The following is a 44,323-nucleotide window of genomic DNA, read 5'->3' on the forward strand; positions in this document are numbered from 1 at the left end:
CCCGCTCCCCCCGCGAGCTCCGCCCACTCGCGCGGGGGGGCCCCCGGCCGCCCCGGCCCAGGTCCAGCATGCTGCCGAGAGCGGACTTGCCCCCTCTGTGACCCCGGCCACGGCCCGTGGCCCGTCGTTGCCCGAATGGCCTCGATGAACCTCATGGTCGCCTACGTTGGACCGCTGATGATCCTCGACCCCGACCGGAGCGCCGACGGCCCAGAGGAGCAGCCAACCCCGGCCCATGAGCGTCACGCGGACGTGGTGACCACCCGGGGGTTGGCCGAAAGGAGCCTATGGGGCCCGCCCTGCCCGGCAGAGTGCGGGAGTGACCTCGACACCCAACCTGGCCGCCCCCGCCCGCCGACGCCGCCACGCGAAGCTGATCGCCGCACTGACCTCGCTGATCGGCGCTTGCGCCGAAGCCGCGGGTGCGGTGTACGGGCCGCTCGCAGCCGCCTCGCCCGACCAGGAGGTCGTGGAGGTGGGCCTCCTGCCGGTCGTCCAGGTCTGCCTCACCGCCGCTCCCCTGCTGGACATTGCCCGAGCCGAGGACTCCGCCCGGTGGCCTGCCGCCGTGGCCCGGGAGCAGGCGCAGGCCCGGCAGACGTACGCCACGCGGTGCGCCGTGGCGCAGGCGCAGCAGTTCGCGGAGCAGGCTGACCCGTCTGTTGGGCACGGTGTCCCGCTGCTCACGGTGGAGCGGTCTGCCTGCGTGGACCTGGTGGGGGCCGGCATCAAGGTCGCCATGCGGTGGCTGGACGATCCGCGGGATGCGGCCGCCCTGGTGGGCGAGTTGATGTCCGGCGGCGAGCTCGCTGCGGACGAGATCCTCGATGAGGCGGTCGATTTCGCGGTGCTGATCGGCCTGCTGGCGCTGCAGGAGGCACGCGCCGCGTCGGATCCGAGTACGGCGGCTGAGCTGTGCCTGGGCGCCGTCCGCCACATCTCGCTCGCGATTGCCCTGGCCAGCGCCGACCTGGCCTGAGCCGACCAGCGGCGGGCCCGCTCAGCTGCCGGTGTGTGCCCCGGGAGCGCGCGGTCCGCTCCGCCTCCACCCGGTGTTGACGCCTTGGTTACGGGTGGCGGGGTTTCGTCGTGTCCGCGCCGGATCCGGACGACGCCGGGCCTTCGCCGAGGAGCTCGGCTGGAGGGCTGATGGCGGCTACGCTCCGCGGCCGGGGGCGGGAGCCTGGGCATGTCGGCATTGTTCGTTTACCCTGGGCGCCGAATTGATCACACAACTGGTGTGACTGAGGGGGGTTGTGGGGATGCCAGGGTTCGGAGTGAAACCGCAGGACCTGCGGAACGCGAACACCGCCGGTCGTGCGGTGGCGGCAGGGGTCCGACAGGACTGGAAGCAGGACTTCGCGCAGACGCCGGAGCTGGCCCTGCCGAACTGGCAGTTCGTGGACCCGGCGAAGAACGCGATCCAGCACCTGGCCAGCTACGTCGAGCGCGTGGCCACCACGACGCTGGAGGACGCGTCCGACACCCTGGGCAGCATCGCCGACTCCTACGAACACGCCGATACCAAGGCGGCCGTATCTCTGGGAGCGGCACCGGAGGGCCAGGGCTGATGGCGTACTACTGGGGGATGCTCAAGACCGCCGACTTCGGCGGCCTGACGACTACCGCGCACGCGCTGTCCAAGTTCGAGGGGCACTTCAAGCACCGGATCACGGACTGGCAGAAAATGCTGCGGGACCTGGCCGACTGCGGCTGGCACGGTGAGGCCCAACAGGCGGCGGACAACGCGCTGCGCAACCGCACCAGCCAGCTGTACGTCCTGGAGCAGCTGATCGAGGACCTGCGCGTGATGCTGACGGACGCCGCCGACAGCTTCGTCATCCTCCAGGCGCGGCAGACGACGCTCGTCGAGACGGCGGCCGCCAGCGGTCTGCAGATCCTCGACGGGGACGTCGACACCGTGCCGACGGTGCAGATCCTGCCACCAGGCAAGGGCGACGAAGGCGGGCGGCACGACCCCGAGTGGCTCAAGGCGATGGAGACGGCCCGCGACCGGCTCGCCAAGGAGGTCGGCGACCTGTCGACGGAGGTCAAGAGCGTCGACGACTCGGTGGCGGCCGCCCTGAACAGGATCGGCCACACCTTCCAGACCGGGTGGGCCGTCCTGCCCAGCGACGCCGTGGCGGAGGCCGACAAGGACGCGGCCGCGATCGACAAGGCGACGGACGGACGGATCGGCGTCCCGTCCGCGCTGGACCCCGCCGGCAACGCCAAGTGGTGGGCCTCCCTGCCGGAGTCCACACGCCAGCAGCTGATCCAGGACCACCCAGGAGACATCGGAGGCCTGAACGGCCTGCCCGCCGCGACCCGCGACCAGGCCAACCGGCTCTACCTGCCCCAGCTGCGCGAGCAGATCGCCAAGGACCTCAGCGACGAGAACCCGTCCCTGCACGCGAACCCGAACCCGCACACGACCCGGGCCAACCTGGACGCCCTGGACGCCCTCCAGAAGCAGGTCGACACCAAGACGGCCCTACCTCAGATGCTGCTCGGCGTCGGCGACCCGACGACCCGCCCGTACCCCTCGGCGAGCGCCGTCCTCGCCTACGGCAACCCCGACACCGCCACCAACATCGCCGCCTACACGCCGCCGAACCCGGCTGCGGGCACGCTCACCGCCGACGCCGCCGCCGCCCGCGGCCTGGCTGCCGCAGCGACAAAGGCGGACCCGGCCAACCCCACGGCAGCACTGGTCGTCGTGAGCCTGGGCGCACCCGGCGACCCGGGGCTCACACCGTCCTCGGTTCCTGGCCGGCCGCTGCGCAGCGGCGCGGCGCAGGGCGTGCTCGACGGGCTGGCGGCCTCGCACCAGGGAAGGAGCCCGAGCGTGAGCGAGGTCTCCGCGGTGCCGCAGGGGCAGGGCTCGGGGTTCGCGGTCGCGCGGGTGCCGCTGGACCGGTACGCGACCAATCTGCCGGACCCGGTCACGCCGGACACGGTAGTGGCCAGGACGCCGGGCGGCATCGAGGACCCGGCCTCCCACCAGGCCATCGTCAATGCGATCGTGGGCCGCCGGTAGCGGCTCTTTTGCAGGGCCTGACCGGCCCCGCGCGGGTTCGCCGGTGCTGCGGCCCACGCGGGGCCGGCGGCGTGCGCGGGGGCTTGCGGCCACCGGCGGGCGAGGTGGGTGGGCGGTCGTTCGTAGAGTCGGGGCCGTGAAGAGCACTTCGGAGTCCTGGCCGGGCGTGCCCTACCCGTCGTACCTGCCGCCGAGGGCGGTGCACGAGGAGTTGGAGACGAGTCCCAGTTCGCCACGGCGGCCGAACTGTGGCTGCTCTGCCTGGATGCGGGGGACGGGGCCGCGGTTCTGCCGATCGTACGGACCACCTTCGGGGCGGACGGGACCCAGGTGGGCAGGACCGTGACAGTCCAGGGCGCGAGGACGCCGCTGGTGCGGTACAGGGTCGTGGAGCCGGGCGGGGCGCTCGACGAGCTGCTGACGCCAGCCCCGGCTGCCGGCTGCGAAGGTGGCGCGACTACGGGGTCCGGCCCGGCGGGTGCGGACGTACCTGATCGGCATCGAGGAGCCCCCGCTGGTGAAGATCGGGAGGACCACCGGTACGACTCGGGCGCGGTTGTCGCAGCTGCAGGTGGGTCAGCCCGGTCAGCTCGGCCTGCTGCTGGACGTCGAGGGCGACTTCGAGGCAGCGCTACCCGGAGTGCACGCAGCTGCGCCAGGGTCGGGTCCGATCTCGGGTTGACCCTACCGGCCGTCGGGCTCCGTGCCGGGGTGGAGGTGGTGCTGTGCGCTCCCCGGAAGCCCCCACGCGCCCTCTACCGTCCGGTGCCGGGGTGGGTGAGGATGAGCGGCTGAGCGTGTCCCGTACCCGATCGAAGGGGAAATGTCGTGGGAGACCATTCGAAAAAGTCGCCGGATCCGTCGACGGGCAAGCCCCCGCCGGACAACGCCGACGGCAAGGTCGAGCCCCCGCCGCCGCCCGCCGGCAAGCACAAGAAGCAGTGAACGACGACGGCTTGGCCGGATACCGCGTACGCCTGGACGCGGAGATGGAGGAGCGCGGGCAGTGGCCGGCCGATTCGCCGTGGCTGCGCGAGGCCGTCGCCGCGCTGCCCCGGGACCGGTTCGCGCCGGATCGGCTGTGGCGCTGGGACGGCTGGGCGTACGTACCCCTCGACAGAGCGGTCGACCCGGACGGCTGGGCGGGTGTGCTGTACGGCGCGGTCGACTCTCCGGCGATCACGCAGCTCACCGGCGGGGTGCCGTCGTCGTCGCTGTCGGCGCCCGGGGTGGTGGCCGACATGCTGGACAGCCTGCAGTTGGAGCCCGGGCACCAGGTGTGGGACGTCGGCACCGGCCAGGGCTGGACGGCGGCGCTGTCCGCCTGGCGGGCCGGCCCGGGCCGGGTGGTGTCCACCGAGGTGGACGAGGACCTGGCCGCGTTCGCCCGCGGCCGCCTCGCGGCCGCGGGGCTGGACGTCGAGGTGCGGGTCGCCGACGGCTCCCGTGCCGGACTGCCCGGCGATGGACGGGTCGACCGCCTGCAGGCGACCTACGCGGTGGAGGCGGTGCCGTTGTCCTGGGTGGAGGCGGTCCGGCCGGGCGGACGGATCGTCTACCCGTGGGGCCGGCTGGGGTACGTCGCGCTGACCGTCGCCGAGGACGGCGCGAGCGCGCGCGGCTGGGTGCACGGCCTGGCCCAGTTCATGGGCGACCGCCACGGCCCGGCCCAGCCGGGCAGCGGACCGGCCGCGCACGCGGCGGTGCGCGCCGGTGCCGATCCCGAGGCGCAGCGGGTGCTGGAGCGCGACCCGGCGGGCCTGGCCGACTGGGGGTTGAGGTTCGCCCTGCGGGTCGCCGTGCCCGACGTCGTGCTCTTCACCGACGACGGCCCGGACGGCGCGGTCACCCTGGTGCACGACGGCGCGCACTCCTGGGCGGAGGTCGGGCCGGACGCGGACGGGCGGCCGGTGCTTCGGCAGGGCGGTCCGCGCCGGATCGGCGACGAGGTGCTCACCGCGTGGGCGCAGTGGGAGGGCCTGGGCCGGCCGGACGTGTACGACTACGGCATCACGGTCACCCCGGAGTCCCAGTGGGCGTGGCAGGGCAGTCCGGACGGACCGCGCTGGCCGATCACGCAGCCGGCCCCGGCCCGGTCCTGACCGGCGCGGGCCGTACGGGCCCGCAGCAGGGCCGCCGTGAGAAGGCGGGCGGTGGCCCGGAGGTCGTGGTGACGACCCCCGGGCCACCGCGCTACCAGCGACCAGGCCGGCGCTCACGCCTTCGTACCGGGCCTCGGTCAGGCGTGGCGGGCGGCCGACGCTTCTGCGCGCAGCATCCGCCAGACGATCCGGCCGATCTCGTGCATGCCGTGGTGCAGTTCCAGCCGGTCCCTGCCGGACAGCCGCCACGTCCGCACCGGCTGCCCCTCCTCCTCGATCCGCACGCTCTGGTAGGCGTCACCGTCGGTCAGGCGAACCGTGATCCGGCGCCCGGGGCCGAGCACCAACTCCGCGGTGAGCGAGGCGACGACCGCCAGGCCCTCCTCGCGGCAGGAGTCGACCATCCCCTGGTGCCGGGCCTCGCGCTCCTCCCCGGGCACGCTGGCCACCAGGTGCTCGCGCACGTGGTTGGCCGTCCGGTGCAGATGCGTCAGCGCCCACTCGGCGTCGGCCAGCCGGTTCGTGTCCGGGTTCGGCGCGAGCAGCGCGGTGAAAGCGCTGAGCGCGATGGACAGGTGTACGCCCGCCTCGGCCAGCGGCGGTGCGTCCTGCATCCGCCCGGCGGGCGAGAGCACCTCGCTCGCGTGCCGGGCCAGGGCCCGCAGCGCGGCCGGGTCGAGCGGCGCGGCCGGTTGGAGCTGTCCCGGCACGGCGGTGGTCTGGTAGGTCGTCATCGGTTCCCCTCGATGGTGGTGGGTCATGGCCTGCCCCTGATGGTGCTGGGGGTTCAGAAAACAGGTACTCAGTCCAACTCGGTGAGGGTCCTGCCGAGAAGGTCGATCGTGCGGGTGAAGGGCGGATACGCGCCCTCGGCCCGCAGGCCGAGGGCCCATCGGGACGCCGTCGGCCTCAGGGCGGGGCCGACGGAGGTGGTGCACAGTGGTGCCGTACGGCCGGGGCCGACGGTCAGTCCGAGGTGCTGCTCTGGACGTGCTCGTTCAGGGTTTCCAGCAGGGCGATCTGCTGGTCGGTCAGCGTCCCGGCCTCCCGGGCGGCTGCCTGCTTCGCCAGCCACTTGCCCGGTCGCAGCGTCGGGTCCGCCTTCCCGCCGGTGCGAGTTGCGGTTCCGGTGAGTGTTCCGCCCGCCTTGAGGTAGACGACCATCCTGCGGTAGGTGCGGCTCCACTCGGGGTCGAGGCGCCACAGCGGGTCGAGGGCGTCCAGCGTCGCCTGCTGTGCCTCGGCCGGATCGGGGTCGAGGCGCTGGCGGCGCATCCAGCGACCGATGTTGTAGTCGTCCAGGGTCGCCCTGCTGGGGATCGCCAGGTCTCCGTGGAAGTGGTGCCATGCCTTGGCGTAGGCGTAGCCGCGCTCCCAGGCGTGGGCGGTCTTGCTCCAGATCATGCCGATGGCGTCGAGCTCGGAGCGTCGGGCCGGGTTCATGGCACCGGTCTCGTGGAGGTGGCGCTGGTTGCGCAGCCAGGTGTGCAGCTCGCGGTTCTCCTCGGTGTTCGGGGGGTCGAGGTGACCGTGTTCGACGTGGAACGCGGTGGCGACGCCGAGCATGTGCTCGAACTCCTGAGCCCTGGGCGAGAACATGCGCAACTTGAGGCTGCGCAGGATGTCGCCCCGGTGGCGCTTGGCGTCGATGCGCAGCCAGGCGAGCGGCTCCTCCTCGGTCTCGGCGGACGGCGTGCCGTCGCCACTCTCTGCGTCGTCGGCGTCGGTGAGGCGGGAGTCCGTCTTGAGCAGGTGGTCCTGTCGGCGGTGGGTGCGCAGGTCCGCGACTCGGCCGACGACCCGGGAGTCGACGCTGGCCAGGGCGCGCAGGACGTGCAGCACCGGGGCGTAGGCGGAGGCGCTGACCGCCTGCTCGGCCTCCTCCTGTACCTGGGGCCCGGCCTGGCCGACGATGGCCGGGTCGGCGGTGGGCAGGTCGTCCGCTTCCTCGCCGTCCGCGTCGGGGCTGGGAATGTAGACCGGGATGATGATGTAGGCGACCTTGCCCTGTTGGGGCTGCTGGCGGACGGCCCGGCCGAGGGCCTGGACGATGTCGACGACGGAGGTCTTCGGGTCGGCGAAAACCACCGCGTCGACCGCGGGCATGTCAATGCCCTCCGCGAGCAGGCGGGCGTTGCACAGGATGCCGCACTCCTCGCCCTCCTGCCCTTCCCGCTCCCCGGTGTGCTGGCGGAACTCGGCGAAGGCCTGCTGGCGCTCGCGGCGGGGGTCGGTGCCGGCCACCGCCTTGGCCCAGATCCGCTCGGGCCGGTCGTAGTCCGGGAGGAGGGCCGCGGTCTCCGTGATCGTCGCGGCGAACTCGCGGGCGTAGGTGATCCGCGCGTGGAAGGAGATGATGCGGCGCAGTCCCAGGTCGGCGATCGCCCGCAGCACCGCGACCTGGAGGGCGAGCCGTTGCAGGTCGACGTTGGTGCGCTGGGAGCGGAGGTCGGCGATCGAGGGCAGGGAGAGAAGGTCGCACAGGTCCTGGTCGGTCACGACGGGGACGAGGATCTTGTAGTCCGCGATCCAGCCGCCGACGACGCCCGCCTCGAAGGACCACCGGTAGATCGTGGGGCCGTAGACGTTCTCGTCGTCCATCGAGTACAGCGAGGGCTTGGCGGTGCCCATCACCAGGTCCGAGAGGTCGCCACCCGGCGTCTCGGCCGCGATCCGCGGGGTGGCGGTGAAGTAGAGGCGCCGCAGAGCCGGGACCTTGGTGTCCTCGTGGACGGCGGCCCAGGACTTCTCCAGCGCTCCGGCGGTGCGGTGGGCCTCGTCGACGATGACCAGGTCCCACTGGGGCAGGCCGTACTCGTCGTGGGCGCGGACCAGCCGCTCCAGGGAGGCGTAGGTGGCGTAGACGGTGACCGGGTGCCCGGCAGGGACGCGGGTGACCAGGTCGGCCAGCTCGGCGGCGTCGGTGGTGACGTGCCCCTCGACGTGCGCGCCGGCTTCGGCGCTGTCCAGCGCCTCCTCCTTGGAGCACGCGGCGATCGCCACACCCTTCCGGCCGCCGAGGTGGCTCCACGACGTGGCCGTCTGCTCCAGCAGCTCGATCGTCGGCACGAGCACGAGGGCCCGGCCGTAGGGAGCGAGCCGCTTGGCGCAGGTCGCGGACACCAGGGTCTTGCCAGCACCGCAGGCCATCTCCATGATCCCGCGGCCGCCGTGCTTCACCTGCCGGACGGCTGCCTTCACGGCCTCCTTCTGGTAGTCCCTCAGGTCGGCGAGGCGGACCCGCGGGGTGGGCAGGCGGCGGTTGCCCGGCCGGGTGACGGCCTCGGCAAGAGCCGTTGCCTCGGCGAGATCGGCGGCGGTCTCCGGCGAGAGGGTGCCGGTCTCGGGCCCGGTGGTGTCCACGGAGGTGTCCTTCTCGTTCGGTGGTGAGTGGGTCAGGGTGCTGTGCCTGAGGGCGCGGGTCTACCGGGGGCGCAGCGGGAGGATCGTCGCGGTCTGGTTCGTCTCGGCCGGCGGGCGGCAGTGCCGGAGGTGGGTCGCGCGCCAGATATTGGCCTCCTCCTCGGTGGCGGTGTCATAGGTGGAGACCGAGCAGACGCGGCAGGTGGTGGTGCGCGTCTCGGCGTTGAAGGTGAACTGGGCTGGCACAGGCGCTCTCTCCCGGTAGAGGCCGACCCCGAGAGGAGCGGGGACGGGCGGTGACGGTCGGTCGGGCTAACGGCGCGGGGGCACCCAACCCCGGACTTCGAGGTATTCGATCTCGGCGTCGGGGACGGCGCGGCCGGTGTCGACCAGCCACTGCTGCATGGCCTCGGTGACGTCCCCGTGGTGCTCGGCGAGCCTGCGACTCCACTCGGCGGCGTCGAACCCGCCGTGGGCGGCGTCGCCGTACTGGCGCTCCTCGGTGCCGTCGGTACGGGGCAGAACCCCGCGCCGAAGCCCCGCCGAGTCCTCCTTCGAGCCGGAGGACAGCAGGAACTGGTTGGCCTTCATCCGGACGGTGAACCCCAGCCGGCCCCCGGCCTGGCCGGTCGCGTGCACGACCTGCGCGAGGTGCCCGGCGCCCGAGCCGATCGCCTGCTTGCCCGCCCGCCCGATCATGCTCCTGCCCGGGACACCGACGATGTTGCGGCCGCGGACCCTGGCCTCTTTGCCTCCCCTGCCGGTGCGGCGGGTGACGTTCTCCTGGGCGATACCGGCCAGCGTCTCCGGCTCGCGCTCTCCGCCGCGCACCGCCCGGACCAGCTGGCGCAGCGCACCGACCATGCTCGCCCCCTTGCCCTTCGTGAAGAACTGGGAGACCAGGGAGGCGTCGCGCCCGAGCATCTTGGCGACCTGCCGCTTGGTGAAGCCCTCGTCGAGGAGCTCTTGCGTCAGGCGGGCAGCCTCGTTGGGAGTGCTCTGGTCGGCGGGGCTCACCGCGCGCCTCCGGCCGCCGCCTGCGCCGCCGCGCGGAAGGCCTCGACGTCGAAGCGGGCTCGTCCGAGTTCACGCAGCGCCAGCAGCTCGTCCTCGCTGCGCGGGGCGGCGACCGGGCCGGACAGGTAGCCCTTGGTCATGTACTCGCCCGGCTGCCCCCGGTAGGGCCACTCGGCCGGGTGGGTGGTGTAGACGGCATCGGTGCGCAGCGCGACGACGGACCCTGCGGGCAGGTGCAGGGCGCCGACCCGGGCGAGGATGTTCTTCCCGTCCTTGATGGTCATGTCGAGCAGGGCGGCCCGGGCGCCGCCCCAGACTCCGGCGGCCCACTCGGGGTGGGCGAAGGCGTCCCGGTCCGTGGTGGTGAGGCGGCGCCAGGTCTGGACGCTGCCGTCGTCCCCGATCAGTTCGGCACCGTCCGGGACGGGCTGCCCGCTCGGGGTGGTGCCGGTGTTCATCCCGGGTCGCTGCGCGAACTTGCCGATTCCGTAGAGCAGGATGCTGCGGATGCCTCGGGAGGCGAGGTGGGCGGCACGGCTGGTGCGCTCGTCCCCGTGCACTCGGGACAGGCCGACCAGGTCCGACCAGGCGGTCTTGAGCTTGTTCGCCCAGTCGTCCAGTGGCTTGGCTTCCTTCCACACCAGGCCGTCGAGGATCTCGACCCTCCAGGGCATCTGTTGGGGGTTGTTGAGCGCGACGTTGATCTCTGCCCCGCTGGCCCAGGTGGTGAACGTGGTGCCGGGGGTGGCGGGGTACTCCCAGTCCCGGTCGCCCGGGACCGGGCAGGGCAGCAGCCCGACGTGCTGCCAGCCCTCGGGCACGGTCGCGCGGATCTGCCAGTGGGAGGGCGCCATCAGGGCCCGGGTTCGCTCCTTGTGATCCAGGGTCTGGAACATGCGGCCGGTGAGCCTGTTCGGCGCGCCGACGCCGGAGCGCCAGGTGTGCCGGCCGTAGGCCAGGGTGCGGTCGTACTCGACCAGGCCCGGAAGCTCGGCCGGAACGCGCGGCGGCAGGATCAGCTCGGTTCGGCCCTGGCCCGCGGTCTGGTGGACGAGTTCGCGCAGCTCCGCGCTCATCACCGGGTAGCCCCCGGCGAAAGCGCCGCTCAACGGAATGGTGCGCTTCCACAGGTCCAGCCCCATGGCACTCGGGAACGACATCATCACGGCGTCGTCCCACTGGCGCCGCAGGGCCTCGCGCATGAGAACGAACGCATCGCGGACCAGAGCGGCGTCCGCGCCCTGGGGCTCGAACCACTGCGCGGCCGACAGGATTTCGACGGCCCCTGCGTTGCGCTCGGCACCCGCGGGCCGGTAGCGGCCCACCGGCTTGCGCTCGTGGACGAGGTGGCTGGCGAGCGGGTCCTGGCCGGCGCCACGGCCGAGCTTGGGCTCCCAGCGAGGGCTCGGGGTGTTGAGCCAGTCGGCCACGGCCCCGATCAGGGTCGGGTAGCGCTCGGCGGCCTGGTGCCAGGGGTCGCCGCCGGTGATGTAGATCCGTCGGGTGTTCGCAGCCACAGCCATCACCGCGTCGAGGATCTCGCCGGGCGTCCGGCCGCCCAGGTCCACGTGCCCCAGGCGGGTGGCGGTGGCCAGGTCGCCGGTGCGGGCGTCCAACCAGACGGTCGGGTAGGCGTTCTGCTCCCACGTCGGGCGCCTGCGCTTCACCTCGGAGGTCTGCGTGTACGCCTGCGCGCCGGGCCCGTCCGGGATGGACGGGAGTACGCGCTGACGCAGCTCCACCTCGTCGGGGGCCTCGACGGCCACGGCCTGCTCCGCCTCCTCCACGGCTGCCGGGGCCGGGACGGTGGCGGGGGTCTCGACCGGGACGGCAGGTGCGGCGACGGGCGCTTCGGCCGGGGAGGGACCGCCGACGCTGCGCTCGGCGGGCGGGGACGCCGGATCGGTCTCGGTGGCGCTGAGGGCGGCTCGAACCTCGGGCGGGGTCGGGTCCAGGTCAGGGGTGATGCGGACCACGTCGGCCAGTTTCAGCCCGGCCGCCTTGGCGACGGTTTCCCCGCTGGCCCCCTCGTGGGCGGCGAGCGCCTTGATTCCGTTCTCGCGCTCCTCGTTCAGGAGGTTGAAGACGGTCTGCTTCTGGGCGAGCACCTTCTCTGCTGCGGCGACCTCCTTGGCGGCGGCGGCGGCCTTGTCGCGCAGCTGGCGCAGCTCCTTGAGCTGGGCGTTGTAGGTTGCGCGGTCCATCGGTTTCACTCCCCTTCGGCGGAGGCCGGGTCGGTGGCGGGGTGGGTGGGGACGTAGGCGATCGGGCCGCCCGACACGGCTTCCAGCCGGGTGCCGAGCAGTAGGTCGGCCAGGCGGCGGTCGTCGGTGCCGGTCGGTGCGCTGGCGATGCGGTTGACCGGGACGGTGAGGTCGGTGAGGTATCCGGCGAGGCGGGCGCTGGTGAAGCGGTATCGCAGGGAAGTGCCGGTGCCGCCGTCGGGGATCCATTCGTCCAGCCCGGTGAGCACGGCGACGACGAACCCAGCCACGGTGACCGGCATGACCCCCGTGGCGGCCACCCTGGCCGGATCGCAGCGCCACCAGCCGGATAGCGCGGCCAGCAGCTCCTTCTCGGAGAAGTCGACGTGGAATCCGGTCCAGTCCCGGTCCGGGTCGTCGTCGGTACGCTCGGGGGCGCCGGCGCGCAGCACGGCGATCTCCGGATGCCGCAGTTGGGTGAGGTCGGGGCGCTTCCGGCTCTGGAGGGCCTCGACGGCGCCGCTGGGCACGATCATGCGGCCGGTGGGCCGGGCGCCGGGGATTGCGCCTGTGGCCAGCAGCTTTCTGATGGTCGCGCCGGAGCATCCCAGGGCCGATCCTGCCTGGCCTGTCATCAGGTACACCGACACCATCCTTCATAGCCTTGTCTTCTAGCGAGAATTGCTAAGCCCACCCTAGGGCAGGGTGCTGGTGATTGTCCATAGCCTTTCGCGCTAGCAGACAAGGCACATAGTCGGATTGATGCGCGCCCCGGCTCGGCCCGTTACGGTCGGCACTCGGCGGAAGCACGCCCCCCACCGGGGCCGCAGGAAGGACTCGCGATGACGTGGCAACAGAACATCGGCTACGCGCTGGCGGTGACCGGAGGGCTGGAGCTCGCTGGCCACCTGCTGGTCGGCGACCACGACGCGAACGAGCGGATTGCCGTCCAGCTGCTGGGGCGCCACCGCGGCGGCCGATGGCTGAGGACCCTGTGCGTGCCGGAGCTCGCCGACCTGGAAGCGGGCTTGGAGGACGTCGTCGACCTGCGCGAGTCCCCGGTCAGGATCAACTGGCGCCTGCTCGCCGCCGCGCTCCAGGTCCCGCAGGGGTTCCGTCACCCGGCCGACGACCTCGCGATGTTGGAGATCGCCGCCCCGATCGCAGGCCCCCACCGCGTCAACCTCCGCTCGGCCCTAAGCCTCCTCAAGCCCGACGACCGCGTACTCGCCGCCGCCGCACTGTCCGAAGCCGCACTGCTCCCGGCCGACGCAGCCACCGCCTCCGCCTGAACCGTGGGATGGCCGTCACCGGCTGGCCGTACTGGGGCGAGTCGGAGCAGGGCCAGGCACTGCACGCCGCCGTCCGCGTCCTGGCCGACTCCGTGCAGTACGCCCATTGCGCCACCCTCCCCGAGCTGCGCCAGGCGCTCGACCGGTTCAACGCTCTGTAGAGCACCGGCGGGGCGGCGGCCAGGCGGTCGCCGCCTCCACCCCGAGCGACCAGCCCCGTTATCTGGGGCACATGAGGTACTGGCGAGCTCCGTTCCCGTTCTTCGCCCGCTACCCTGTTCACCGGCAGGTGCGGTACGTCCCCTGCCGTGAAGTCCATCAGCCCTTGAGGGTTCGCCGGCCTCGGCCGGTCCGCGCCGGAGCGTTCCGCCCGGCTGCGCGCCACACCTTCTGCGAAGGGCACCGCCATGTCGTCACCGATCAGCAGGGAAGACATGAGGGATTTTCGCGAGCTGCGGGAATCCCTCGCCGCTGCCGGCATCATGACCAGCATCAGCCAGATCGCCGCGGCCGAGCGCGACGTCCGCGGGTGGGCCGCTGGCCGGCTCAGCGCAGTGGAGCTGTGTCAGCACTGGGGCTGGGAGACGACCGCCTTGCGTCCGCACTACCGCCGGGTTGGCGAACAGCTGTTCGTGATGATGCTCGCGGACGAACACACCGAGCTCGTCCGTACCGCCCGGGCCCGAACCGACGCCGGAGACCCCGGCCCGGTGAGCATGTGGATGCGCCACCGCGGCCAGGACGAGCCGGTTCTCGTCGCCCTGCCCGTGGTCACCGTCCACCGCAACAACCGCCACCCGGTGCAGCAGCTCCTCACCCCGAAGCGCCGCACCGCGGCAGACCTGCCGCACCTTGTCGGCGCCGAAGTCCCCGTCAACCTGCCCCACCGGGCGGACCGCGGCATCCCCTGCACGCTGTGCGGCGTGTACGACGCCCACTACCTCCGCCGGGACCAACGCGCCGTGCCCGGCTTCGTGTGCGAGGACCACAAGGACCACGCCCTCGACCAACAGATGTGGCCGATGCACGTGGAGGAACAGATCACGGAGAAGCTCGGCATCTAAGCCGCGCTCACCCCGGGCCGTCAGCCATCGAGGCCGGTGGCCCGGGTCTCAACTGACTCGTCGGTGAGGAGCATGTCCTCCACACCGAACCGCGCCGCTTCGCGGCGGTTCAGCGCCCTGTTCAGCAGTTCCTCGCCCTCGTGCAGGTTGTCGATCACCTGCTGGGCGTGCTGCTCCTCCGCCGCCTGGTCGTCCTCGTCCGGCCTTGCCCGGAACCGAAGCGTCTCGCCGGCGGCCTCCAGCAGCTTGGCCGCCGCCGCGGCGAAGCCCTCCTCGACCTTGCCGTCGGTCCTCAGCGCCACCGCACCGGGCGGCGCGAAGTCCTCGGCGAGGACGGCCAAGTGGCCGTCCGCCCGGCCGAGGTGGGCGAGAACCCGGGCTTGGTGGTCCTCGGGCACCGGCCAGGCCAGCGGCTTGCTGCCCTCGGAGATCTCCAGCACGGTGCGGGAGTCGGCGGAGGCGACCAGGTTGTAGCTGGCGTGATCGGCCGCACGGCGCAGGTGCGCCGCGAGCAGGCCGGCGCGCACCGCGTCGTCCTCGTGCTCCAGAGTGCCCGGGATGTCGATGCCCAATGCCGCCAGCGCGGCGCGCAGTTGACCCTCGGTCGGGTTCAGGTTCGCGTACATGCCGCGATCATCCCGCAGCCCTGGCCGACGCAGATGCGCCATCACCCCATCGGGTGACGTCCGTTCGGGACGATGTAGGGGCGCAGCAGCACGGCCAGGCCCATGGTGGCGCCGAAGGCGGTCGGCCCGGCGAGGCCCAGCAGCACCAACCGGGCGGTGCCGGTGAGGAGGTTGTCGGCGATCAGCATGAGGCCGATGGCCAGGGCCACCCCGCCAGCGAGGAGCAGCGCGAGCCGGGCGCCGACCGGCAGCCAGGCCGGGCCCGGGACCTGGAGGACCTCGCGGGCGTGGATCGCGTGCCCGGCGAAATCGCCGGTCGGCTCTCCGCACTGGCAGACCATGCGGTGGACGGCCTCACCGGCACGTGCCGAGGCAATGGGGTCAAGCTCCCGCACCGGTCCGTGGCGCCCGTCGTCCATCGGCGGCCTGCCCATCAGTTCCCCCCTCGGCTGGTCTGGCCCGCCATCGTATCGCTGATGCCCGGCCCCGGGCCGTGCCCGGCGAGGTGGCGGTCCACCTGGATCAGCACGCGATCGGTCCGCGGTAGTCCCAGCGCTCCAGGTCGTCTGGGCGCGGCTCGTAGTCCGCCCGCCGGCCCTCTGGGTCGCGGGACGATGAGGTAGGCGCCGCCGGAGATCCGATCCTCGCTCCAGCCCCCGACGTCCAGCAGCAGACCGTCGAGGTGCCCGCCGCGCAGATTGCGGTAGGCGCGGGCGGGCTCGGGGCCCGAGTCGTCGTTCCAGTCCGAGCCGTAGACGCGACGCCCGAGGTGGTCGGTGGACGGGTGGTCCTCGGTCTCGGGGTCCGGCGGGATCACGACGTTGCTCCTTCGCTGCTGGCCCGGCGGCGGCACCCCGGGCTGGTTAGCTCTTCTTGGCGGCGCGGGCGCGCACGGCGCCGTACGCGAGGATGAGCAGGGCGGAGCACTGCTCGACGGGGTCGCTCTCGGTGTCATCGAGGTAGGTGGTGGCGATGAGCGCTGCGGGGTGCGGGAGCGGTCCGCCGGGCATCGGCAGGAAGGTCCCCGGGTTGTCGCCGGGGTGCTGGCGGGCGAACTCGTGCAGGGCCTCGGCGGTGGCGCGGGGGTCGGGCCAGGCGCCGGGGGTCGGCGGCAGCTCCGGCAGGGTTCGGGCGGCCCACGCGGCCCCGAGTAGCGCGTCCCGGCGAGCCAGCGGGCTGGCGTCCGTCCACACGTCGTAGGCGGTCTCGCCGTCGTCGGGGCTGCGCCCGATGCGGGCGGCCTCGGCCCGATAGAAGTCGATCTTGCTGGCGAAGGGATGGCCCTGGACGAGGTCCCGGGCGTCGCGTGCGGCGAAGGTGCTCAGCTCCGTGGCGCTGCGGGCCAGGTCGTGCAGGCGCATCATGTCCCTGGCCTGCGCGGCGGTGACGCCCATGTGCTCGGCCATCACGTGGGGGATGAACTCCGCGGGGACGTCGCGGGCGACCGGGACGCCACCCACCAGGAAGGTGGCACGGGGGTTGTCATGGTTCACCAGGGGCTGCCTTTCTACGGGTTCTCGTCAGGCCGACTCCGGGCGGAAGGCCCTGCCGGCGGTCGGCAGGGGCACCGGCGTCGGCTCACCGGCGCTCGCTCACAGGTCTCGGGGTCCACGACACGTCCGCGCCGGGGCCGGTTCGGGCGGCGGCCCTGATCGGCCGCCGCTCCGACCGTCGATCCCGGTCGATCAGAACTCGTACTCGTCGTCCGGAGTGATGAGGCCGAGCTCGGGGTCATAGTTCAGTCCGCTGACGGCGGGGTACCCGTCCACCCAGGTGTAGCCGAGCCGCATGACCGTCTGCGGAGATGCCGGAATGAGGAAGTAGTCCGGCTTGTCCGGATGCTTGGCGAGTTCCTCGGCCATGGCGACGACGACGGAGTGACCGCAGTCCGCGATCCAGGTGTGCCAGGGGATCAGATCCGCGGGGAGGACACCCGGGTAGGGGCGGGGGGTGCCGTACGGGGCGGCCAGCCGGAGTGCCGCGTCGGCCTTGCCGTCGGCCGGGGACTTCACCTGGCCTTCGGCGTCTTCATCGGATGCCGGCCCGAGGGTGAGCTGGGTGGTGTCGGCCGTGCCGTCGCGGAGGGCCTCGAAGCGGGAGTCGGCGGTCAGGACAAGGTCACTGGGGGCCTGTTGGTAGAACCGGTTGATCTCGGCCGTCGCGGCGTTGTTGTCCATGGGGTGTGCCTTCTGGCGCACGATGCCCTCGCGCAAAGCGGCGGAGAACTCGGCCGGGAGGCCGATCAGGCGCAGCGCCTGGGTGATGCCGGTGTCCGCGTCGACGAGGGCGAGGTAGAGCGGGACGCCGCTCGTCGGCAGGTCGGCGGGCGCGAGCTGGGCCTGCCGGTGGTACTCCCAGGGGGCGTCCGACCAGGGGAGCCCGTGCTTGGGGTTGCTGTCGAAGGGGTCCGTGAACTTGTACAGGAGCAGCGTCACGTGGTCGCCGTTGACGACGGCAAACTCGGCGTTGCCCTTCGCGAACGCCTTGATCTCGTGCTTGGCCGGCTTGCTGACGGCCAAGACGAACTGAGCGCCCTGTGCCGTGAGGCGCAGCTCGGCGGTTCCGTCACGCCAGCGGGTGATGTGGGGACTGTAGGGCTGGCCGACGGCCAGCGTGTTCGGGAAGGGCGGCTGCGGGGAGGTGCTCAACGGGTATTCCTCTCGGCAGAGGCGCTGCTCGGATGCGGGCGGTCGGTGCGGCGCCTGGAGCGTGCCTCGTATGGCGGTAGGTCTGGAGCGAAGCGTACGGGCAAGGTGTGACACACAGTCATTGCACTGGCGCCCGTAGTAGTGGTGGATCAGTGTCGGCGGCCCGGCCGGGGCCGGTGGGGCCACCAGGCGGCGAATTCGGCCGGGTGGTAGCGGGGTTGCGCGGCGCCGGGGTTGACCGGCTGGGGTGGTGGGGGGATGGAGGGGTCCGTCTGGGGGGCTTTGGCTGCCTTGGCCAGTGCACGGATCACGGTGGAGGGCTCGACGTGGTGGAGGCGGGCGAGCTCGCTTCGGGTGAGCGGCCAGTCCGGCCCTCGGTCGGCCTTGGCGGTGCTCGGGTCGGTCATCGTCCCCTCCCAGGGGCGGTGGGCCGGGCCGGCCGCTGTGGTGGGCGGCCCGGCCCGGGGGTTCTCAGGCGAACGAGAGCTGGAAGTCGTCGTCCTGGTTGCAGTGGTCGCACACGCGTCCGGCGATGCCGGAGGAGTCGTGGCGGGGGTGGCGGGCACCGGGCTGCTCGCAGTTGTCGCAGGGCGGGCCGGAGGGACGCTCCCGTCGGGGCTCGGGCTCCCATTGCAGCGTCCGGTAGTGCGTTTGGGCCTCCCGCTTGGTGCTGTACGACTGTTCCGTACCCTCGTCGGGGTCGTAGTCCTCGCCGTTGAAGCCGCTGCCGGAGTAGTAGACGCGCACCGACCAGCGGGTGGTGCTGGTGCCGTCCTCCAGCAGGTCGGTGTGCTCCTCCAACGTCGCCCGGCGCCCTTGGCCGAGGCCCTTGTCGAACACCGGCTTCGTGGTCCGGGACACCGTTTTGAGGCCGGCCACGCGGTCCTGTTCGGCCCTCTCCGCGGCCAGCTTCTTCTCCAGGTTCTTCCTGCGGTTGTCGGCACGGCGCAGCTCAGCGGCCTGCTCCTTCTCCCTCGCGGCCTTCTCAGCGGCGCGGCGGGAAACGGCAGCGGCCTGCTGCTCCTCGGGGGACGGAACGGGGGCGATCTCGCACAGCCGCTTCCGCGGGTAGCTGTAGCGGTCGGTGTGGTGGAGGACCGTCCAGTGGCCGGACCCGTCGCGTCGCAGGACCTGCTCGGCCTGGCCGACGACGACGGCCACCCCGCACAGCTCGCACACCTCGCCGCTGGCGGCGGGCTTCGCGGGGCACTTCTCGTAGTGCTCGATCTCCATGTCGTCTCCGTGGCCGACGAGGTGGCCGAAGCTGACCGGCAGGTGGGCCCCGCACCAGCGGCACGGCCCCGCGATGTGGTTCGGGCGCCGGACCGCGTGCACCACCTCGGGCCCGTCCTGCGGGATTTCCTCGGCGTCCAGCAGGGCCTGGAGCTTGCGGCGGGTGATGTCGCCGAAGGCGGAACGGGCTTGCTTGAAGTGCCGGGTCCAGACCGGTTCGTCCTGTCCGACGCGGTGGACTGTGACCGTGGCGTCTTTCTTGGCGTAGCTCTCGCCGTTGCTCCATGCCTCCGCCCACCCGGTGGTGGCCTTGTCGACCACGACGACCAGCGCGCCGACGGGCAGGGTGACGGTGTCCCCGTGCTGGAGCCACTGGCCTTGGACCGCCTTGCCGCCGGGCTCTGCCAGATCGAGTGCGGTGATGGTCTTGCGCCAGCAACTGGCCGGGTGCAGACCGGACGGGACGGTCGGGACGGTGAACGAGGCCCGAGCCCGGCGCACCAGCAGGCACGGCCCTTCGGTGGTCGGACCTTCGGCGAGCAGGTTGGCGAGCGTACGGCGGGTCGCGGCTCCGAAGGCGCCGCTCTGGCTGCCGAAGGCCTTGTGGAGTACGGCGTCCGGCTCGCCGGCGCGCCAGACGGTCAGCGTCACGGGCTTGGGTCCGGCCTCGGGCGTCTTGTCCACCGTGACGATCAAGCGGCCGACCGGGAGGGAGACCTGGTCGCCGGGGCGCAGGTCTTCGCCGATCAGGCCGCGCACGCCGCCGTGCTGCTCGTGCAGCGCGGTGAGGGTGCGCCGCCAGGATCCGTCCGGCTGGTGGCCGTCGGGTACCGGCGGGACGGTGAACTCCGTCCGGGGTTCCTGCTGGGGGTGACCGGCAGTGCTGATCATGAGGGTTGCTCTCCAACTGGTATGCGGCAGCGCCCGGTTGGCACCGCCTGTGCCTCGACGTGACCAGGATCTCACTGCGCACTGTTATTTGCAACTTTCATTTGCAAATAACAGCCCTTGAAAACCGGCCCGGGGAGAGCTGTCGAGGCACATCCACCGGGCCGGCCACCGCATCCTCCCATGCCGCCGGGAAGGCCTCCCAGCCAGGCGGGACGGATCATCTCGTCCGGCTGGGGGTGGTGGCCGTCTCCGGGGCCATCCTCGCGACTTGATGCTCAGGTGCGCCTCAAGAGGCTGTGGACGACGGTGGGCCGCGCGCTCGCCGGCCGGGCCGGCCGGCTGCGAGAGCTGGCCCGCCTGAACCTGCCGAGGTACGTCGAGCCGGGGTCCGAGTCCTGGGTCGAGGGTTCGTGCGAGGCGGCACGGCACCGGCCCTACGTGCCGCGCACCGGTAGCGGCTACGCCCAGGCCCGGGCCGCCGATGACTGGCGCGCCGTCTACCGGTGGGCGACCGGGCCGGCCTGGGAGCCGCCGGTGTACGGGCTGTGCGCCGACGACTGGCCAAAGGCCGGGCACCCCGGTCTCCGCGCACCCGCGGCTGCGGCTCGTCCTGGACGACGGCGCCGAGATCTGATCACTTGCCGTGTTCCATCCACCTCGGACCGTTGTCAGTGGTGGGCACTATCGTGCTGCTCCGCACCTGTGGAGTTCGTTCGGAAGGAAATCCCGTGAGTCATCCCCTTGAGCAGGCCCGGGCCCGGATCACCCCTGGCGCCACGTACACGGTGCGGGACCTCGCCGAGCTCCTGGGCGTCTCGGTGCAGTCAATCCGCGCGCTCGACCACGCCGGCTACCTGCCCGGCGCCGTGTGGTCGTCGATCCCCGGCCGGGGCGGTGGCCGCTACACCTGGGCTGGCCAGCAGCTGCTCGCCTGCCTCGACATGGACCTCGACGAGCTGCCGCCGCTCGACCACGACCGGTACGACCCGTCCACGCTGTGGCGGCTCGGCTGCGCCTGCGCCGACTGCACGGCGTGGCACGCGAAGAGCACGAGGGCGTACCGGCAGCGGGCCCGCGAGCAGCGGTTCCCCCCGGAGCAGCGCGAGGAGCTCCTCGCCCTGGTGCAGGCTGGCACCCCCGTGAAGGCGGCTGCACCGCTGGTGGGTCTGACGCACCACCAGGTGTACGCGCTCGCCCGTACCAACGCCGAGTTCGGCCGGTGCCTCGACACGGCGGGCGAGGCGCTGTGCGTCTCCGCGGCCGACTCCCGGTGCGGCACCCACGCCGGATACCGGCACCTCACCTGCCGCGGCACGGCCTGCCGCAAGGCCCACGCCCCCCAGACCCGCCCCGCTCCCACCTCGAAGTGACCACCCGCCGCCCGTCTCCTGAGGGGCGGCCACCATCTCACGCCGCCGACGGCGGCCGACCTCACCGGAGGTTCCATGTCCACCATCCCTCTGCACGAGATCGAGGTCCCGCCGACCGAGGACGGCGCGGTCAAGCCGTGGCGAAAGTGCCTCCAGTCCCTCGACGAGAGCCGGCGCGGCGGGTACGTGTGCGTCGGCCCGTGGCTGGAGGCCGGGGCGGTGTACCGCCTGCCGGCCGGGGCACTGATCGTCGGCGTCGACCGCACCTCGGAGACCGCCCGGCGGGTCCGGCTCTGGCGGGTCAACACCAAGGGCGCGCTGACCGTCATGCGCGACAGCACCCTCAAGACGTTCAGCGCGGAGTTCGGCGACGGCGTCCGCAACACCCTGCGGACCGCACTGGACCGGTACCCGCCGAGCGTCCACACTCCGCAGCTCGTGCGCGCCGCCGCGCCCCAGGCCCCGCAGCCGAACGGGCGCGCCGACCGCTGCGCGCTGTGCGGCAAGTCGGTCGCGGCGGGCGCCGGCCTGCTCGTCGGCACGCCCGGGCACCGCTCGGTGCAGCACCGGCCGGGCGCGTGCCCGCCGCTGCGCAACGAGCGCGGACAGGCGTGCTCGAAGTGCGGGGGCTGGGTCGAGCCGGGCGCCGGCCTCCTCAGCAGCCCGCACGAGGGGATGTGGATTGTCCGCCACGACGGGGACTGCCCGCCGGAGGGTGAGCGGGCCGCCCCTCCCCCGCCGCCGCGCCGACGCAACGAGCGGGCGGACCGGTGCGTACGCTGCGGCCGGGACGTCGCCGAGTTCGAAGGCTGGCTCATCCCGCCGGCGGCCGTCGGCGGGTTCTGGTCGGTCGAGCACGACGGCGACTGCCCGCCGCCGGCAGCGGGCCAGTACGACGGGCCGACGTGGCGCATCACCGCAGGCGTGCCCGGCAGGTTCAAGCCCGTCCCCGGCCCGCACTGGACGATCGGTCAGATCGCCCGGTTCAAGGTCGCCGAATGGGAGCAGCCGGTGCCCGAGGACGCGCCCGGCCTGGTCCGCGTCCACGGCATGCCGTCACTTCTCGGCGTCGTCGTCTCGGAGGACCGGCCGCAGTACATCCGTGACGAGGACGGCGACTCACCCACGGACGAGCTGATCGGCGAATCGGGCTGGTTCTTCTGCGGCCGGGTGCGCCCGGCCACCGCGGAGGAGGCCGCGCCGCTGCTCGCCCAGGAGGCCGAGGCCGCCGTCGACCGCGGGCTCCGTGCGCGCGTCGGCCGGCTGCTGTCGTGGCGCTACCCGCGCGAGGGCGCCCGCTACCTGCCGGCCGAGGACCTCGACCAGGAACTCGCCGGCGTCGAGCTCGTCGAGCTGCGCACCCGTCCGGCCGCGGAGTGCACGGCCTTCGGCCGGGGTCTCTACCCCGATCAGGTGTGGATCGCCGAGGGCCGTGACTGGGTGCTGACCACCACCCACAACGGCATGGATGGCGACGACTGGTCGCTGATCAACTGGCGCCGGCACGTCGCGTTGCTGCACCCGATGACCGCCGACCTGCGCCGCCTGGTGGACGACCTGACGGCCCGGTACGGCACCGTCGACTCCGCCTGACCACCTGTTCACCGGTGAGGCCGGGTGGCCCGCCCCGGGGCGCTCAGCCTCACCGGCGCCGACACCTTCCGATCGAGAGGCTCCGACGATGGGTTCGCAACCGCCGTTGATCATCGACCATTGGTTCCGCGAGGGACCGGTCCGGCCGGACGGTTCTGACGGCTACTGGATCTGCGGGTGGCCGGGCTGCGGGCAGCACCGCGCCGACCACGCCCAGGCCGAGGGGCAATGGCTCCTCTCCCCGCACGGCTTCACGCCCCAGCGCATCGCGCCGTCCCGCTGCCGCCACCGCGGGTGCGGCTACCACCGGCGGCACACGCGGCACGTGCCGTGGCGGTGGGACCAGTGGGCGGCGGCACCCCGACCGCGGGGCCAAGACGCCGGGGAGCACGTCGGGTTCGACTGAGTCCGTTCGGGCCGCAGGAGCCCAGCCGCTCTGACGGGTCGGCGGTGAAGGACGGGGGGTCGCCACAGCGGTGGTGACCCCCTGTCGCGTTTCGGCGTCGTCCGTTCTGTCATGCCCTGTGACCTGCACGAGCACCCACTACTCCCCCGCGTCGAGTCGATCGCGACAGCCCCCCGTGGCTGAGACCGGAATCGATACCTGGCCATGCCGAGCTCTTGACTACGGTGCGCTACCGGTCGAGGCGCTCGCGGCGACACGGCCGGGGCCCTTACCACGGGCTTCCGCGAGGCAGCGACAGATCATGAATGTTCGGCGCGATGCGAAACGGTGGGCGGGTCGCGGCCGAGGCCGGCGGGCAGCTCGCGCCCGAGCTGGTGGCCGCGGTGGTCGAGGACGTCGTCGCGCAGGTGCGGGCCAGGCGCGACGTCGTCGAGGAGGGCCGCGGCACGATCGAGGTCCCGTCCGGGGCGCCCAAGGCGCCGAGGACGTACGGCACGGCCGGCACCCTCACCTCGTGCTCCCTCTCGACCGCGTGGCACCTGCCGCTGCGGCTTGGTAGGCGGCGGCCTCGTGCTGCGTTGCGGGCCTGACGTGGGCGCTTAGGTACCAGCCTGTCCACTCGTCGTCCAGGTCTCTGTCATCGCTGGCCTCCTCCCAGGCTGGTAGGTCGACGGAGGCCACGGTCGCGATGATGCTGACGACTGAGGGGGAGAGCCTGCGGTACCCGGGCGCGTCCGTCGGAACGGCCGGCTCTGTGGGGGGTGGGCGGAGGATGGCCGTCAGGTCGATCTGGAAGTCGGCGGGCAGGTCCGGGGCGAGAGGGGCGGCGGTCGGGGGCGCGGGCTCCGGCGCCTGGTCGCGGAGCCGCACCCGCAGGATGTCGCCGGGCTGCCAGTGCCCGACCGGCGGCTCGTCCTCGTCGCCGGGTTCGAGGGCGCTGATCTCCCACGTCGGGCCGTCGTAGGCGGGCACCGGAGTGCCGGGGGGCAGGCGGGCGGTGGTCGGTCCTCCCTCGGGACGCGGCGGGCGGTAGCCCGGGAGGAGCTCGGGCAGGTCGCGGGGGCGGACCGTGATCATGGTGTCGAGGCCTGGTTGTTCCGGATCGAGCGTCCAGGCGTACCACCCCTGGTCGTCGGTGCCGACGGTGGCGAGGGTCTGCGCGATGTCGAGCCGGTACCCCTGCGGATCCCGGGGTCGCCGTCCGGTGATGACGTCCCGCAGGACGATCGCGGTACGGCGGCGCAGCTCGGCCCGGAGTTCGGCCAGGCGTCGTCGGCGCCTGGCCGTGAGTTCGGCGGCCGCCGCCGGGACCCGGTCGGCGGCGGCGACGACCTGCCAGTAGGGGACGTTCGTGGCTCCGCAGTGGTGCCGGAGCTCCGGGACCTCGACGGCGGCGAGCGTGCCGGGGGTCAGACGGACGGGCGGCTCCGTCACCATGAGGGGGATCTCGTAGCCGCATCCGTGGCAGAACACGGTCAGGCGGTCGGTCCACAACGCCCATTTGGCCGCGGGGCCGGTGGGGGTGGCGACGGTGACGGCCGAACAGTGGGTCCCGGCCGGGAGCGGGGAGAGCGGAGCGGGCACCTGGACTCCTCGGTGTCGGGGGTTGCCGTGAGGGTGGGGCCGGATGTGTCCGGCCCCACCTTCGGGCTTGAGGCCGGCGTCAGTGGCCGACGCGTTCCTTCTTCCTGCGGAGGGACTCGACGTAGGTGCGGATGATGTTCTGGGTCGAGCACCCGGCGTAGGGCACCACATGGCCACCCGTGCCGACCGAGTCGGGGCAGCCATGGGGCGTCTCGGGGTGCGCTTGGGCGACGGTGACGAGGTCCTCTCGGGGCAGTGCCTGGATGTGCCTGGGCAACAGCGTGAAGGACTCGAAGGCGCCGGCGACGGTGCCGCAGGACCAGCCGCAGGAGCAGACCGCGCCCCGGACGGTGTCGACCCGGGGCCAGGGGTCGCCTTCGGTGTACTGGACGGGCACGTAGACCTGGGCGGAGGTGTGGGGGAGGCCGGTGTCCAGGGCGGGCATCGCATCCAGCGCCCGCAGCACGCGGGGCAGGTCGACGCCGGCGGCCAGGGAGACCGGCCCCATCTCCCTCAGCTCGATCCACCAGGGCGCGCCCGTCCGTCCGAGCAGGATGTCGGTCAGTTCCTCGGCGACGCGGGGGCGGCCGGGGAAGTGGGCGGCCTGGAAGGGGCCGACCAGCTCCCGAAGCGTCGCCAGGACGCCGCTGCGGATGGTGGTTGCCCAGTCGGCCTGCTTGTGGCTGCCGGTGAGGGCCGGCCAGCCGTTCTTGTCGGACTCGGCGGCGGCCTCGGCGTTGCGCCGGTCGCGGTCGTCGTACGTCATGGTCGGTCGTCTCCCTGGTGCGTGGTCGGGCCCCGGGGCACGGGCGTGCCGGGGAGCCAGGCCGGAGGGTGTCCGGCGTCCCCGGGGGCCGGGGATCACGCGCGTCCAGGGGGCGCGGCCCTGCGAGCAGGGAAGGTGGAGGGTGTCCGGGGCTGGGCGACCGCGCAGGGCCGCCCAGCTTAGGACCGCCGGCTGACGGCGGTGGTGGAGTGCGGTCGGCGGGCGACGGTCGGGGTCGTCAGCTGCGGCCAGCCGCGGCGAGTACCCGGTCGATCGTCGTCCGGGCGATACCGGTCCGCCGGTGGAGGTCGAGCTTGGACACGCGGCCGTGGTCCATCACCCACACGATCATGTGGTCGCGGCCGGCACCGGCGTCGGCCTCCGCCCACCGGGCGATGACCAGCGGACGAATCCGGTCGAGCCATGAGTCGTAGGACGGCTGGGCAACCTGCTGCCAGTCCTCGTCGAAGTCCGGCAGGGGGCCGACCGCGGCGTCCGGCAGCGCCTCGGATGCGGCCTGCATCAGCGCCCGCTGCTCCGCGTCCAGGCGGGCGGCGACCTTGTCCGCGAGCGTCCAGGTCTCGCCGGAGGTGGACCGTTCCTCGGCGGTGGCGTGCTGGCGGATGTACCCGACGAGTTGTTCGTCGCGTTCCTCGTCCCAGTGCTGTCCCTGAGAACGGCGCAACTCCTCCCCGGCGTCACGAACCCCCTGGGCCTGAGCGGTCGCCCGCCGGGCCGCGGCGAGCTTCACGACGGCCGGCGCCCACGGCTCCATCTCCAGTGCGGCGGCCTCCTGCACCCCTTCCAGGGAGTTCCGCCGCTCCACGCGCAGCGGGATCCTGGCCACGGCCGTCCGGTCCGCGCTCTCCAGGAACACGAAGCCGCCGTAGGAGATGCGGTAGCCGCCGATGTTCGGCGTCTCGAACATCTGGTACTCGCCGAACCCGTAGATCCGCCGGTACTCACCCTCGCCGAACACCATTCCCATGGCATGCCCTCCGCACCTCAACAGGTTCGCTACATTTCGACATTAAAAGTGTAGCGAACCACGCTACATCTGGCAATCGAATCTGTAGCGCAATGGGGCGACCGGAGGGCGAAGTACCCTGCCGCAGGCCTGCCTCAACGCTCTGAGGTGCTCACGGGGCGCCCGTCGGGGGCGCCGGCGGCAGCTTCGACCCCTCGGAGGACGGGCCGCTCACCCTCGGGGCAGTCGTCGTGCCGCACCCGCCACGCCCCTTGAGGGCAGGTGAGGATGCCGGCGCCCGGCTCGACCCGGCCCCCGCACGCGGAGCAGCTCCCTCGGCGCTCGTTGCGCAGCGGCGGGCACTTGCCCGGCTTGTGCTGCACCGAGCGGCGCCCGGGCGGACCGAGGAGCAGGCCGGCGCCCGCCGCCACCGGCTTCCTGCACTGCGAGCAGTAGGCGGCCCACGTGTTCGCCCTCGGCGCGGCCGCCCGCACGGGCAGTGGACCGTACGGACGGGGCGGATACTTCGCCAGCGCCGCCCGCAGGGACTTGCGGACCCCGTCGCCGAACTCCGAGGCCCAGCTCTTGAACGTGCTGTCGCGCATGACGGTCAGCTCGCCCCTGGTGTTGACCCGCCAGAGCCGGACCCGCCGGGTGGTCACCGAGGTGCGGTCGACACCGACGATCAGCGCCCCGGCCGGCAGGAAGCACACCGCCCCGGCCTCCAGCCATGCGCCGACGCACATGTACCCGCCCGACTGCGTCTCGTCGAGCGCTTCGAGCCGCTTTCTCCAGGGCTTGGCCACCCCGCTCTCGGCCGGGGGGACCTTGATCTCGAACAGGAGGATGACGGACACGGGATCCCCTCATGGGGAGGCGGCGGCAGGTGGTCCCCCCGACCGGCTCAACGAACTGGCTGGCCCGGGGCAACGGGGCGACCGACGGCAGCGCGGGCTACGTTTGCGGCCGGGGCCAGAGGGAGGACTCCTGGTGTTCCGCCTCGGTGAAGGTTGAGCGATCTCACCGAAGTACCAGACCCACTACCGCTCGCGGCCCGCTGAGGACGGAGGCAGGGGTGCACCAGACCGGAGGGGGATCGCGGACATGGGCGGGCGGGACCGGGAGCCGGTCAAGGGTGAGGTCGTGGTGCCGCTGGACGTCGGGGAGTCACGGGCGCAGCCTCTCGCCGCGGCGGACGGGTAGGTGCTGTCGGCCGCTGCGGTCAGACCTGCGCTCCCGACTCGTTGGCCAGGTCGACGAACAGGGCCCCCAGCCGCTCCGCCTCAGCGCGCACGACCGGGTCGGCGGGGGCGTCCACGAAGGCGAGAAGCGCGGTGTGCAGGGAGCCGAGCAGCGCGTACGCCGCGGTGCCGTCGAGTCCGTCCGTGCGGTACTTCTCCATGAGGCTGTCGACAGACTCGGCGAAACGGCGGACGTTCGCGACTTCGTCGGCGAGCTGGTCGACGGGGAACTGGTGAGCGGTCACGGAGGTCTCCAGGGGCGCCGGTCTTCGAAGGCGGGACGGACCGACGACTCGTCCGCTCCGCGCGGGTGCCGCACCAGTCTGCCGCAGGCGGTGCCGCACCGTCCGCCATCCGGGACCGAGTTCAGTATCTTGGCCAACTGTGGGCACCTCTCCAAAGGGCGGTCTCGGCCGCCAGCTCGACCTCACCCTCCCCCCGGGACAACCGGAGCGCCCGGCCCGCCACCCCGGCCGGACGGCAGCCGAACGGGCCGCCGCCGAAGCGCCCGTACCACCCGAGCGCCAAGTGGCGCTGGGAAGAGCACGGCGCCAGGACCGGGCGGCGGAGCAGCGTGCACAGCAACTCGTCCCCAGCGTCCTGCTGACCGGGCAGACCCCTACCACCACATCCACAAGGCAGGGAACATGACCGGCCCGATCCGCCAGCACACCGAGGTCTCGATCACCCGGCTGTTGCGCCTGTGGCTCACCCAGGAGAGCAGCTGTGCTCCCTTCGTGGAGACCAGTCGACTGCTGGCCGACATGATCAATCGGCACGCCGCCTTCTGCGCCCGGGCGAGCAGCGCGCGGGCGTCCTCGGTGAGCCAGCTCGGGTGGACGTAGTGTCCCCGGGCGGCCGCCACGGTCCGGTCGATGTGGCGGTTCTCCGCCCCGATCAGCAGGACCGCCATGACGGCCATGAACGCACCGCCCGCGAGCACGATCAGCCCGCCGCTCTCGGCCGTACTGAGCAGACCGCGGAGCAGGTGGTCGAGTTGCGCGGTACTGGAGGGGCCGTCGGGCACGGGCTCGCCGAGCAGCTGTCCGAGGAGGAAGGCCCCGAGGGCGGCGATCCCTCCGCCGGCCGGCGTCGCGGCGGACAACCTCAGGATCTGGGCGGAACCGTCGTAGGACACGACGAGGTCGTCGGCTGCGCCGTCGGTGGCGAGCAGGTCGGGGTGCTGGGCGGCCAGTTCGGCGACGGCGTTCTGGATCGCGGTCGGCAGGGCGGGGTCGAAGACCGGCGCTGCGGGCTTGGGCTTGGTCAGGTCGGCCATCGCTCGCCTCTCTCGCCGCAGCGGTCCCGCCGCTGCATCAGGCCCGCCGGCTTGCCGGTGTATGCGCAGGCCGGTCGAGGGCTGCTGCTCAGCCCTCGACCGGCCTGCGGGCATGGTAGCGCCGTCGAGCACGGCAACCAGCAGAATTCCGGTCATCGTGTTTCCCTTCGATCGGGCTACGGCGCCGATGGCCGGTGATGCGCTGGGGAGCGGGGCGGATCTCCCCGCCCGCGCTCGCTCGTTGAGCATGGCCACCGACCGTTCAGAGGCGAGAGGACAGGTATTCAGAGCGCCGCAGGGCGCCCGCTGGCCTTGCTGCGGAGGCGGGTGACGGCCTGCTCGCTGGTCCGGGCCCGCCGGGCGATCGAACTGTCGGTATGGCCGCAGGCGATGGCGCGGCCGATGAGCTCCACCTGCTCGGCCTCCAGGCCCTCGACGTCGGCGCCGGTCGCCGCTTCGGCCTTCATCTCCGCGATGTCGGCGCCGGTCACTGCCAGGCGGTTCCAGTCCTGTTCGCGCAGAGCGGTCCGGTGGGCATGAGCGGCTTCCAGCGCGTCCAGGAGGCGGACGCCGGCCTCCCCGGCGTGGGCGGTCTCGCGCGCGGCCCAGGACGTGAGCCCGGCGTTGGTGGTCATCGAGGTGATGCGGCCGAAGGCGAGGGCTTGGTGCTCGGCGTCCCAGTCCGCGCACACCATGACGGGGCGCGGGTCGCCCCCGAGCAGGATCGTCCGGTACCAGGACCGCACGCCCAGGACCTCTAGGTAGACGTACGTCCCGTCGTCGACCGGGCAGCCGTAGACCTTCTTGATCTCCGGGTGCCAGTGCTCGTTGTGGCCCAGGAAGCGCGTGATGGCCTCGCACTCGTAGGCGAGCCCGTTCCGTCCAGCTCCGAGCACTCCCGGCTGGTAGACCTGCGGGAAGCAGGCCACGATGTCGGCGTAGTCGACGAGGTCGGCGTCCGCAGTCGCGGGCTCGGCTCGGCGGTGCCGGCCGCACAGGCGGCCGATGGTGCGCCCGGCCCGGGCGGCCGCGGCCGACCAGTCCAGTTCCCCGCCGGCCTGGAAGAGTCCGTCCAGCAGGGCCTGGGCATGCGGGGCGAGCTCCTCCAGCAGCCGGTTCGCGTCCTGGACGCCGAGGTAGGACAGCTCCTTGACGCCGGAGTCGATGACCCAGGTCAGCAGCTCCGGCACTGGCTGGAACCACATGTGCGGCCCCCGGTGGGAGAAGTGCGTGCCGGGGTGCCACCGCAGCCACGTCTCGCGGGGAACGTCGCTGGCGGACGTCCAGACCGGGTTCCAGGGCTCCAGGTGCTCGGGACTCTCGAAGAGGCGCAGCTCGCCGGTCCGGGTGTCCAGGAGGATCTGCTGGTAGTGGCCGACGGAGAACCTCGGGTAGCGGACCGAGACGGACGAGATCACCTCGGCCACCGGCGTGACGGCGACCCGCGGCGCCGCGTAGAGGGCCTGCTGGACCTGCGGAACGACAATCTCGATTGCCATCTGTAGATCACTCCTGACTTTCAGTCACGGTTGGGTGTGCGTCGGCGCCGAAGGCGGCGCAGCGGTTCGGTGTCGTGCGGGCTGGGTTCAGCGGGGCTCGCCACGGAGGGGGTGCTCGGTGTCGTTCTGCGAGGGGATCGGCGCGGTGAGTGTGTCGTCGACGGGCCCGAGGCACAGAAGCCGCTCGCCTCGCTCGCGGATGAAGCCGGTGCCCAGGCAGATGCACTCCGTGTCGTGGCCGGGCGTCGGAGCGCCGCGCCGGCAGTCCACCGGCTCTTCGTGCAGCGGCACCAGGTCTTCCTCCTGCCAGACCATGACCGCCATGACCTGTCCCAGCTTATGAACGGTTCAGGTGTCTCATGGGTGCTTCTGTCGCAGGGCGCCGATGTCGAGGGAGCATCAGCCGTGGTGGGTTGTCGGCACCGGGTGTCTCAGGTTTCGTTGTGAATCTGTGAGCCTTTCGATCATGTTCACTCGAACGAGTGATCTATCGGGTGGTTCCGCCACTGCGAGGCCCCGCGATCTCTAGGGTCGCGTTCGTCTTGTGCCAGCCGGAGGAAGCCGAGGGGACGATGGTTGACGGCCACGTGACCACTCACGACGACCACGGCAGCACGGACAGGATCCCGAAGCGCACCGTCCGCGACACCGGCCTGCCGGACGACAACGACTCCATCGGCCCGGCGACTATCCCGAGAGGGTGGAAGTTGACGCTGCACGCGGAGTCGAAGTCGGCTGCGGCGCGAGGTCATTTCCGTGGCGGTGGAGCGACCCTCGTACTCGTGGAGGAAGTGGTATGACCAGTCCGGATTCGTCACGTTTTGTGGCCATGAGCACCGCCGAGCAGAAGGCGGTGACGACAGCAGCCGCGAGCGCGCACGCCAACGTGGAGGCGACGTACAGCTACCTTCAAGGACTGCAGCGCACCTCACCGCGGTTCAAGGAGTGGTTCGGAACGCCGGACGCCACCAGTGCCAAGACAGTCTCGGGAGTTATCCTTCGACTGGCCGGCGGTGGTTCGGGCTTGTCGACGATCCCCGATTTCACCTTCCGTCGCGAGCCTGAAAACAAGATTCAGGACGGACAGGCTCGGATCGGTACCGTTTCTCCGGACACGTACGGCGAGGTGGGCCTCTACCCGTACTTCTTCACGCTCCCGCCGCTGCTGCAGGCGGGCGCGCTGGTGAGTCTCGCCACCCAGTTCACCAGCACGGGTGCCACCGCGACGTTGGCCTATGACGAAGGCGCCTGCAAGATGTTGGCCGCAAAGGATCCGAAGGAAGCCCTCCGCAACGCGGATTCTTACCGGCATTTCGTGATGAACTCGACCAACCTGAACTAAGAACTCCTGCCGGCAGTGGGCGGGGTAGCCGCTGGGTGCGGCTGGCCCGCCCACTGCCCGGGGCATCGACCCCTCCCTAGTTCGCGGGCTCAGTCGCCTGCCGCGTCGGTATGTCGGCACGATCGCTGCGGGGCCGCTGCCGTGCGGTCCGGTGGTTTTCGCCTGGGACGTCGTGGGCGTTGGCCTGTGGCTGCAGGCGGATCCGTCCGAGGTTCTCGTCAGCCGGGTGCGGGGATGGCGGCGAGTGCCGGGCGAGTGCGCCGGGTGCGGTCCTGCTTGAGGGCCTGGTTCTCGTGGTAGAGGTTGGCGGTCACGGTGGCCAGGGCGTCGAGTTTGTTCTGCAGCAGGGTGACGTTCTGCTTGGACTCTCGGAGCTGTCGGCGGAGTTCTGTGATCTCCTCGTCACGGCGGACTTCGCCGGGGGTCCGCAGGACGGGACGGGCGACGCGGGCGTCCCAGTCGGCGAGGACAGTGCCGGCGCGGTGGACGGTGGCGTGGCTGACGCCGGCCTCACGGGCCAGGTTCTCCTTCGTGAGGGCACCGTCGGTGCGCTCGGCCCGGCCGTCCAACAGCCGGTGCATGGCGGCACGGAGCTTGGCCTCGGTGGCGGGCGAGACGGGCATCAGGCACCTTCCTCGGTCGGGTCGAGCTGGTCGAAGTGGGCGGTGACCGCGCGGACGTCCGCGAGCCGGTTCTCGATCAGGACCCGGCGCGGGGCGGGGAGCTTGGTCGTCAACCGTTGGGTGAGGTCCTGCTCTTCGAGGCGCCAGATCGGGGCGTGCTTGATCGTCAGGACGGAGTTGCGGCACCGGGCCGGCTGGCAGGCGCCCAGCAGCGGCTGGTTGCCGCGCTGTTGTTCGGGCAGGGCGTTCTGGCACTCGGCGGTGGCCTGGTTCCACAGGCAGTGGTTGATCGTGCCCAGGTGCAGGTCGGCGAACTCGTCCCGCAGCAGGCTGACCTCCAGGCGCTGGTCTGCGGCGGTGGCCCGCAGGGCCTGACCGGCCTGGTCGAGTTGGGTGTTGACCTTGTCGAGTCCGGTGTGGAGGCGGTGGGCGCCGGGCCCGACCGCGACCGCCTGGCCGGTGCGGCGGGCGCGGAGCATGGCGGTGAGGCGTTCGGCGGCGGCGGTCTCCAGTTCGATGTTGAACTCCTTGGCCCACTGGGTGTCGGTCTGTCCGTAGGCTGCGGTGACGGCGTTGGCCAGGGCCCGGCGGGCCGCGTGCTTGAGCTGGAGGCCGTTGGCGATCTCACCGTCGGGTTCCTGCCGGGTGATGACCGACATGGTGCGGCGGAACATGTGCGGTCGCACGAGCGCCTCGGGGATGGGTTCCAGGCCGGTGCGGGCGGCGGTGGCGTTGACGGTCTTGATGAAGTGGTCGATGTCGTCGCGCGGGATGAAGCCCTTGGCGACGTCGTGCTTGCTGTCGTCGGCCGGCGGGACGAGGCTGGCGAAGACGTGGGTCTCGTGCCAGGACAGGCGTTCGGCCAAGGCGACGGCTTGGGCGACGGGTTCGATGATCCACCAGTGCTCGCGCGGGGCGTCCGCCCTGCCCTTGACCAGGGTGGAGGCGATGGCGGGTGCCCCGTAGTGCTGGGTGAGCGCGCCGCGGCGGATTTCCTGGACTACTGGCGGGAGGGGGTTATTCCGACCATGCACTATTCCTTCGATCGATCTCGGGTTCGGTGCGGCCGAGACGAGGACCTCGGCACCTCTCTGGAACGGAGGCGAGCAGTCAGCGGTCCAGAACCTCGCGCCAGACATCGCCGCCTTCGGCCCAGGTCCAGAGCCACTTCCGCAACGACGAGGTCGCGTAGGACAGGCCGTCGTGCGGGCTCTCGCCCCACTCGGGGACCCAGCCGTCGCAGTCGTAGAGCAGCACTGGGTTATCGACGGCAAGCAGCGAGACGTGCCAGCTCATCGTGCAGCCGCCGTCTGTCAGGAAGAACCAGGACGCCGGCACCCCGGCCGCGCGGTGCCGCTCATGGACGCTCACTGCGGACTTCCAGTTGCTCAGGTGCCCCGGCGCCCGGTTCCCCTCGCGCAGGCTGACGAGCCCGCCATCGGGCCCGAACCCTCCGTCCGCGACCTCGGTGTAGATGCGGCGGAGCACGTCGGGCAGGCGCCGACCGATTTTGCGCTCGACGGCCTCGACCTCGGCCATGGTGACGGGCGGGAACAGCAGCCCGCGTGGGGAGTCCGCGTAGTAGGAGGCGACTTCCTCGGCCGAGGATCTGAGCTGGACCGTCCCGTCGCTACCCGTCGACCGCAGATCCGGGTTGGGCCGGTCAAACCAGTCAGCTCCGTAGCGCTCCGCGATCCAGGCGCTTGGCACACTCGCCGTATCGAAGCGCCGACCCGGATCCCAGGCCCGGGTACGCAGCTTCTCGATCAACACGTCGTCGTCCGCCGGCTCTCCGGTGATCCCAGGGTGCTGAAGCGGTGAAGGGGACTCAGGCGAGGCGGCGGTCATGCACCGGGAGCATAGCCGCGGAGCGGCGGGCGGATCCCTCCGGCGTGAACGTGAAGCCGTCCGTGAACAGGGTGCCGCCGTCCCGGAAGGCCCAGAGGACGGGTTCGGCATGGACAGAGGCCGACGACGAGCTTGGACTCGGGGCGAAGGTGTTCCAGAGGTGGAAGCAGAGCAGGGCGTCGTCACGTCGGTCGGTCGCGTATGCCAGCGTCTTGGGGTAGTTGGGGTTGTTCCCCCCGAAGAGGACCGAGGGCGGACCGAACGCTGTGACGATGTCGCTGAGGAGGCGGTCCTTGCGGCACCAGGTCTCGCTGACACGACGGATCTCGTCGTGCTCAGCCGAGGTGAGGGCCCGGTCGAGTCGCAGCCATCCCTGACGGTGTGCGATCTCGGCGTAGACCGAGGCCACGGCGCCCTCGTGTGCATCACCCCACAGATATTGGAAGGCTCCGCTCACGCCGGTGGAGGAGGATCCTTGGCGGGTTTGCAGGTCCTTCAGTTCCTGCTGCCATGCCTGCTCGGAGGCGTCCGCGAACGCCACCGCGTCGAGGTAGAGCCTGATCGCCGTCTCGCCGCCGTACATTCCCGGACGACGCAGGGCGTCGTTCAAGTGCGTGATCAGATAATCGAGCACTTCTTGTACTGTGCGCTCATCGTTGCGGCCGGTCGCGTTGGTCATCGTCTGCCTTCCTGTTGGTCCTCGGCGCGTGCGGCGAGGTACTCGGCCCAGTCGCGTCGGGCATAGGCGACCCAGCGGATCGCGGTGTGGCGGTGCATGCCGGTCAGGTCGGCGAGGATGGGGCTGGGGAGATCGGCGGCGAGCGCGGCGAGGGCGGAGTTGCGGGCCGCGCGGACCGAGATTCCGTGGCGGTTGAGCTTCTGCGTCATGGCGTGGGTCGAGATGGGCTTCCCTGGGACCAGGCCCGGGAACAGCAGCCGGGGGCCCGGGGTGGCCTGGGCAAACAGGGATCGTGAGCCGGGCAGGGACTCTTCCGCCAGCTGGTGCAGCAGACCGGCCAGTCGCGGGGGCAACAGGACGGGGTGGCGGCCGAGCATCAGGTGGGTGTGCTTGCTGCCGCGCTGTAGATGGTCGGGCGTCAGATGGCAGAGCCGCTCTGCGGACGGACCGAAGAGCAGGGTGATCGCGCCGGCTGCTCGGACGTCCAAGGGCAGGGCATCGTCGGTGAGACATCGCTGGAGGAGGCTCCAGCGGTCGTCCTCATCGAGCAGGGCCTGCGGCTCCTGCTGCGGGATCGAGGGGACAGTGAGCTTGCGGGTGAGCCGGCGGCTCGCCGTCCAGCTCAGGAAGTAGCGGATCAAGTAGCGCCGTTGGCTCGCGCCGCCAGTGACCCAGCCATCGAGGTGCTCCTGGGTGAGGTCTTCGAGTGCCAGTTGCTGCTGGTCGAGCCAGGCCAGCAGTTCCAAGGCCACGCTGACGCGCCGTCTGAGATCGCGGTCGGCGGAGGCCGGGTAACGGCGGACGGCGGCGCGCTGGCGTGCGCGTCGGAGCAGGAACCAGTGCAGGAACGGGCGGGCGAGGTTCGCGTGGGCCGCCGGCTTGTCGGCCAGTTCGTGCTCCAGCCAACCGGGGATCCGTTCGAGGTCCTCGTTGCGGGCGCCCAAAACGCCTGTGTGCAACAGGAGTTGGCGGATATAGCGCTGGTTCCGGCTGGGTGGTAGCTCGTCGAGCAGCTCATGGCTGAGCGGACGGTCCTCGGTGACGAGGCGGGCGAGGAGCTTGCTGTTCGGACTCTCGCGGATCCACTGGATCGCCTGGAAGGGCGCCGGAGCGGCCGCCAGCGCCGTCGCGAGCGGTTGCAACTGCTCGGGGACCACGCCGTCGGCTCCGGCGAGCAGAAGGTCGACCCGCTCGGCGAGAACGCAGAACGCGCACCGACCCCGGCTGTGGGGGTTGCCGGCGCGGCCGCACTGGCGGCAGGTGTAGTCGGCGGCGAAGCCGACACAGGGTCCGCAGACGCCGATGCCGTCGGCGTCCCGCGCGATGAGCGGCTGGACCGTGCCACAGCGTGAGCACTCGGCCGGCGACCGGAGGACGGTGTTGTAGCAGGTCATGCAGACCGGCCCGATCGGCCATCGCGTGTTGACCGGCTTAGTCCGACCGCAGCGGGCGCATGGCTCGCCCTGTCGGTTGCGCCGGTAGCAGTTGCCGCAGACGGGCTGGCCCTGGAGCTTGCTGCTGCAGGGGCGGATCCGACCGCAGGCGGAACAGGTTACCTCGGGGCCGCGGTAGCAGCCGTCACACAGGTCGGGCTCATTGTCGTGCGCGTTGCGTGCGATGCGTTTGAGCTGCCCGCACCGGCCGCAGAGCCGTCGCGGTCGGCGGTGGCGGTTGTAGCAGAGGTGGCAGAGAGCGCCGTCGGCGTCGACCAGTGCCGCGACCGCGGTCTTGCCGCAGGTCACGCAGGTGTGAGTGGGGCGCTTCCAGCACCTGATGCACAGGCCCCGGCCGTCTTCTCGGCGGACCACCGGGTTCTGGAGTTCGCCGCACCCGGCGCACTCCTCCAGGCGGGCGGGGTCCTTGTGGTAGCAGGCCGAGCAAATGCCGCCCTCGGGGCGGCGGGCGGAGATCCGCATGCCCTCGCGGTGACAGCGCGCGCAGGTGGCGCGGCGGCTCTTGGCGTCGCAGGTCGCGCAGAGCCGTCCCTCGGGCCGCAGCTGCCGAAGGTCGGTCCGCACCGTGCCGCAGTGCGCGCAACCGGGGCGAACCACCGGATGGCCGCCCTCGTACAACACCTGGGTCAGCCGCAGCAGGAGCGGCGGACAGAGCGAACTCCCGGAGGTCAGGGCCGCGGGATGGCCTGCCAGGTGCTCGGCGAGCTCTTCCAGGAAACGAGCCGCCCCGCGCACGGGGATCGGCACCGCAACCACCAGCGCCGCCGCGGCCTCCTCGGAGCCGAGGCCGGGCAGAGCCGCAGTGAGGTGGGTGGTGACGGCGGAGGTGGCGGCATCCAGCCGTGCGGCCTGGGCGGCGAGGCGGGCGACGACCGATGGCGCGGTCGGCGAGGGCGCGGTCACAGGCCCTCCGGGCGCCGGATGGAGGTCCGGCGAACGGCCGGAAGCGGTCCGGGTGTCTCGCCGCCGGCGGTCTTGCGGACTTCCTGGTTGACGACCTGGACCTCGATCAGATCATTCGGCTGGCAGGCGAGGATGTCGCACAGAGCCGCCAAGACGTCCATCGACAGCCGCTGCGGGGGCTGGGTGACCAGCCGGAAGACCTGCTCGCGGGAGAGCGTGATGCCCCGCTCAGCCAGCAGCGGGACCAGGTCGGTGGTCTGGAACATCTCCCGGTCGGCCATGAGCTTGCGCAGGTTCCAGCGGTAGCCCATCTTCTTGATCACTTGGGGTCCTCCCAGATGCCGGGGTAGCGATGGGTCAACTTCCGCTGCAGCAGCCGGTTGCGGTACTCGTCCGAGACGCCGGTGTAGATGGCCGTGGTGCTGGCGTAGCCGTGTCCGGCCTGGTCCTGGACGAACCGCTCCGGGTAGTCGAACTCGACGAGATGCGTGATGTACGAGTGCCTCAGGCAGTGCAATTTCAGCTCTTCCGGCAGGTCAGCGGCCTTCCGTGCGGCGTCGAAGGCTTCGTTCGCCGACCGGCGGGACAGGCGCCCACTGCGTTCGGTGACCCAGATCGCCGGGTGCTTCCCAGCACCGAACCGGGGGCGGACCTCGGCGAGGTAGTGGTCCAGGACGTCGACGATCCAGTCCATCTCCGGGACCGTGAAGATGGTGCGGCGCTTGGGCGGGCTGCCCTTCGAGGACTTCCCGTACCGGACGAACATCGCCCCGTGGCGTCCGTACTGCGGTGCCTTCGGGTTCCGCCGCAGGTCGGCGACATCGAGCTGAACGCTCTCTCGGCGGCGCATGCCGTAGGCGTAGTAGCTCTTGAGCAGGGCGGAGTCCCGCATCGCAGCCAACGCGCCCTTGCGGCCGCGCTTGCGGATCTCCTCGACCCGGCCGTCGGCGGCGTCGAACAGGGCCTGGATCTCGTCATAGGTCAGCGGGCGACGGCTCGGGTCGCCCTCGTACTCGCTGACGTGGGTGACGGTGTTCCACTCGTGCAGGATCTGCACCGGCACCTGGCCGAAGCGCTCCTGGCAGACGTTCATCCAGCCGTAGCGCGCGTCCGTGATGTACTCGCAGAACAGGCGCAGGTGGTTCTGGTAGCCGCGGCCGCTCGACACGGTGAACGTCGGCGTCTTCGCACGCAGGTGGTCGATGAACGCCTCGACCTCGGCCGGCTGCCACTGCCACGGGTACTGGTTGGTGAACTCGGCGAACCGGCGGACCAACGACAGCCTCGGCTTGATGGTCGAGTCCCAGTTCAGGAAGCGGCTCCGCTGCTGCTTGGTCCACCCCTCCAGCATCGCCTCGAACACCGCCGGCTCGGGGTCCAGGTACGAAACCCCGTCCACGAGCATCAGCTGGGCTGCCCCCGCCAGATCAGCCGCTCTAGCCACTCCAACCTCCGTTGCGTTAGATGCAACATTGTTGGGATGGCGCGCGTCGAGCGCAAGAGCCGCTGGCCGATCGGTTGCCCCTCACCCGGTGACCGCGAAGGCACCCCCTCCCACCTGCGGTTATGCGTGTTGACCGCCCCGTCGAGTGTTGCATCAAACGCAATTCCGCCCCTTTTTCGGAGTCGCGCATGGCCGACAGCGCTGTGATGAAGACGTAGCAGGCCGCCCGGATCATCCGCAGCTCGTCCAGCCCGCGGCTGTCGCCGGTGCGGCGGAGCGGATCGCGGACGGCTTGGCGGATCCGTTCCTTGCGCGGCTCTACCGCCGGGTGGTTCGTCTCGAAGGCCGCGGGGTAGCGGCGCCCGAAGACCTGCCTGGTGAAGAGCCTCCACACGGGCTCGCCGTCGGGCACCCCTTGGTCGCCGGGTTCGAGCCGGATGTGCACGGGGATCAGGTTTTCCGGGTTCCGCAGCCACAGGTCGATCCGCTCGTCGATCTCCCGCTGGAACGCTTCCCTGCTGCCCCGTCGCGTGTCGGTGGCGCGGGTGTGCTGGACGCCGAGGAGTTCGCCGGCGCCGCCGTTGGGGTCGACCGCGGCGGCGCGGCCCTGGTCGATGAGGGCCTGGACCTTGGCCCGGCGGGCCAGGGCCCGCTCACGGCCGGTGCCCGCGAGGGAGAAGATGCTTGGGTTGTGGCCGGTGACGGCGAGGCTGATGGTCGACCAGGCCGGTGTTCCGGCCGGGCGGCCCGAGCGAGGCCGGTCCGAGACCGGGATGACGCGTGCGGGGTCGGCCAGCCAGGCGTCCAGGATGGCGTCCATAGCCGGGCCGGGCCGGTACCCGGTCGGAAGCGGGGCCGGGGCCGCCTCTCGGGCGGCTTGCTCCTCGCGCCGGTCGAGGATCTGCGGACCGATCCGGTCCACCCAGGCCCAGGCCGCTTTCAGCAGGGGCCACCAGGTGGCGGGCGGGATCGCCTTGGTCGACAGGGTCCGGGAACTGCTGGCCTCGGCGATCTGACGGCCGGACAGGCCCGGCCACGGATCGGCCAGGGGCCCGGCGGCGGTCAGGACCGGGGCCAAGTGGACGAGGTGGCGCACGGTGTCGACGTAGGTCATGACGGTCTTCGGCTTGTTCTCCGATGCCCGGTCGTCGATGAACGCCTGCCAGTCCTCGGGGCTCCAGGTGGCGAGGGTGGCGGGCAAGCCGTTGTCGTCGGCCCAGCGGGCCAGGACACCGATCCGCGCGCAGTCGCCGATCACCGTCGACGGAGACCACCTGCCGATCTTGAGGAAGAGACCGGCGTCGCGAAGGGCCTTGTGGCTGGGGTTGGACATGGCGAAGGCCAGTTCACGGGCGGTGAGGTTCCACAGCGGATCGACCGGAAAGTAGTACTTCCAGTGGGCGGGCGGCCTGTTCGCGGGCCGCTGGAGGCAGTCGGCCGGCCAGGCGTCGGTGCGAGCGAACACCGGGCTTGGGGTGTCGGGAAGGCGGCCGGGCATCGCGTCGAAGACGGGCTCGTCGTCGCGGAAGGTCAGCGACCGCAAAGGGCCGGCGGAGGCGGGGGCGGTGGTCATCGGTCGTACTCCGTTCGCATCCCCAGGGGAAGGTCGAGGTCCACATGGCCGGCGGCGATCTGCTCGCGGGCCGCGGGCAGGCGCTCCTCGCACTGCTCGAACAGCTCGGCCAGGGCGGCGGCCTTGCCTCCCCAGTGCTGCTGCCACACGGGCGGGGCGAGGCGCTCGCGCATGCGTTCCACGTGGTCGGCGAACAGCAGCAAGCGGGGCAGCTGCGAGACGAACACCACGGCGTTCGGGCAGACCATGCACATCGCCGGGGCGACGTGGCACGGCTTGCCCGGCCCGGTGTGGGGTGAGTTCATCGGCTCCTTGCAGTTCGTCAGCCCCATGTCGAGCTCGCCCTCCAGCAGGGCCTTGCCCTGGTCCGCGGTGATGCCCAGCGCCTCGATGCCCGCGGGCTCGCCCAGCTGACGTTCGGCGTCGGGAAGGACGAGGACCGGCTTGCCGACGAGGCGGTCGAACACCTTGCGCTGGGCGTTGTTGACCGCGCGGGCCGCCAGGGTGTGAGCGGTGGTGCCGTGCGCGTAGTGGCCGGCGAACACCTGGATGTGGTGGTCGTCTCCGGCCAGGTCCGACAGGGTTCCGCCGAGCGCTGCCACGCGCGTGGTCTTCGCGGTCTTGCGCAGGCGCCGGGTGTCGTGGGGCCGACTGATCTCCAGCTCCTCGTGGCCGCTGATCCAGTTCGTGAAGCGGCGTCCCTCGTAGTTGAAGGCGGCGAAGCGGGCCAGCAGGTGGCCCTGCTGGCCGAGTTCGGTCGCGGTGAACAGCCACGGCTCGCAGTTGAACACCTCCCGGGTCAGCTCGTTCACGGCAACCAGGCGCCGCATCAGGCCGGGGACGTCCCACCGCCCGCCGCCTTCGAAGCGCACCTCCCCCGACTTCCCCTGAGGGTCGGTGGGATGGAAGTCGGCCCGGATCCGTCCGGCCCGGTTCTTGGTCTGGACGATCCTGACGCCCTGCGGGCCGAACTCGATCTCCGGCAGGCGAAGGCGGTGCAGTTCCTCGGGGGTGCAGTCGGTCATCGCCAGCAGCAGCAGGACCCGGAAGGGCTGGAGGTCGCTCTCGCTGGGGAACAGCATCCGGCTCACGCCGGAGGCCAGCCCTGCCAGCCCGGCACCGCGCCCGCTCGCCGCGAGCCGCAGGTCGCACAGTTCCTGCGGCCAGAACCTGGCGTGGGCCGGCAGGTTGTCCCGCAGGGCGGCCGTGGTCAGGATGCCGTGCCGGGCCGCCCACAGCAGGTTCGCCGGCGTCCGCCAGCCGGCCTCGCGGGGGTCCTGCCCGGCGGTCAGGAGGTCCCGCCCGGCGGCCAGGCGCTTCTCCAGCGCCCTGATGTCCTCCATCGCCGATCCCTTGAGGGCCAGGCGCTCGCGGTTGGAGAACTCGTCGAGGACCTGGCCGGTGTTCTTGCGGAGCACGCTGGTGCCGCGAGCGCGGTCCTGCAGCTTGTCCGGGATGCTCGGGTCGCGCCGAGCCGCGTGGTCGATCAGGTTGAGCAGGGCGCTGGCCAGCGCGTACGGCATCGTCGACTGGCGGGAGTACCGGGTCGGCAGGTGCTGTTCCCAGGCGAAGACCACCTCCGTCAGGTCGACGTGCCCGCTCTCCAACCGCACCCCTGCCGGATCGTGTCCCAGCCGGGCCAGGTGCGGGCCGGCGAAGTCGCAGAAGCTGACGACCGCTCCGCGCTGGTGGCTGCCCGCGGCCAGGGCGCTCTTCGCGGCGTAGTCGAGCCAGGCGTCGGCCAGCTGCGCGGCCAGCGCCGGGCACTGGAACGCGCCGGGGTCGATTCGCGCCTCCACCACGCGGGTGCGCTTGACCTCCTTCCTGGAGCGGATCCCGATCGCGTCGACCACCACCGGCTGCACCTCAGACCGGGCGTTGGCACGCGGACGGCGCTCTCCACGGCGGGGCATCAGGCCACCGCCTTGCGGGCCTCGCGGGCGGCGTACTCGGCGAACGTCGTGTCCTGGTCGTTCCACGCCTTGACGGCCTGGGCGACCAGCAGGTTCGTCCGGCGGATGTAGCGCAGGTACCGCATCGTCGACTCCGGACGCAGATGTCCGAGCAGCTGCTGCACGCGCAGGAAGGCGTTGCCGGCCAGGTGCTCGCCCAGGTGGGCGGGGCTCCGGCCGCCGTCGCGGATCTCCTTCGCCGCCCGCTCCAGCACGAGCTGGGTCAGCAGTTCGAGCATGAAGATCGCGAAGGTGTGCCTCAGGTCGTGGATCCGGATGTTGCGTGGCATCTCCAGCTCCAGGCCGAACTCCTCGACCACCGCCTCGCACCGGGCCTGGGCAGCGTCGAAGACCTGGTCCCAGCGCTGGCGGCTGAGCATCCGGCCGTGCCGGCCGACGAACAGCGCCATCGGCTCCAGCCCCTGGCCGGTCTCCCTCACCGTGATCCGCCGCAGCGGCGCGTCCATCAGCTTGATCGTGAACGTGCGCCGCCGTCCGTGCAGTACCCCGCTCAGCTTCATCTGCCGCAGGTCGATGTCGTCGACGACGAACAGCTCCTCACGCCGGAGCGCGAGCGTCCTGGCCGCCCGCCGCACGACCTGGGCCCGCTCGATGCGGCGGTAGAGGTCGATCTCGCGCAGCGTCGCGTCCTGGATCTCCACGGTACGCGGCAGCTTGTACTTGGCGATCGCCTCCAGCTCCACCAGCCGGGCCGAGCCGTCCCGGCGGGGCGGGCCGACCTCGATATCCAGCAGGCTGCTGAACTCCCGCAAGCGCATCCCGGTGTTGATCGCCAGGTCCGCCGCGCAGCTGTTGCGCAGCGGGGCGGTGCCGCGGAACGCCGGATCCACTCGGCCATCGGGCAGCAGGCCGCGCAGGCCGACGTCCTTGAACACGCGCCACTGGTCGAAGGTCAGGTGGCGTACGTCGAGCTGGGACACGGCGCCCCAAGCCAGCACGTCCCGGCCGTTCTTCCGCCGGTGGTAGGGCCGGTGCTCCAGGGCCCCCGAGTCCACCGCCCAGCCGTAGAAGTTGTTGATCGCCACCCGCCGGCGCCGCCACGTCGCGGGGCTGACCGGCTCGTCCTGGTACTGGGTGCGGTCGTCGCGGAAGGCGATCAGGTCATCCTCGGTCGCGGACAGCAGGTCCGCCGGAATCTCCAGGCCGGCCAGGAAGTCCGCCACGTCGAGCAGGTCGTAGGTGTAGTCCCGCAGCGACGACGCCCCCAAGGTCTTCGCCTCTGAGCGGAAGAACGACGAGAGCGGCTCGGCCGGCCGCATCGCCTCATCGAGGAAGAACGGCGTCCCGTCAGGCAGTGCACCCGATCGAGTGACATAGGCCACGGCGTCCAGATCGACGCCGGGTATCGGCTCCCAGTACCTGCGGACCCGGTCGCTTGAAGTGAAGAAGTGATCCATTGCAGCATTCGGTGAGACAAATAGGACACACGAACGCTAACGGGACTCCAGCCCACCCATAGGCCCAGCTCAGGGGCTTGTGAGACATGTACCAGATGTAGACCTAACCGGAGCCGAGGCAGCCGCCGGGGCATTCGAATCGGTGGGGGCCGTTGCGGAGCCAGTCGGCGTAGGCGCCCCGCAGCCACGCGCGGACTTCGAAGTGGTCGAGCAGGGGCAGGTTCAGCAGCCTGCGCAGCTGGTTGGCGAGGTGGGCGCATTCGGTGGGGCTGTGGATGTCGGCTGCGCACTGGAGGGACACGATGTCGAGGACGACCGCCTCCAGGAGCAGTTCCTCGGTCCGGTTCGCGCGCTTGCGCTCGGGGTCGACGATGCCGGGGTGGCGGCGGTCGGCTTGGTCGTCGAGCATCCGCTGGTGGTACATGAGGCGGGCGTCGCGGAGCAGGCGCGGCACGGAGGGGTTGTCCGGGTAGGCGTCGCGGACGGCGGCGAGGGCCAGGGCGTCGGCCAGGAGGTCTTCCTCGGGGCGGTAGCGGATGCGTCGGTCGCCGGTGACGACGTCGAAGGCGGCGCTGCACGCGGCCATCGCGGCGACGGTGGCGGCGATCGTCCCGGGGTCGTCGGTGGTGTCGACGGGCAGGGTGACGTAGGACTCGGTGGAGGCGGTCACGGGCGTGGCCCTTCGGTGTCGGGGTGGTGTTCGCGGGCGCCGGCCGGGCGGCCCGGCTTCGGGTGCGGCAGTGAACCGCGCATTCCTTGACGGACCTCTTGATGCCGACCACCCATCAAGGTCACGAAGTGGTAACAGACTGGTTCCCCGGGGGGGGGGGGGGGGGGCGCGGGGGCGCCCCCCCCCCCGCGCGGGAGCCGCGCGCGGGGGGGCGGCCGCCCGCGCGAGTGGG

General features: G+C 71.8%; 42 protein-coding genes. 10 read left to right on the top strand and 32 right to left on the bottom strand.

Annotated features, from left to right (window positions below; all coding sequences use genetic code 11):
* Positions 1–319 precede the first annotated feature (319 nt).
* The 4 genes from ACFWXO_RS05010 (at position 320) to ACFWXO_RS05025 (ending at position 5,142) form a co-directional block, all read left to right on the top strand.
* Positions 320–979 (top strand): hypothetical protein, encoded by a 660-nt coding sequence (locus tag ACFWXO_RS05010; protein WP_380522343.1) that lies wholly within the window; start codon positions 320–322, stop codon positions 977–979.
* 283 nt (positions 980–1,262) lie between these two features.
* Positions 1,263–1,571, top strand: a complete 309-nt coding sequence (locus ACFWXO_RS05015) for a hypothetical protein (RefSeq protein ID WP_380522344.1) — start codon at positions 1,263–1,265, stop codon at positions 1,569–1,571.
* The gene (locus tag ACFWXO_RS05020; protein WP_380522345.1) at positions 1,571–3,040 is read left to right on the top strand and encodes a hypothetical protein; all 1,470 of its coding nucleotides are present in this window, start codon (positions 1,571–1,573) and stop codon (positions 3,038–3,040) included. The genes ACFWXO_RS05015 and ACFWXO_RS05020 overlap by 1 nt, the downstream gene beginning before the upstream one ends.
* Before the next feature lie 941 nt (positions 3,041–3,981).
* Entirely contained in the window at positions 3,982–5,142 is a 1,161-nt protein-coding gene (locus ACFWXO_RS05025) for a protein-L-isoaspartate O-methyltransferase (RefSeq protein WP_380522346.1), read from the top strand.
* A gap of 137 nt (positions 5,143–5,279) precedes the next feature.
* On the opposite strand, the gene ACFWXO_RS05030 is transcribed toward ACFWXO_RS05025, so the two are convergent.
* The 6 genes from ACFWXO_RS05030 to ACFWXO_RS05055 form a co-directional block, all read right to left on the bottom strand.
* The gene (locus ACFWXO_RS05030; RefSeq protein ID WP_380522347.1) at positions 5,280–5,876 is read right to left on the bottom strand and encodes a hypothetical protein; all 597 of its coding nucleotides are present in this window, start codon (positions 5,874–5,876) and stop codon (positions 5,280–5,282) included.
* 232 nt (positions 5,877–6,108) lie between these two features.
* On the bottom strand, positions 6,109–8,505 hold the full coding sequence (locus ACFWXO_RS05035; protein ID WP_380522348.1) for a Helicase associated domain protein: 2,397 nt from the start codon (positions 8,503–8,505) through the stop codon (positions 6,109–6,111).
* A 60-nt stretch (positions 8,506–8,565) separates the two neighbouring features.
* The gene (locus tag ACFWXO_RS05040; protein WP_380522349.1) at positions 8,566–8,751 is read right to left on the bottom strand and encodes a hypothetical protein; all 186 of its coding nucleotides are present in this window, start codon (positions 8,749–8,751) and stop codon (positions 8,566–8,568) included.
* Between the two features lie 66 nt (positions 8,752–8,817).
* Positions 8,818–9,522 (bottom strand): helix-turn-helix domain containing protein, encoded by a 705-nt coding sequence (locus ACFWXO_RS05045; protein WP_380522350.1) that lies wholly within the window; start codon positions 9,520–9,522, stop codon positions 8,818–8,820.
* A complete protein-coding gene (locus tag ACFWXO_RS05050; RefSeq protein WP_380522351.1) occupies positions 9,519–11,726 on the bottom strand; it encodes a hypothetical protein in 2,208 nt (735 codons plus the stop codon). Before ACFWXO_RS05050 ends, ACFWXO_RS05045 begins: the two co-directional genes overlap by 4 nt.
* A 5-nt stretch (positions 11,727–11,731) precedes the next feature.
* A complete protein-coding gene (locus tag ACFWXO_RS05055; RefSeq protein ID WP_380522352.1) occupies positions 11,732–12,262 on the bottom strand; it encodes a DNA-binding protein in 531 nt (176 codons plus the stop codon).
* A gap of 306 nt (positions 12,263–12,568) precedes the next feature.
* Here ACFWXO_RS05055 and ACFWXO_RS05060 point away from each other — a divergent pair, with 306 nt between their 5' ends.
* From ACFWXO_RS05060 to ACFWXO_RS05070, 3 genes are all read left to right on the top strand, one after another.
* Positions 12,569–13,018, top strand: coding sequence for a hypothetical protein (locus ACFWXO_RS05060; RefSeq protein WP_380522353.1), 450 nt, complete (start codon positions 12,569–12,571; stop codon positions 13,016–13,018).
* 8 nt (positions 13,019–13,026) lie between these two features.
* Complete coding sequence (locus ACFWXO_RS05065; RefSeq protein WP_380522354.1) at positions 13,027–13,179, top strand: hypothetical protein; 153 nt, start codon at positions 13,027–13,029, stop codon at positions 13,177–13,179.
* Between the two features lie 273 nt (positions 13,180–13,452).
* A complete protein-coding gene (locus ACFWXO_RS05070; protein ID WP_380522355.1) occupies positions 13,453–14,082 on the top strand; it encodes a hypothetical protein in 630 nt (209 codons plus the stop codon).
* 20 nt (positions 14,083–14,102) lie between these two features.
* On the opposite strand, the gene ACFWXO_RS05075 is transcribed toward ACFWXO_RS05070, so the two are convergent.
* The 7 genes from ACFWXO_RS05075 to ACFWXO_RS05105 all read right to left on the bottom strand — a co-directional run bounded on the left by ACFWXO_RS05075 (position 14,103) and on the right by ACFWXO_RS05105 (position 19,480).
* Positions 14,103–14,708: a hypothetical protein gene (locus ACFWXO_RS05075; RefSeq protein WP_380522356.1), complete on the bottom strand. Its 606-nt coding sequence runs from the start codon at positions 14,706–14,708 to the stop codon at positions 14,103–14,105.
* A gap of 41 nt (positions 14,709–14,749) precedes the next feature.
* A complete protein-coding gene (locus ACFWXO_RS05080; RefSeq protein WP_380522357.1) occupies positions 14,750–15,142 on the bottom strand; it encodes a hypothetical protein in 393 nt (130 codons plus the stop codon).
* Positions 15,142–15,525, bottom strand: a complete 384-nt coding sequence (locus tag ACFWXO_RS05085) for a hypothetical protein (protein WP_380522358.1) — start codon at positions 15,523–15,525, stop codon at positions 15,142–15,144. Before ACFWXO_RS05085 ends, ACFWXO_RS05080 begins: the two co-directional genes overlap by 1 nt.
* A gap of 46 nt (positions 15,526–15,571) precedes the next feature.
* Positions 15,572–16,201, bottom strand: a complete 630-nt coding sequence (locus tag ACFWXO_RS05090) for a hypothetical protein (protein ID WP_380522360.1) — start codon at positions 16,199–16,201, stop codon at positions 15,572–15,574.
* Positions 16,202–16,393: 192 nt separating this feature from the next.
* Positions 16,394–17,356 (bottom strand): hypothetical protein, encoded by a 963-nt coding sequence (locus ACFWXO_RS05095; protein ID WP_380522361.1) that lies wholly within the window; start codon positions 17,354–17,356, stop codon positions 16,394–16,396.
* Between the two features lie 149 nt (positions 17,357–17,505).
* Positions 17,506–17,763 (bottom strand): hypothetical protein, encoded by a 258-nt coding sequence (locus ACFWXO_RS05100; protein ID WP_380522363.1) that lies wholly within the window; start codon positions 17,761–17,763, stop codon positions 17,506–17,508.
* Positions 17,764–17,827: 64 nt separating this feature from the next.
* Entirely contained in the window at positions 17,828–19,480 is a 1,653-nt protein-coding gene (locus ACFWXO_RS05105; protein WP_380522364.1) for a hypothetical protein, read from the bottom strand.
* Positions 19,481–20,208: 728 nt separating this feature from the next.
* On the opposite strand from ACFWXO_RS05105, the gene ACFWXO_RS05110 reads away from it, so the two are divergent.
* A complete protein-coding gene (locus tag ACFWXO_RS05110) occupies positions 20,209–20,850 on the top strand; it encodes a helix-turn-helix domain-containing protein (RefSeq protein WP_380522365.1) in 642 nt (213 codons plus the stop codon).
* A gap of 75 nt (positions 20,851–20,925) precedes the next feature.
* Positions 20,926–22,443, top strand: a complete 1,518-nt coding sequence (locus tag ACFWXO_RS05115; protein WP_380522366.1) for a hypothetical protein — start codon at positions 20,926–20,928, stop codon at positions 22,441–22,443.
* A 913-nt stretch (positions 22,444–23,356) separates the two neighbouring features.
* Here ACFWXO_RS05115 and ACFWXO_RS05120 read toward each other — a convergent pair.
* The 8 genes from ACFWXO_RS05120 to ACFWXO_RS05155 all read right to left on the bottom strand — a co-directional run bounded on the left by ACFWXO_RS05120 (position 23,357) and on the right by ACFWXO_RS05155 (position 30,509).
* Positions 23,357–24,433, bottom strand: a complete 1,077-nt coding sequence (locus ACFWXO_RS05120; protein ID WP_380522367.1) for a hypothetical protein — start codon at positions 24,431–24,433, stop codon at positions 23,357–23,359.
* A 79-nt stretch (positions 24,434–24,512) separates the two neighbouring features.
* Complete coding sequence (locus tag ACFWXO_RS05125; RefSeq protein ID WP_380522368.1) at positions 24,513–25,199, bottom strand: hypothetical protein; 687 nt, start codon at positions 25,197–25,199, stop codon at positions 24,513–24,515.
* 238 nt (positions 25,200–25,437) lie between these two features.
* Positions 25,438–26,187, bottom strand: coding sequence for a hypothetical protein (locus ACFWXO_RS05130; protein WP_380522369.1), 750 nt, complete (start codon positions 26,185–26,187; stop codon positions 25,438–25,440).
* 134 nt (positions 26,188–26,321) lie between these two features.
* Positions 26,322–27,023, bottom strand: coding sequence for a hypothetical protein (locus ACFWXO_RS05135; RefSeq protein ID WP_380522370.1), 702 nt, complete (start codon positions 27,021–27,023; stop codon positions 26,322–26,324).
* A 365-nt stretch (positions 27,024–27,388) separates the two neighbouring features.
* Positions 27,389–27,652, bottom strand: coding sequence for a hypothetical protein (locus ACFWXO_RS05140; protein ID WP_380522371.1), 264 nt, complete (start codon positions 27,650–27,652; stop codon positions 27,389–27,391).
* Between the two features lie 374 nt (positions 27,653–28,026).
* Positions 28,027–28,686 carry a hypothetical protein gene (locus ACFWXO_RS05145; RefSeq protein WP_380522372.1) on the bottom strand — a complete coding sequence of 220 codons (660 nt, stop codon included), beginning with the start codon at positions 28,684–28,686 and terminating at the stop codon, positions 28,027–28,029.
* 284 nt (positions 28,687–28,970) lie between these two features.
* A complete protein-coding gene (locus ACFWXO_RS05150) occupies positions 28,971–30,185 on the bottom strand; it encodes a hypothetical protein (RefSeq protein WP_380522374.1) in 1,215 nt (404 codons plus the stop codon).
* A gap of 87 nt (positions 30,186–30,272) precedes the next feature.
* Positions 30,273–30,509: a hypothetical protein gene (locus tag ACFWXO_RS05155; RefSeq protein WP_380522375.1), complete on the bottom strand. Its 237-nt coding sequence runs from the start codon at positions 30,507–30,509 to the stop codon at positions 30,273–30,275.
* Positions 30,510–30,981: 472 nt separating this feature from the next.
* On the opposite strand from ACFWXO_RS05155, the gene ACFWXO_RS05160 reads away from it, so the two are divergent.
* Positions 30,982–31,527 carry a M35 family metallo-endopeptidase gene (locus ACFWXO_RS05160; RefSeq protein WP_380522376.1) on the top strand — a complete coding sequence of 182 codons (546 nt, stop codon included), beginning with the start codon at positions 30,982–30,984 and terminating at the stop codon, positions 31,525–31,527.
* Between the two features lie 218 nt (positions 31,528–31,745).
* On the opposite strand, the gene ACFWXO_RS05165 is transcribed toward ACFWXO_RS05160, so the two are convergent.
* From ACFWXO_RS05165 to ACFWXO_RS05215, 11 genes are all read right to left on the bottom strand, one after another.
* Entirely contained in the window at positions 31,746–32,150 is a 405-nt protein-coding gene (locus ACFWXO_RS05165; protein ID WP_380522378.1) for a hypothetical protein, read from the bottom strand.
* Positions 32,150–33,184 carry a hypothetical protein gene (locus ACFWXO_RS05170; protein ID WP_380522379.1) on the bottom strand — a complete coding sequence of 345 codons (1,035 nt, stop codon included), beginning with the start codon at positions 33,182–33,184 and terminating at the stop codon, positions 32,150–32,152. The genes ACFWXO_RS05165 and ACFWXO_RS05170 overlap by 1 nt, the downstream gene beginning before the upstream one ends.
* 76 nt (positions 33,185–33,260) lie before the next feature.
* Entirely contained in the window at positions 33,261–33,998 is a 738-nt protein-coding gene (locus tag ACFWXO_RS05175; RefSeq protein WP_380522380.1) for an SMI1/KNR4 family protein, read from the bottom strand.
* Positions 33,979–34,677, bottom strand: a complete 699-nt coding sequence (locus tag ACFWXO_RS05180; protein WP_380522381.1) for a hypothetical protein — start codon at positions 34,675–34,677, stop codon at positions 33,979–33,981. Before ACFWXO_RS05180 ends, ACFWXO_RS05175 begins: the two co-directional genes overlap by 20 nt.
* Complete coding sequence (locus ACFWXO_RS05185) at positions 34,674–37,034, bottom strand: XRE family transcriptional regulator (RefSeq protein ID WP_380522382.1); 2,361 nt, start codon at positions 37,032–37,034, stop codon at positions 34,674–34,676. The genes ACFWXO_RS05180 and ACFWXO_RS05185 overlap by 4 nt, the downstream gene beginning before the upstream one ends.
* Positions 37,031–37,357, bottom strand: a complete 327-nt coding sequence (locus ACFWXO_RS05190; protein ID WP_380522383.1) for a helix-turn-helix domain-containing protein — start codon at positions 37,355–37,357, stop codon at positions 37,031–37,033. The genes ACFWXO_RS05185 and ACFWXO_RS05190 overlap by 4 nt, the downstream gene beginning before the upstream one ends.
* Positions 37,354–38,478: a tyrosine-type recombinase/integrase gene (locus ACFWXO_RS05195; RefSeq protein WP_380522384.1), complete on the bottom strand. Its 1,125-nt coding sequence runs from the start codon at positions 38,476–38,478 to the stop codon at positions 37,354–37,356. Before ACFWXO_RS05195 ends, ACFWXO_RS05190 begins: the two co-directional genes overlap by 4 nt.
* 16 nt (positions 38,479–38,494) lie before the next feature.
* Positions 38,495–40,051: a hypothetical protein gene (locus ACFWXO_RS05200; protein ID WP_380522385.1), complete on the bottom strand. Its 1,557-nt coding sequence runs from the start codon at positions 40,049–40,051 to the stop codon at positions 38,495–38,497.
* Positions 40,048–41,964 (bottom strand): hypothetical protein, encoded by a 1,917-nt coding sequence (locus tag ACFWXO_RS05205; RefSeq protein WP_380522386.1) that lies wholly within the window; start codon positions 41,962–41,964, stop codon positions 40,048–40,050. The genes ACFWXO_RS05200 and ACFWXO_RS05205 overlap by 4 nt, the downstream gene beginning before the upstream one ends.
* Complete coding sequence (locus tag ACFWXO_RS05210) at positions 41,964–43,421, bottom strand: site-specific integrase (protein WP_380522387.1); 1,458 nt, start codon at positions 43,419–43,421, stop codon at positions 41,964–41,966. The genes ACFWXO_RS05205 and ACFWXO_RS05210 overlap by 1 nt, the downstream gene beginning before the upstream one ends.
* Before the next feature lie 103 nt (positions 43,422–43,524).
* Entirely contained in the window at positions 43,525–44,091 is a 567-nt protein-coding gene (locus tag ACFWXO_RS05215) for a hypothetical protein (protein WP_380522389.1), read from the bottom strand.
* Between the last annotated feature and the right edge of the window lie 232 nt (positions 44,092–44,323).

It is taken from the genome of Kitasatospora sp. NPDC059088 (genome assembly GCF_042738155.1).
Taxonomy (GTDB): domain Bacteria; phylum Actinomycetota; class Actinomycetes; order Streptomycetales; family Streptomycetaceae; genus Kitasatospora.

Bases quoted from the DNA above. Each gene is read 5' to 3' on its own strand.
- ACFWXO_RS05130 (WP_380522369.1), bottom strand. From the start codon at position 26,187: ATGGGAATGGTGTTCGGCGAGGGTGAGTACCGGCGGATCTACGGGTTC.
- ACFWXO_RS05165 (WP_380522378.1), bottom strand. From the start codon at position 32,150: ATGCCCGTCTCGCCCGCCACCGAGGCCAAGCTCCGTGCCGCCATGCAC.
- ACFWXO_RS05210 (WP_380522387.1), bottom strand. From the start codon at position 43,421: ATGGATCACTTCTTCACTTCAAGCGACCGGGTCCGCAGGTACTGGGAG.
- ACFWXO_RS05145 (WP_380522372.1), bottom strand. From the start codon at position 28,686: ATGGCCGACCTGACCAAGCCCAAGCCCGCAGCGCCGGTCTTCGACCCC.
- ACFWXO_RS05150 (WP_380522374.1), bottom strand. From the start codon at position 30,185: ATGGCAATCGAGATTGTCGTTCCGCAGGTCCAGCAGGCCCTCTACGCG.
- ACFWXO_RS05105 (WP_380522364.1), bottom strand. From the start codon at position 19,480: ATGATCAGCACTGCCGGTCACCCCCAGCAGGAACCCCGGACGGAGTTC.
- ACFWXO_RS05030 (WP_380522347.1), bottom strand. From the start codon at position 5,876: ATGACGACCTACCAGACCACCGCCGTGCCGGGACAGCTCCAACCGGCC.
- ACFWXO_RS05100 (WP_380522363.1), bottom strand. From the start codon at position 17,763: ATGACCGACCCGAGCACCGCCAAGGCCGACCGAGGGCCGGACTGGCCG.
- ACFWXO_RS05015 (WP_380522344.1), top strand. From the start codon at position 1,263: ATGCCAGGGTTCGGAGTGAAACCGCAGGACCTGCGGAACGCGAACACC.
- ACFWXO_RS05070 (WP_380522355.1), top strand. From the start codon at position 13,453: ATGAGGGATTTTCGCGAGCTGCGGGAATCCCTCGCCGCTGCCGGCATC.
- ACFWXO_RS05080 (WP_380522357.1), bottom strand. From the start codon at position 15,142: ATGGGCAGGCCGCCGATGGACGACGGGCGCCACGGACCGGTGCGGGAG.
- ACFWXO_RS05180 (WP_380522381.1), bottom strand. From the start codon at position 34,677: ATGACCAACGCGACCGGCCGCAACGATGAGCGCACAGTACAAGAAGTG.
- ACFWXO_RS05050 (WP_380522351.1), bottom strand. From the start codon at position 11,726: ATGGACCGCGCAACCTACAACGCCCAGCTCAAGGAGCTGCGCCAGCTG.
- ACFWXO_RS05205 (WP_380522386.1), bottom strand. From the start codon at position 41,964: ATGCCCCGCCGTGGAGAGCGCCGTCCGCGTGCCAACGCCCGGTCTGAG.
- ACFWXO_RS05060 (WP_380522353.1), top strand. From the start codon at position 12,569: ATGACGTGGCAACAGAACATCGGCTACGCGCTGGCGGTGACCGGAGGG.
- ACFWXO_RS05125 (WP_380522368.1), bottom strand. From the start codon at position 25,199: ATGACGTACGACGACCGCGACCGGCGCAACGCCGAGGCCGCCGCCGAG.
- ACFWXO_RS05160 (WP_380522376.1), top strand. From the start codon at position 30,982: ATGACCAGTCCGGATTCGTCACGTTTTGTGGCCATGAGCACCGCCGAG.
- ACFWXO_RS05020 (WP_380522345.1), top strand. From the start codon at position 1,571: ATGGCGTACTACTGGGGGATGCTCAAGACCGCCGACTTCGGCGGCCTG.
- ACFWXO_RS05055 (WP_380522352.1), bottom strand. From the start codon at position 12,262: ATGATCGTGCCCAGCGGCGCCGTCGAGGCCCTCCAGAGCCGGAAGCGC.
- ACFWXO_RS05175 (WP_380522380.1), bottom strand. From the start codon at position 33,998: ATGACCGCCGCCTCGCCTGAGTCCCCTTCACCGCTTCAGCACCCTGGG.
- ACFWXO_RS05155 (WP_380522375.1), bottom strand. From the start codon at position 30,509: ATGGCGGTCATGGTCTGGCAGGAGGAAGACCTGGTGCCGCTGCACGAA.
- ACFWXO_RS05065 (WP_380522354.1), top strand. From the start codon at position 13,027: ATGGCCGTCACCGGCTGGCCGTACTGGGGCGAGTCGGAGCAGGGCCAG.
- ACFWXO_RS05115 (WP_380522366.1), top strand. From the start codon at position 20,926: ATGTCCACCATCCCTCTGCACGAGATCGAGGTCCCGCCGACCGAGGAC.
- ACFWXO_RS05075 (WP_380522356.1), bottom strand. From the start codon at position 14,708: ATGTACGCGAACCTGAACCCGACCGAGGGTCAACTGCGCGCCGCGCTG.
- ACFWXO_RS05200 (WP_380522385.1), bottom strand. From the start codon at position 40,051: ATGACCACCGCCCCCGCCTCCGCCGGCCCTTTGCGGTCGCTGACCTTC.